The sequence below is a fragment of the Mesobacillus jeotgali genome, from assembly GCF_031759225.1.
GTDB classification, from domain to species: Bacteria; Bacillota; Bacilli; order Bacillales; family Cytobacillaceae; genus Mesobacillus; species Mesobacillus jeotgali_B.
Genome location: NZ_CP134494.1, coordinates 901,452 through 959,122, shown reverse-complemented (window position 1 = coordinate 959,122; position 57,671 = coordinate 901,452). Strand labels below are relative to the sequence as shown.

The window sequence follows — 57,671 nt, the reverse complement described above, 5'->3', positions numbered from 1 at the left end:
TCTTCGTGCCCATAATAGCCTTCAATGGCATTGGAAAGCGAGAATACATTGATGGCAAGGAACAGGAAAATCGAGAAGAATGCTGCTCTTTTTTTATCCATGCCTTACTTCCCTCCCTACTGCGAACACCTTTCCGTCCTTGATTTCAAGCAGGATCTTAGGAAGCTCGCGCTGCGGCGGTCCTGCCATCGGCTGGCCGCTGTCTACATTGAAATAGCCTTTGTGGCAAGGGCACAGCAGGACATTTTCTTTATGCTCGTAAAAAACCGGGCATTGGAGGTGTGTGCATTTATTGTTGTAGGCAACGAATTTGTCCTCCGGTGTCCTGACCAAAATGGCTGGCTCGTTCTTCGTTGGATAGTTGAAGTTCCTGGATTCGCCGATTGCCAGGTCATCGATATCGGTGATTTCCACTCGCTTCACTTCGCCATTTTCATCGCGCAGGAAGGTGAAGATCCCGAATGGAGTCGTCGCAAGTCCGATTGCGACAGTTGCGCCAAAGGATGCCTTCAGGAATGCCCTTCTATTCAAATGGACATCGTCTTTCCTGTTCAGGTTATCGATCAGCTTGATCATATCTTTATCATCTTCATGATGGGTCTTTTTCTTATCATCACTCATAGCCAAATCCTCCCGTTCCTAGAGCTGAAACTTTGCATGTATTTTTTCTGCAAGGTTTAAGTATTCCATGAATAGCGCAGTATTCTCCTCTGCGATAGCAGGCGTTTCGCTATTCTCATCGGCTTCCTGAATCGGGAGCTGTCCCAATAGATCAGTGCCAAGCTGTGCAGCCAGTTCCTCGCCGCCGCCTTTTCCGAAAATAAAGTACTTCTGATCACTGTCTTCAGGCTTGAAGTAGGACATATTCTCGACCACGCCGATGACCTCATGCTTGCTCTTGATTGCCATGGCTCCAGCGCGTTCTGCTACGAAAGAAGCTGCCTTATGAGGCGTCGTTACAACGATTTCCTTGCTCTGCGGAATCATCAGGTGCATATCAAGCGCGACATCCCCAGTGCCAGGAGGCATATCGAGAATGAAATAATCCATTTCTCCCCACAGCACATCCTCTGTAAAATGCTGAATCATTTTTCCAAGCATCGGGCCGCGCCAAACGATTGGTTCATTGTCCTTCACAAGGAAGCCCATGGACATTACCTTGATGCCATTCGCTTCAACCGGGATGATTTTTCCGTTGAACGTTTTTGGCTTTGAATCTATATTCAGGATCTTCGGTACGCTGAATCCGTATATATCAAGATCGATGATTGCGACAGACTTGCCAAGCTTTTGCAGCGCAAGCGCTAGGTTCACTGATAAAGAAGACTTGCCGACTCCGCCTTTTCCGCTTGTCACCGCCAGCACATTTCCTTTTAACATTTAAAAGCACCTCTTTTTTGGATGGGTTATTATTCCCTACCTTATCTAAAATTGATTGAAACCTTTACTGGAAAAAATCGCTGAAAATTTCCAGTTCGCCAATATATTTTTATTTTCGCCAATAAAGTTGTCGTTTTCGCCAATAAAATCATTTTTTCGCCAATAAATTTGTGAAAACCGCCAATAAAATCAGATTTTCGCCAATATCCTCAAAAATAGAGCCGGCCCTAATGAACTTAGCGCTCTTTTCCGGCCGGCTCCATTAAATTATGACTGTGAATCTGTGTATACTCCGAAAAACTCAGGTACATAATCCCATTTGTTGCCCTCTTGCGGCTTTTTACCTTCAACCAGGTTCATCTGGGTACGTTTTCTGCGCAATTGCTGCATTTCATCGAAATCGATGAAGCGGATCGCGTCACTTGGGCAAACAGATGCACACATTGGCGCAATATCATGACGAGTTCTGTCATAGCACATATCGCATTTGTACATTTTGTTCGTTTCGAAATCGAATTTCGGGATACCGAATGGGCAGCCGAATGTACAGTTGCGGCATCCGATACATTTTTCTTCCATTGCAGACAGCACGACGCCCTCATCCGTGATCTGGATGGCGTTTGCCGGGCAGACACGTGCACATGCAGGGTCTTTACATTGCATGCACAGCATCGGGAATGTCTGGCGAGATTCAGTGAAGTCAACATATTCTACATAGTTCCGTTCTTTTGCATCATGGTCTCCGCACTCACGGCAGGCTGCCTGGCAGGCACGGCATCCGATACAGCGTTCAAATTCGAGATACATTATTTTGTTCATTATAGCCGTCCTCCTATTTACTTAGTTTTTCTAGCTTAACAGCACAAACTTTAAATTCAGGCATCCGTGAGATTGGATCCAAAGCCGGGCTGGTCAATTGGTTGACGGCCAGCTTTTTGCCCCAGTGATAAGGGACGAACATCGTATCTTTGCGGATTGCTTTCGTTATTTTTACCGGAGCGATCATATCGCCTCGCGGAGTTGTAAGCTTCACTCGTTCACCGTTCTCGATCTGGTACTGGCTTGCCAGTTCAGGATGCATTTCAACGAATGGCTCAGGACATTGCTCCTTCAGGAAGTCAACGCGTCTTGTCTGGTTTCCTGAAAGGTAATGGAATACGACACGGCCTGTAGTCAGCCAAAGTGGATATTCTTTTGACTGTACTTCTGCAGGTCCTCTGTAATCACAAACCGCGAGATTCGCTTTGCCGTCTGGCGTTTCGAACTTCTCTTTGAACATCGAAGGAGTTCCCTGATGGTCAAGTGCAGGAGCCGGCCAGAAGACACCGTCCTGTTCATCGATCTTTTCGTAGGTGACACCATAGTAATCGGCTTTGCCGCCTTTTGATGCAAGGCGAAGTTCATCGAAGATTTCTCTTGGCTCGTTATATTGGAAGTGCTGGCCTTTACCGAGACGTTCAGCAATCAGGCTCATGATCTCCCAGTCTGGTTTTGATTCACCGATTGGCTCAACTACTTTACGGATGTGGATGATCCGTCCTTCTGTATTTGTAGTCGTTCCTTCATCTTCTGCCCATGTTGTAGCAGGAAGTACTACATCTGCCAACTCTGCAGTCTCAGAAAGGAAGAAATCATTTACGACTAAGAAATCAAGGTTTTCAAGCTGTTCTTGCACATAGTTGATATTTGGTGATGATACAACCGGGTTTGAGCAAATGACATGAAGTCCGCGAATCGTCTTCGCCTCCATCAGGTGGAACATTTCGTAAGCGGAGACACCTGGCTGCGGCATTTCTTCAGGCTTGATGCCCCAAACTCCTGAAATGTACTCAACTGCCTTAGGATCAGTAAGCTTGCGGTAACCAGGAAGCAAGTCAGCCTTCTGGCCGTGTTCACGGCCGCCCTGGCCGTTTCCCTGTCCAGTAAAAGTCGCAACACCAGAAGCGAACTTGCCGATTTGTCCTCTTAAAAGAGCCATTGATGTGTAAAGACTTACGTTATCTACACCTGCTGTCTGCTGCTCGGCACCACGTGCGAACATAACGACAGAGCGAGGTGATTTTCCGAAAATATGTGCCGCTTTAATGATTTTTTCAACAGCAACACCAGTAATACCAGATGTATACTCAGGCGTGAATTTCGCCGTCATTTCCTTCAATTCTTCAAAATTATTGCAGCGTTCCTGCACGTACTCATGATCGACATAATCATGTTTAATCAAGAGGTGCATGATGCCATTAGCCAATGCTGAATCTGTTCCTGGAAGCAGGTCAAGGTGTACATCGGCGACTCTTGCAGTTGCAGTTTCACGCGGATCGGCAACTATCAGCTTCGCGCCTTTGTCCTTGGCTTTCCAGAACCACTGGATACTAGTCGGGTGACATTCTGCCGTGTTAGAGCCAGCCATGAAGAAGCAGTCGCTATGCTCGAGCTCAGTCCATGGAAGCGAGGATCCACGGTCAATTCCAAGCGTTTTATTGAATCCGCCTGCTGCAGAACTCATGCAATAGCGGCCATTATAATCGATGTAACGAGTGCCGAGTCCGACACGTGCGTATTTACCTACCAGGTAGCATTTTTCGTTTGTCATCGATACGCCGCCATATACCGCCAACGCATCTTTTCCGTATGTTCCCTGAATTTCTTTATACTTTCTTTCGATTAAATCAAGTGCTTCATCCCAGGTTGCCTCTACGAACTTTCCGTTCTTTTTGATTAACGGAGTCTTGATGCGGTCTGGATGGTCGATTGTCTGGTACGCCGTAACCCCTTTAGGGCACATTTTCCCTCTGGTCAAAACCCAGTCATAACGTGGTTCCACACCCATGACCTTATTCGTTTTTTCATCAACACGTATGTGCATGCCGCACTGCATCCCGCAGTAGCAGCAATGCGTTGTGACTAATTTTTCGCCTTTGCGAATCTGGTTCTTTACGCCTTCTTTAACGAGAAACTGGCTCATCGATTTTTTCCTCCTTCAAATCCTGGTCGATTCCGTAAAACTCTTCCGAACGCTTCTTGCTGAAGCCTGATATATGAATTCCATTATTGGTGCTTACTGGTCCGTATGGGTTGCCTTTAGGTGCTTCAAGATTCATTTGTTTCAATGCTCTCATCCTGCGGCGGCACCCTGTGCAATAATCTGAAAGGTATGAGCCGTCCGCAAGCTGCAGGTCGAAATTCTGGCTTTTTAAAATTGCCTGGACATCCGCGATCTGGTCATCATTGCTGTATGGCTGTCCGCAGCTTTTACATGATTTCGTATCCACTTTGACCACCTCTTGATAACTCATTGGTACTGCTGTAGCCAGCGGCCTGATTGGCACGTGGAACAGTTTTCCGAATGGGAAGTACATCAGCATGACGATGACTGTAACCTGATGGATGAGTGACATATAATGATGCATCCAGCCATCAAGGAATGTGTACTGAATTGTCAGGATCAAACCTGTAACGGTAACTGCCAGCAGAATGATCAATGGCAGAATATCGAATTCGAATCGCTGTGTTACTTTTACATCGTAGTCAGTGATGCGTCGGTATAAAGCCATTCCTGCTCCGATCAGCACCATGATTGCACCGATGTTCAGTCCGTTATAGACAATCTCGGCGAAAAGCCCGTGAGCCGCCATCGTGATGGTTGGCATATCGAACACGATGATCTGGTATGTTTCCGGATCGATCAGGTCAAAACGCATCCATCCGAATGTCAGTCCGAATGTGATCGCGAAAGAAATGATGCAGCCCCATGAAATCATGAAGTGCTGGATTCCGCGGTAGATGCCGCGCTGGAAAATGAATTTTTGCAAAATGATATTATCAATCAATGTTTTGATTAATGCTTTTGAATTACGTTTCAATCTTTCTTTATTAAAAAGGTTATCAACGCTTCGCTTCGCAACCCTGTTAGTTGCTTTACGCCACATCCAGAAGCTCATCCTGATTGTCAGGCCGATCGCGAAGACCGCTGATGAAATCGCATATCCCAGAAGCGCCATATCGATATGGACAAACTTCGATGTTGAATACCACATTGAGAAAAACAAGATCATCACAACGACAAATGAATACATGCTTGTTTTTGAGTAAAAAGATTTCTCGAATTTGTACAACTTTGCTACCTCCCTGTAAATCGTTCCCGATTTCAAAACTAATCTTATCATGGAAAAACAGTCAAAAAAGGGTCAAATTGTAAACACTTTGTGAATAGTGGAAAATTGATTTGATAATGTTTAACAGCCCTAACCACCACTGTGTACCTTACTTACCTAAATCTTAAGGGAGGCAGATTAAAAGATATGTGAAGTCCGTCACATCAGATAAATCGGACACAAAATCGTAATAAATTCGTGACGGACTTAACTTTTTACAATGATATCTATAGGGAGGGAATAGTTATTGTTCGTGGAAGGAAAAAAGAATCCCTGGGTAAGTTAAGTTATTAGATGTCTGGAACGCTTATGCCCTATACTAAAACTATCAAGCCAGGAAAGGTTGGGAGATATGGAGAATTTCAAAGCTTTTATGGTGAATAAAAATGAAGAGGATTTTACAGCTGAGGTAAAGATACTTAGATTGGAAGAGTTGCCTGCCGGGGATGTGCTGATCAAGGTGGCTTATTCGAGTGTCAACTATAAGGACGGATTGGCAAGCATCCAGAATGGCAAGATTGTCAGGTCCTATCCTTTCATCCCTGGCATCGACCTTGCCGGCACCGTGGTCCGTTCGGATGACAGCCGCTATAAGGAAGGTGATGAAGTCATTGCCACAAGCTATGAGATAGGGGTTTCCCACTATGGGGGATTCAGCGAATTTGCCCGTATTCCCGGAGACTGGATTGTTCCATTGCCTGAAGGCCTTTCATTGAAGGAAGCAATGGTTTACGGAACCGCAGGATTCACGGCAGCCTTGTCCGTCCATCGACTTGAAGAAAACGGTCTTACTCCTGAAAAAGGAAAAGTGCTCGTGACCGGAGCAACCGGCGGTGTCGGCAGCGTGGCTGTTGCGATGCTCGCCAAGCGGGGTTATCAGGTTGTTGCAAGCACAGGAAAAGAAGCGGAACATGACTACCTGCGTGAAATTGGCGCAGCCGAGATCATCAGCCGCGAAGAGCTTGCCGGTGAAAAATTCAGGCCACTGGACAAACAGTTATGGGCAGCGGCTGTTGACCCGGTTGGCGGCAAGACATTATCGTCAATCCTCAGCAAGCTTGATTACAATGGTTCTGTCGCAGTCAGCGGCTTGACTGGGGGAACAGATGTCCCGACAACTGTGTTCCCGTTCATCCTCAGGGGAATCAATCTCCTTGGCATTGATTCGGTTTACTGCCCAATGGAAACAAGAAAGCTTCTCTGGCAGCGGATGGCTTCAGACTTGAAGCCTGAGGGATTGCTCGAAACCATTCAAAATGAAGTTGGATTAGAAGAACTGCCTGGCGTCCTTTCCAGCATCTTAAAGGGCAAGAACCGCGGGCGTACGATTGTGAAGATGTAATAAAAAGCCCAAATCCGGTTATTGACTGGGTTCGGGCTTTTTCTATCCATATTAATTTTGTGCTGCCAGCTGCTCTTCGTCCACTTTGGCCAGATGGCCACAGTCATTCAGGAACAGCACTGTTTTTTGTCCTTCCTTTACCTTGAGTAAATGGATTCCAGTGTCCCCTGTCGGGAAATAGATATCATTGGAAACCGGCAAATTCAAAAATGCCCGCAGCAGATTGGAGATCATACCGCCATGGGAGACGATCGCGATTCTCTTCCGTCCTGCGCTTTCTGTCAGAATCTTTGAAAATACGGTCTGGGCGCGGAAGCGGAATTCCAATTCAGACTCCCCGTCCTCAATTGGCACATGATGTTTCCTGCCTCCCTCTGGCTCCGGATAGCGAAGCTTGGCTTCTGCATAGGGCAAACCTGCCAGAACTCCATTATTGAATTCTTTTAATTTTTCATCCTCAATCACTGCGATCCCTGTTTCCTGGCTAAGGATTTCCGCCGTCTCCCTTGCACGCTTCAATGTGCTCGACCAGATCACTTCCGGCATATATTTTTCTTTTACCACTTTCGCCATTTCCCTGGCCTGCCTGCGGCCATGATCTGTCAGCAGCAAATCTGCCCTGCCTTCATGCACCCGAAGGATGTCCCCTTCCGACTCTCCATGCCTGATTAATAGAATTTCCATGTCCTCACCCTTTTTAGTCTTTTTATCTACAATTCTCCACAAACCGCAAAATCCCCTTTTTGACCGTAAAAAAAGACCCGCCATAATAAGCGAGTCTTTCCATTCATTATTTTACCGGGCCCAGGTTTGACCTTCTGATGACCTGGTTGATCACTTCAGAAAAAACAAGGCCAACTGCGATGGCACCTGATATCATCGACGCTTTCGCAGCGAGCGAAAGGGCCACACTGTAATCATTCTCCACAAAGTTCCTCATCGCATCATATGCCAGTCCGCCTGGTACTAGAGGAATGATTCCGGCGACACTAAAAATGATGATGGGCGTCCGATATGCCTTCGCGAACACCTGGCTGACAACCGCAATTAAGAAAGAGGCCATCAATGTCGCAAAAATCGTGCCGAACCCATTGGTATCAAGTACAAAATAGACCATCCATCCAGCCATCCCGGAAATCCCGCATTTGACGAGGGATTCCCTCGGTGCGTTAAAAATGATTCCAAACGCTGCCGAAGCAATGAAACTTGTGATAAGGTGTTCTATATAAATCATCGCCACTTCTCCTGACTACAACAAAGATAATATTGCCGCTATGCCTGAGCCAATCGCAAACGCCGTCAACAGTGCTTCCGCTCCTTTTGACAGTCCTGAAACCAAATGCCCTGCCATCAGGTCCCGGACTGCATTTGTGATCAGCAGGCCGGGTACAAGCGGCATCACGGAGCCGATTATGATTTTATCCAGTTCCTGTCCAAGTCCCAGTTTTACAAAGAAAAATGAAATCATCCCAATCATAAAAGAGGACAGGAATTCAGCGAAAAATTTAACCGGGACAATCCTGTGAAAATAAACGACCAGGAAGAAACCAATCCCTCCTGCAGCCATCGAAGGCAGGAAATCCAGCCAGCTCCCGAGGAACATGATGGTGAAGCAGCCGCTCGCAATCGCTGCCGCAAATATTTGAACCATGAACGAGTAGGTAAGATCGGCTTCCTCCAATTCTCCAAGGAGCCTGCAAGCCTCCTCAAGCCCTATCTCTCCGCTGCTGATTCTCCGCGAAACGCTGTTGACCATCGCGACCTTTCGTAAATCTGTGGTCCGCTCGGAGATCCGCACAAGCTTTGTCCGTTCCCTGCCCACTCCTTCAACTGAAAAAATAATGCCGGTGGGTGTCACATAGCTGTGCGTCTGGTCAATGCCGAAAGCCGAAGCCATCCGCGACATCGTGTCTTCCACCCGATACGTTTCCGCACCGCTTTGAAGCATGATTTTCCCAGCAAGCAAACAGGCCCGCATCACTTCAAATGTTTGATCCTGATTATCCATAAAAGTCCTCACTTACCAATCCGTACTGTCTAAATTTCTTTATCAGTTTAAATCATAAGAGTGCTGTTTCGCAACCCATAGAAAAAGCCAGCCCATACACCAGGCTGGCATCCTGCCTCAGGAAAGAGCTTCCTTTGGCTGTTGTACTTCTTTCGTACGTCTTCCTTTTGCGATGGTCAGGATCAAAGCTAACACAATGAACCCGCTAGAGATTCGGAATAATGTTCCCAAATCAATGAATTGTGCAAGCACTCCGAAGATCAGGCCGCTTAATCCAATCCCCAGGTCGATGGATGAAAAGAACATTCCATTTGCGACACCACGGCGGTTTGGCGGAGTCATCGATAATGTCCACGATTGCAGGGTCGGGATCAGGGAACCGAATCCGATACCGAACAATACGCCGGCAATTGCAATCATAACGTTGGAATGGGCAAAGCTCAGCACCCACATCCCCATGATTGTAATGGAGATGGTTAGTATGACAAGCCCGACTGGTCCTTTTTGGTCAAACCATTTTCCGGCGACGGGACGTGACAATGACGCAAGGATTGCATTGCAAAGGTAGAACAGGAAGATTTGGTCAATCCCGCGTTCATCCCCGAAAATCACGATGAACGTTACAATCGTTCCATAGCCAAGGTTGATGAGCAATGTGAGCATTGCCGGGAACCAGCCTGATTTTTCAATTAGTGACCCTAAATAAGTGAACTTAAGGTCTGCCTTTTTGGTAGTTAACACCTGATTTGGCGTGTTGTACTTAATCGTCCCCAGGAGCACCAATGCGATGACACCAAGAGCCCCGGAAATGTAAATAAGGTTATCGAAAGAAGTAACCTGGAACAGGAAAATTCCCAGACTTGGCGCAATGATCATCCCAATGGTGATGGAAAGACCGAAATACCCCATCCCTTCGCCAAGGCGTGAGTTCGGGACGAGATCGACAGCAGCTGTACCATTGACCGTCGTTGACCAGCCCCAGGCAAGGCCGTGAATCAGGCGGAATGCCAGGAAAATCACGACTACTTGTGAAAGTGGATATAAGAATGTAATCAATAGAAGCATTACAGCTCCAATCAGTACGAGCGGCCTGCGCGCTTTGTACTCAAGCATGAAGCCGATGAACGGCCTGCTCAATACAGCACCAATTGAGAATAATGCCGTGACCAGCCCGATTTCTGTTCCGCTGGCACCGATTGATTTTATATAAGGCGGCAGAGTCGGAATCAGCATCTGGAATGACATGAAAATGAATAGATTCCCTACCATCAATTTAATGAACGAAGAGGTCCATAATGGTTCTTTTGGTTGTGACAAAGTATATCTCCCCTTTTTCTTGAAAAAAGAAAAAAATCTTCTGCAAAGAAGATTTTCATGTGTATTTCGCATCTCTAAATAATAGCATAGGCCACTGGATAAATAAAAGGGAAATTTTGTTTTATTGGAGATATTTAGGGTTATGTTGCGGATTTGATTTTTTAAGTTCCTCGAAAATATCTGGATTTGCTGATTCCGGTTTTTCGTCCATTTTCATGAGCATTGCTGGAAGATAGTCACTCAATACCTTTTTAAACTCCCCTACGGTTAGCGGTTTTGCATCATCCATGAGCTCATATCCAAGCTGGCCATTGGGTTCGATCGTCGCAATTTTAACATCTTCCAGCTTCGTAATCCCTTTATTCCTTAATCTCATCTCCAACTGGTCAACTGTCAGCCTCAGCTTCTTCAATGTCTTAATGTTCAGCTGACCATTCTGGATGATGATTTTTGATTTACCTGTGATGAATTTTTCGAAGAAATTAAATTTCAGCTGCAAATACTCGAGAATGACAATGGCAGCGACAAAGATAGCACCACCGGTAATCGCCTTCCACATGCTTTTTTGCACAATCGGCTGGACTATGATGGTTCCAAGTGAAATCATAACCACCGTTTGCGCCAGCGTCATCTGTGAAATAGATTTCCTGCCCGCGATTCTCAACAGCAAGATGCCCGAAAGAATCAATAGAGCCGTTTGCCATATAAAAGTGAAATCCATAAGCTGCCTCCTAAAAATTTATACCTTTAATTTCTCCATTGTTGTATGTTTTATGAGGCAAAAAAAAAAACGGCACCAGAATCGGCACCGTTGTATAATCACTCTTTTATAATGCGACTGGTTTTTCGATGATGATTTCTGATCTGGTGACATTCACCGGGTTTGAGATTGTGTCATCCACCGGACAAGTTTTTGCAATGAAATCTGCCAGTGCCCTGATGTTTTCCTCTGGAGAAGGTGACTTAATATAGTAGGTATAGCGAATATCTGAATAGCCCCGGCGGACATCCGACTTGTTCATGAATCCATCAGTATCAAGATCCCCTTCCAATTCAACACGGAAATCCTCTAATTCCACACCGAATTTTTGGCTGTACACACGCGCCACGATCGATTGGCAGGCCCCTAACGCTCCAAGAAGCATTTCCACCGGATTCATTCCCTGGTCGGTTCCTCCTAAGTTCGCAGGCTCGTCAATCGTGATATGGAAACCCCTGGCCTGGACATCAACCTTTACACCCTCCTGCAATACAGCACTGGCTTTGAAAATTTCTTTTGGCATGATATTCCCTCCTTTATATTTACACCTCCATTTTCCTCTTTTTCAGGCAGGTTTCCTTCTACTAAAGTTTATAGACACAAAAGATTCAAGATGTTTTGTACAGATTGTGAAAAGATGAACATTATATGAATCTCTAAAATTTTCCCAACTAGAATAAGGTTTCTCTCTAACTTGCAGTGGTTAAATAAATGTGTACGAATTTTCAAATAACTTTAAGGGGGAACTTATGAAAAAGTTCAACATTTTTGCAGTAGCACTTCTGTTATTTAGTTTTATTTTAACGCCTACATTCTCCAGTCCGAAAGCATCCTTGATTTCCGTTGAATTGGATCCAAAGCTTGAAAGCCTGCTGGCTAATCCTTTAAGCAATGAAGAAGTGGAACTGATCATTACTTATAAAGACATGCCATTGCTTACAGATATAAAGCTTTTAGAGCTTTTAGGCTTCGAGGTGAACACTTTTAGCGCGCTCCCGATGGTAGCTGTTAAAGGAAAAGTCGGCCTGGTCAATGAACTTCTCCTATCGGCATCTAATATTCTCTCGATTTACACAAATGATGAGCTAGAATATTTCCTTCGTGACAGCAGGGCGCTCATTGGGGCAGAAGCTGTTTGGAACGATCTGGGTTACACCGGAGAGGGCGTGACTGTAGCGGTAATCGACAGCGGCATTGATGCTACCCACCCTGATTTGCAGTACGGAGAAAAGGTCATCCAGAATGTAAAGTTCGTTGTGGGAGATCTTTTTGGGAACGAGCCGCTTTACCTTGAGAACCAGTTGAACACAGACACGACCTCTGGCCACGGCACGCATGTTGCCGGGACGATTGCAGGTAGCGGTACCTCAAGTGATGGCCTATACAAAGGAGTTGCTCCTGACGCTAAGCTAGTCGGTCTTGGGGTTGGCGAGGCAATCAATATACTTTGGTCACTGGAAGCTTTTGATTATGCCATAAAGAATCAAGAAAAGTACGGAATTGACATCATCAGCAACAGCTGGGGTTCAACCGGGGAGTATTCCCCTGATCACCCAATCAATGTGGCTTCTAAAAAGGCCCATGATGCGGGCATGACGGTTGTGTTTGCAGCAGGAAATGAAGGTCCAGATGATAACACGCTAAACCCATACTCAGCGGCTCCATGGGTCATAAGTGTGGCGGCCGGTACCAAGGATAAACAACTTGCTGACTTCTCGTCCCGCGGTGTTGCGGAAGATGAGTACCTGCATCCTGATATCACAGCTCCAGGCGTCGACATCGTGGCAACTCGTTCCTCCACTGGTATTGTCATGAATCTTTTAGGTACAGTTACTGATGTTTCTTATATCGATGGAGTTCATTTGCCTTACTATACAACTTCAAGCGGCACAAGCATGGCTGCACCTCATATCTCTGGAGTCGTAGCATTGATGAAGGAAGCTAATCCTTCCCTCACCCCGGATTTGGCATTAGACCTGATGGTTCAAACCGCCAATCCGATGCCAGGCTACCAGCTCCACGAAGTCGGTGCAGGCTACGTTGATGCCTATGAGGCAGTCCAGGCAGCATCAGCCAGTAATTAACGCCAATTATAAGAATGAAAAAACCAGCAGAATCCTCCTCATTACGGGGAGGATTCTTTCTAGACTCCCTCTTGTATTTCCTGAGAATATACGTTAGCTTGATAGTAAAAGCTGAATATTCAGAAAGGAGATGCTTTGGATGCTTGATTGCAGAGATGAAGTTTTATTTTATACGAAGCAGCTAGTGAACATCGGGAGCATTGTCAACACAAATGGAGAAAACGAGATTGCCCAGGCGCTTTATACGATGATTTCATCGTTTCCTTATTTTATAGAGAATCCGTCATATGTAATCAAACCGCAAACCCAGAATGACATACTCGAACGATATAATGTCATGGCTTTTGTAAAAGGTACAAAAGGGAACAGCAACCGCACTGTCATTTTGATGGGCCATCTCGATACAGTGGGGATTGATGATTTTACACAGTTGGCTGATGTGGCGTTTGACCCGGATCAGCTGCTAGTTGAATTAAAAAAAGAAAAGCTGCCTCCACTTGTCAAAGAGCATGCGCAATCAGGTGAGTGGATGTTCGGACGCGGAGTTTTGGATATGAAGAGCGGCGTCGCTTCCAATCTTTATCTTTTGAAATACTTTTCCGAGCACCCAGAGGAACTTGATGGCAACCTTGTCTTTTTGGCAGAGTGCGATGAAGAGGATAGCTCGTATGGGATCCTCTCCGGAGTCAAGGACCTTAAATCCTGGAAAGACGAGCATGGTTTTGAATATGTCGCTGCGGTCAACAGTGACTTTGTTTCACCAAGATATGCGGGAGACAAGAACCGCTATATCTATAAAGGTACTGTCGGAAAGCTGCTTCCTTCTTTTTTTATCACTGGCGCCGAAACGCATGTCGGGTCCGCCTTCGAAGGATTGGATCCGAACTTGATCGCTGCAGAGTTGACCAGGCAAATCGACTATAACCCTGATCTGTGCAATGAGGCGTTCGGCGAGACGACGATGCCTCCAGTATCTCTGAAGCAGATGGACCTCAAACCAAACTATACCGTCCAAACAGCACTGGCTGCATATGTATATTATAATTTTTTCATCCACTCTTGGACCCCAAAGGATGTTTTAGGAAAATTGAAAGAGCAAGCTCATATTGCTTTTGAACAAGCATTGAAGCTGTACGAGGAACGTTACCAGCAATTTTGTAAAATCAGCGGCGAACCATGCAGGGAATTGCAATGGCAGCCGCGGGTGATGACATATGAAGAAATGGAATCCGAACTCATTAAGGCCCATGGCTCTGAATACACAGCCCATATGGTGGAATTCAAGGATCATCTCCTTCTCGATGCCAGCCTGGACCTGAGAATGTACGCTGCCAGAGTCGTCGAGGAAGCCTGGAAGTGGATGCCTGACCAAAGTCCGGCCATCATCGTCTTCTACTCCTCCCTCTACTCGCCAAGGATTGAAGTAGCTGGGAAAACCGAGGATGAGCGCAACCTGATCGAAGCTTTGGACGCTGCCGTAAAAACTGTCCAACCCGAATACGAGGAACCAATCGTAGTCCGCAATTTCTTTCCTTATATATCTGATATGAGCTTTGTTGCTTTAAGCGATGATGACGAAGCGCTGGACTCCGCGTCACGGAACAACCCTAGCTGGGGATCGAAATTTTTCGTGGATTACCAGGAAATCCGAGAGTTGAACGTGCCTGTCATAAACATCGGGCCGTACGGGCTTGACGCTCATAAACGATACGAACGAATGGAAATCGACTACTCTGTTAAAATAGTTCCGAATCTGACTTATGAAGTGATCCTTAATCTTTTAGCCAAATAATCGGAAGGTGCCTTGATTTAAGGCACCTTTTTGCTATTTCACCACTTGTTTTTCCGCTTTTTTCTTATTACTATATAGTTCAGTGGAAATATATTATAGTAATCATTAAAATAAAGATAATGAGACTGATCAAAGGAAAGGCTGATTTAATTGGAAGAAAACTCTAATTTTATAAAAACAATCATTAAGGAAGATTTGGAGAGCGGCAAACGCGATACAGTCGTGACCCGATTCCCTCCAGAACCAAATGGATACTTACATATCGGACATGCAAAATCCATCGTCATCAACTTCGGCCTTGCAGATGAATTCGGCGGCAAGACAAACCTCCGATTCGATGACACGAACCCGCTGAAGGAAGACCAGGAATACGTGGATGCCATCAAGGAAGATGTTGAATGGCTGGGCTATGAGTGGGAAGGCTTGTTCTTTGCCTCTGACTATTTCGACGAAATGTACGACCGTGCCGTCCTGTTGATCAAAAAAGGATTGGCATATGTCGATGACTTGTCAGCGGACGAAATCCGCGAATACCGCGGGACACTTTCCGAGCCAGGCAAGGAAAGTCCGTACCGCAACCGTTCTGTAGAAGAAAACCTTGAACTGTTCGAAAAGATGCGCAATGGTGAATTTGCAAATGGTGAAAAGGTGTTGCGCGCGAAAATCGATATGTCTTCACCAAATATCAATCTTCGTGACCCTGTCATTTACCGTATTTCCCATGCATCACACCATAATACAGGCGACAAATGGTGCATCTACCCAATGTACGCTTTTGCCCATCCACTCGAGGATGCGCTGGAAGGTGTAACCCATAGCTTGTGCACGACTGAATTCGAAGACCAGCGTCCGCTATACGACTGGGTTGTCCGTGAGTGCGAAATGGAAGCAACACCTCAGCAAATCGAATTTGGCCGACTGAACCTGACAAACACGGTAATGAGCAAGCGCAAACTGAAGCAGCTTGTTGAAGAAGGGTTTGTCGATGGCTGGGATGACCCGCGCCTGCCGACAATTTCCGGTTTGAGAAGACGCGGCTTCACACCAGAAGCGATCCGTGAATTCGTCAAAGCAGCCGGCGTATCCAAAGGATACTCAACAGTTGATGCACAAATGCTTGAGCACTTTGTCCGTGAAGACCTTAAGCTGAAGGCGCCGCGTACGATGGGCGTGCTTCGTCCATTGAAAGTCGTCATCACCAACTATCCGGAGGGTGAAGTGGAATGGCTTGATGCCGATATCAACCCGGAAAACCCGGAAATGGGCACACGCAAGATTCCATTCTCACGTGAGATTTATGTTGAACAGGACGATTTTATGGAAAATCCGCCAGCGAAGTACTTCCGACTCTTCCCTGGCAATGAAGTCCGCTTGAAGCATGCTTATTTCATTAAGTGCAATGACATCATTAAAGACGAAAATGGTGAAGTCGTCGAGCTTCACTGCACATACGACCCTGAAACAAAGAGCGGTTCCGGATTCACTGGCCGCAAGGTAAAAGGTACACTTCACTGGGTAGACGCAACACATGCGCTGCCTGCAGAATTCCGCCTGTATGAGCCGCTGATTCTTGATGATGAAGAAGAAAGCGAAAATGAGGCAGAGAACAAATCATTCCTGGATCAGGTCAATGAAAAATCATTGGAAATCGTGAACGGCTACATCGAGCCAAACATGAAGGATGCCAAGCCGCAGGACAAATTCCAGTTCTTCCGCCACGGCTACTTCAACGTCGATCCAAAGCACACAACAGAAGACAAGAAAGTCTTTAATCGGATCGTGTCGCTGAAGAGCTCGTTTAAGCTTTAATATTTGGATTATCGGCCTCCCCGGGTTTGTGAGATTCGGGGAGGTTTTTATTTTAGGATGGTGGTATCAGGGACTTATTGCGGGGACTTCTTCAGACAGCTTTTCGCCTTTTGATGCCGAACCTGTCTGAAGTTAGCTCATTTATTGACAACTTTCCTTCTTTTGGTGCTGAACCTGTCTGAAGTTCCCTCATCTTTTGACAACTTTCCTCCTTTTGATGCTGAACCTGTCTGAAGTTAGCTCATCTTTTGACAGCTTTCTCCTTTTTAATGTCAAACCTGTCTGAAGTTAACCTATCTTTTGACAGCTTTTCTCCTTTTGATGCTGAACCTGTCTGAAGTTAGTTCATCTTTTGACAGCTTTTCTCCTTTTGACGCCGAACCTGTCTGAAGTTAGCTCATCTTTTGACAGCTTCTCTCCTTTTAATGCTGAACCTGTCTGAAGTTAGGCCTTCTTTTGACAGCTTTTCTCCTTTTGATGCCAAACCTGTCCGAAGTTGACTCATCTTTTGACAGCTTTTCTCCTTTTGACGCCGAACCTGTCTGAAGTTAGCTCATCTTTTGACAGCTTCTCTCCTTTTGACGCCAAACCTGTCTGAAGTTGGCTCATCTTTTGACAGCTTTTCGCCTTTTGATGCTGAACCTGTCTGAAGTTAGCCTATCTTTTGACAGCTTTTCTCCTTTTGACGCCGAACCTGTCTGAAGTTAGCTCATCTTTTGACAGCTTTTCTCCATTTAATGCCAAACCTGTCTGAAGTTAGTCCATCTTTTGACAGCTTTTCTCCTTTTGACGCCAAACCTGTCCGAAGTTAGCTCATCTTTTGACAGCTTATACATGATCACCTCCAAACCTGTCTTAATTACGTAAATCTTGTGTCTAGTTGATTCTCCCATTTCTAATACCATCTGTGTGAACCTAATTCTCTTTTTAAAGGAAATCCGCATTAAATCTAGAACTCTATATAGCAACGATTTTTACAGAGGTGAGCATAATGGAAATTCGACGATTAAATGGCGGGGATGCTGAGGGTTATCGGTTCCTGCGCCATGAAGCCTTGCTTAAGAATCCTGAGGCATTCAGCTCCAGTTATGAGGATGAGATGAATTATGAGGCATCAGATTACAGGCAGAGGCTGGATAGTAAATCCACTTATACATTTGGCGCGTTTAATGATAATCAGCTGGTCGGGGTCGTGACACTTGTTCCGGAAGAAAAAGTAAAGCTGAAGCACCGGGCGAGTATTTTTGCCATGTATGTGACCTCGTCACAACGTGGTCGAGGTCTGGGAAGGGAACTTGTAAAAACAGCCATTCAACAAGCTGCAGAATTAAGCAGTGTTGAACAGATTCACCTCACAGTGACCTCAAGCAATGACCCGGCGAAAAAACTATATACTTCTCTAGGTTTCGAACAATATGGAGTCGAAAAAAATGCTTTGCGGATTGATGGGACTTATTATGATGAAGAATTAATGGTGTTATTTTTGCAAAAGGCCTGAATTGGCCTTTTTTTCATGTTTATTTTTTGCTGAAAAAGGAAGTAGGTAAAGGATGAGTCTTTTATTGAAAGGAGATTGCTCATGTTTTTAGATGCTTATGTTAACGAGAAGGTTCAAATTAAACTTAAAAACTTTCCCGAAAGCATGATTGGCGACATTACAGGGATTTTCCAGCCAGATGAATGGTATCTTGTAAAAATAGTACATGCTGAGAACATGGGGATTTGGGTTGAGAATCCTTGCTATAAGCGGACTCCAATCCAGAAAGAGGATGGAACGGCCATTCCCTCTGAAGACCAGGTAGAGGAAACCTGTATCACCCACATGTTCCTGCGCTGGGATTATATCGCATCCGTAATCACCTTCCCTGATGCGGACCCTCGAGCGGATAAAAAGGCCAAGTTGATTGGGTTCCAGCCTGATATTGATTAGTAGTAAGGAATATAAAAACGCTGCCGTTCAATAAACCGGCAGCGTTTTTTCATTCTTACTTAGAAATTAACACCTTGCCAACAGTTCCATCGCTGCTTTGTCCGAGTACACGGAACTTCAGGCCGTATGTTGGTACGTTGCGGCCGGCATCCGGCAATACTGGCGAAGTATAATTTGCACTGTCATCAAATACTGGTGTCCTTTGAGTAGCATTATCCTTCATGGTGATTCCTAACAAACTAGAATAATCCAGGAACATGTCTTCTGTCTTACCCTGATTGAATGCTGCATCGTGAATCTGGTAGCGTGTTGAGCCAAGTGCTCCATCACTCCATCTGTTGATGGTCTGGTCGGCATCAACTACTCCAAGGTATCCCTCTCCTGGATGGACTCCTGTCCAGTTATTGTCATAACCGTTGTCAACATACCATACTACCAAGCCTGAATCGTATGTCATCAAGCTTGCTCCGCGCCGGATGTTCTTCAAACCTTCATCCACGCCGTTGTGTGATCTCCACTCTAACAGGTAGTAATGTTTTGTAGCCGTTTTTCCTTCATGCTTTTCAAAACCGTGAAATGCAAAAGCTGATTCTCCTTCGGCACCGTCGTTCAGTAATTCAGCACCATCAGCAGTAACCTTTACATTGTCAACGAAGAATCCATTCAATGAAGTTCCCCAGTCTGTCATATAACGGAATTGAAGCTGAATGCTTTGTCCGGCATATTCACTTAAGTTAATGGATTCATGGATCCAGCCGTTACTTGATCCTGTATAGCCAGGAAGGTTTTCTTTAATGGCAGGATAACCGTCTGATACGAGGTCTGAGTTTGTATTCGCCGTCGATAATGACTTCCAGCTAGTACCCCCGTCTGTTGATACCTGCACCATAGCATAATCCCAATTCGATTCAATATCATACCATGCATCATATTCTAAAGTAGCATTTGACGCATTCGTCAAGTCAACTTGGGTAACCATTTTGTGATCGGCTTCATCACCTTTTCCGCCATAGTATTCCCAAGCTCCTGAAGCAGGAGTGTTAATTATGTTTACTTTATCAGGCAAATCCACTTTAACAGCATCGTTATTCGTCCCTTTAGAGTTTGCCTGGTCTAATAAAACCTCAACTCCTGTGCCCGTCAAATCATCTGCATGGATTGTAGAACCTGTCAGCCAATTGCTGCCAGGCATTGTTGCATGCAGGAACTCCCTCGCATATGGGCTGAATCCTGTCGGCTCAGTACCTGGAACATTACCTGCCCAGCTTCCGCTAGCCATGATTGACCAATAAGCGACTGCCTCACCTGCACCACTATAAATCGTGTCATATTCATCTGGAAGACCCAGGTCGTGTCCATATTCATGAGCGAATACGCCTGCTGCCCCATCCGCTGGTTCAATTGTATAATCGTATGCAGCAAGTTTGCCTCCCCAGTATGGAACTTTCGTTTTTGTTTGCGGCAATGTCGTTACGCCACCGAGATTCCAACGATGTGACCAAATCGCATCTCCACCCAATTGTCCGCCGCCTGCTTCTTCACCGACTGAAGAATGAACAACCATCAGGTGATCGATCAGTCCATCCGGCTCGCGGTAATTTCCGTCGCCATCAAGGTCATAGCGGTCTTCCTGGTCATACTGATTCAAATCTACTGATCTGTCTGCAGCTGCTGCATACAATGCCTCTTTTACAAGCCCGCGCGCATTACTGTCGTTGTCACTTGCGTTATTTCCTCCATAGTATGCTGCTGGCTGAGATGCTTTGTACCAGCCTGCTACCTGTCCGTCAATCGTATAGCTTCCGCCTGATTGCTGTTCATAGTATTGCTTAACGGAGACAAGCTTTTCACCATTAGGGCCAACATAGCCATTTTCACCGAAAATCATATCTGTGTAATGCTGTTTGATATATTCATCATAATACATATCTGTATCTTCTGATGAAATTTGAGTAGCTGGATGGTCCGGATATTCAATCAACAGAACAAGAACATTGTCCTTTCGCTGGCCTCCATTCCATTTTTCTTCCTCAACAGGGGTAACAACTGTGCCCTTCGTTTGTCCTGCCTTGTTTCCCTTACCATTAACCAATCCGGTTCCAGCGAGCTTTTCATTTAGCGTGCTGCTCAATTCCTTCTCATGTTTATGTAACTCCCCAGGCTCTTTGGAAGCCCCAGCTGCCTTATTTTTTAAATACTTTTGTAATGCTTTCTCCGCTTCTGCAGGAGTGGCATCCCTGGCAATCTTCCCGGATTTCTTCAGCATTTCTATCAATCTTTCATCATTCGCAATGCCTAAATCAATTGGTGCTCCTCCCTGTGACGCGAAGCTTGTCTTTTCAACCGCATCGACCTTGGCTGGCCCAGCAGACGCAAATGAGAGCGTGCTTGCAAGCATTGCAGTCATCGTCAGGCTGGATAGGACTTTAAGACCTAATTTCTTTTTCAACTTTTTACCCCTTCCTGTCATTTAGTCTATTACACTATAATTTTACTTAGCAGAAATAGATGTTTCAATATTCTAAAATATCTAAAAACTTAAATATCCATAGTTAAAAAGACTTATTTTATATTAATTTATTTCGGCTTACTAAACTATTTTATGATTAAGATTTTCTGTATAATAGTGTGTAAAAGAATTACTGGAGGTATCTTATGATAAAAGTAGGAGTGATTGGCCTTGGGGCGATTGGCCAGCGTTTAATTAAAGGTTTTCAAGAGCACCCGGAGATTGAGATTGCGGCTGTATGTGACGCGATGGAGGATAGAGCGAAGGAAACGGCAGCCGAGCTTGGCGGGATTCCAGCGTTCACGGAGCATCAGGAAATGCTTGAGAAAACGCAATTGGATCTTGTTTATGTCGCTGTTCCCCCTAAGTTCCATCATGCTGTTGCATCTGATGTACTTGCGAAAGGAATACATATTCTTTGTGAGAAGCCGCTGGCTAACTCGGTTGAGGAGGCAGAAAGTCTATTAAAACAGGCACAGGATGCAGGTGTCGTCCATGCGATGAATTTCCCGCTGAACTATAGCGCCGGGAGCAAGACGTTCGCAAAATTAATTCAGGAAAACTATGTTGGCAACCTGAGAAGGGTTCAATTGAAAATGCACTTCCCGCAATGGCCGCGTCCATGGCAGCAGAATGCATGGGTTGCGAGCAAGGAGCAGGGTGGCTATGTCCTGGAGGTTGGCGTCCATTTCATCCAGCAGCTGCAAAAGATTTTCGGCCCAGTAGAGGTGAAGGATGTCCAGATTCAATTCCCTGCTGACCCGCACGCGAGTGAAAATGCGATTCTTGCAATCTTAAATCTAGCAGATGGGACTCCGGTTCTGATTGATGGCATGAGCCAAATTGCCGGCAAGGAGGAAATTGCGTTCACTGCCTACGGTGAAGATGGCACACTGTCACTTTTAAATTGGGGCGAGCTAATCGGCGGCAAGCTTGGCGAGGAAATCCTGCCATTGGATGCTGATCACTCCCTGACAGATTCGTTGGTTGATAACCTTGTAAAAGCAATCAAAGGCGAAGAAGCGACAATCATTGATTTTGCCGCCGGCTATGAGTCACAGATTGTATTGGAACAACTCCGGAAAGGTTGAGAGCGCTGATTTGCGCTCTCTTTTTTCATCTCCCCTGAAGGCTTCTCATCCATTCTTCATCCCACTGAAACTCAGTCTTTTCACTATCGTTTTTCATAAAAATGCTCTCGGGATAAGGCAATGCTAATTCTGGCTTGCTTTCAGGTTTGAAGTATCGTAATGCGGCAGTCTCGCTGTCAATTGGATTGTGCTCTCCCCCGATGGGTCTGCACTCGAATACAAACACCACATACTCAACCTTGTGGCCGTTCGGGTATTCATAACGGAACTCTTCCCCGCCAAAAACACCGAGTAATTTCTCCGGTAAAACCTGAAGCCCTGTTTCTTCCCAGACTTCGCGGACTACGGCTTCAGCCGGTGCTTCTCCTAGTTCGATCGCTCCTGCCGGCAAGCTCCACTTTTCTCCATTCCCTTTGTTCTGGAATAAGATTTCTCCCGCTTCATTCCTGATGATTCCTGCCACACTCGGCATAAAAATAAGGTCACTTCCCACTTTGCTCCGAAGATCCTGATAGTAATTTGACATTCCCATAATACCTTCACCACCTGCTTATCCATTCGCCGCCCCGCCAGTTTTTCCCTTCTTTGGGCGAATGCCTATCACTCTCCGCGTTCACCTACATACTTTATAGAGAATTTATCGCCAGCTCTCAGGCAGATTTTTCTCAATAAGGAGTGTGCCCGCATGTATCAACATCACTTTAATTACAACCCGAATCAATTTGACCCTTATACTCATTATGATTTCAACTATTACGCACAGCAGCAGGATTCGCATGGTTACGAAAGACAGCCAGCTCTCGAACGTAGAGTGACTCAGCTTGAACGGCAGTTCCAGGTTCAAAAAACAGAGCTGGATCGGCAGAATAAAGAGATTGGCCGCCAAAACAGGGAGATTGCAAGGCTCAATAGGGAGATTGGCCGTTTAAACAATGAGGTTACGCGCTTGAATCAAAACGACGAACGGCATACGCGACGTTTAAACCGTTTGAACCAGAGGCTGCGCACTGTTGAAAACCGTTTGAATATCCCTTTCCAGGCAACGGATGGAGATTTTTAAAAAAATTCTCAAAGGACCGGATCCGCTTTCGGTCCTTTGCATAATTTTCCAAATAGAAGAGAAAATAAATTAAAAATAATCTTAATTTAATTCGAAAAAATTGTGCTACTATAGAAAAGTAACACTAATTTCAAATTGCGTGAGCTTGATGCTTACTTTAGGAGTCAAGAGATGAAGAAAAAGCAATATGTCCTGATCTTTTTCATACTGAGCATTGCCTGGATTTTCGGTACAAACTATTTGCTGAATTTATACGCTCCTTCTGAATTTGTTGCCATTATCGAACATACGAAAGAAATCCTTTATGTATTGCTGGCAGGTTGGTTTTTCTATTTTTTCATCTCGAAGATGGAGGAATTGAGTGCCTCCAGAAAAGAGGAAGAGCGCCTATCCACATTGATCAATTCAATGGTCGATTTCGTCAACTTCAAGGATGGAGAAGGCCGCTGGATTCAGGCAAATGATTTTGGTCTGAAATTGTTTGATATTGAAAACGTTGACTATAGAGGAAAGAAAGACTCGGAGCTTGCGGAGTACAGCAATTATTTCAGTGATGCATTGAGATATTGTGAGATCTCCGATGAAGAAGCATGGAAAGCAGGCGGGATCATCCGTGTCGAGGAAGTGCTGCCGCAGCCTGATGGAACGAACAAGACGTTCGATACGATAAAAGTCCCTCTTTTCAATGATGATGGAAGCCGACAAGGTCTTGTCATCATCGGCCGGGATATTACCGAACGAAAAAATGTTGAAACCCTTCTCGAAGAGAGCAGGCAACAATACCGGTCATTGTTCGAGTACAGTCTTGATATTGTTTCAATGCTTGACTTGAATGGGACGATTACCAACCTGAATCCACAGTTCGAAAAAATCACAGGGTTCAGCAAGGAAGAATTTATCGGGAAAAACCTGGCAGACTTACTTCCTGATTCCCAAAGACAGATGATCTTAGATAAGGTTGCCAGTGTGGTCGAAAATCATTGTCCACAAATGTTTGAGCTCGAATTACTGCATAAGAACGGTAAGCCATTGATTTTCCAAAGCACGTCCCTGCCGATCATCGTGAATGATAAAATCGCCGGGATCATTTGCAATTCACGGGACATAACGGAACTTCGCCAAACAGAGGAACGTTTGCGAAGAACGGACAAGCTTTCAGTAGTGGGTGAACTTTCCGCGAGCGTGGCACATGAAATCCGTAACCCGCTCACTTCCCTGAAGGGCCTTGTCCAGCTGCTGCAGATGGAAGATGAAAAGCACCAGTTGTACTATCAGATCATGATCGACGAACTGAACAGGATCAACCATATCGTGAGCGAATTGCTGTTGTTGGCCAAGCCCCAGCAAATCAAATATACGGAAGCCGACATACAGGTGATTCTACATGATGTTATCTCTCTTTTAAAATCAGAAGCAAGCCTGCATAATATCCAGATCGAATTCCAGGTCCAAAGTCATCCTGTCATGATTGAATGTGAGCCGAACCAGCTCAAGCAATTATTCATCAATATTGTAAAGAATGCGATTGAAGCATCTTCTGCAGGAGATGTCGTCGGCATCACACTTCAAAGCCATGATAACAAGGTAACCGTTATGGTCAAGGACGAGGGAGTGGGAATATCGAAAGAACTTCTCGAAAGAATTGGTGAACCTTTTTATTCATCCAAGGAAAAAGGTACTGGTCTCGGAATGACGGTCAGCTTCAAAATCGTCCAGTCCCATAATGGCACAATCAAGTTCAAAAGCGAGCCTGATATAGGGACAGAAGTGGTCGTCCAATTGCCGATCAAGCACGGAGACAAAGTGAACGGGCTGCAAGGCAAGAAAAACGGAAGCTCATTGGTGAGCCAATCAAAGAGCGGACAATAACCCAGGACTCTTATAAAGTATTAAAAACGCGAAAGGATAAGTCCTTTCGCGTTTTTTTAATCCTCATCTTTAATGTCGATATCCTCTGGCACAGGCTCATTCATTATTTCCTCAACGAGCTTTTTATACTTCTCTACCTGTTTCATATGCGTGTTGAATTGATCCTTGTAGATCAAATATTGTTCACCATCATGAATGGATCGTATTTTTTTTTTGGAAAATCATGTTTTCTACCTGTTTTTCCGATATCGATAAATATTCCGCTGCTTCTTTTACTGTCAAATACACCCTGATTCAGTCCTTTATCTTTTTTTCAGCTGCAATTCTGTCAACTAGCTTTTCCGCTGTCTTTCTGTAAAAATTACTTATATTAATGAGGGATGCAATCAGAAGGACCGTTTCAAGCTCCTCTGGTTCATCTACCTCAAGCCTCTCCACTTCTCGTTTCACTTCTTGCTCGGTCTTGAGGACATCCTCATTAAAAATCTCTATGTTTTTCCCATGTAGATTCAAGAAACTTTGATAAAATTGGCCAAGCTGAATTTCTCCTGACACAGTCTTCTCATTGATTCCTTCGAGTGTCTGCTTGATGTCCTGAATGGATAAACCGCCCTTCAGCTGATAAATCAGGCTGATCAGGATCAAGTGTTCCTTCGAATACTTCTTATTCTTGATTGGGAAAAACAGCTTCCCCTTAGCGTAATTATTGATCATTGTTTTCGTGAGGACCTTCTCATCCTCATTCCTCGTGGAACTGCCGAAGTTCTTTTCGAATAGCTGGATGACCTGATCCATATACAAGTCAATCTCCGGAATGTCTTCCAGTGCGATATTATTTTCAAGATTGAGTTCAGTTAGCAACTGTTCTAAATTATCCACTATAAACTCCTCATGTTTTTATTTTATTATAATGCAAAAAAACAAGGTCGTAAACATTGACTACATACCATTATGCATATATTATTATATATAGTTATCAAAACTACATTAAACGATATGGAGGTTTAAAAATGAACAGCTACATCCGCGAACCAATCAATGGCCTCACCCATCTTGCTGGTGCCTTACTATCCTTTGCGGGACTGCTTGCACTCGTTATCAAAGCTTCAATTACTACAGGTTCAGCACTCGCAATTACTTCCGTCACGATTTTTGGCATCAGCATGATCCTGCTTTATACGGCATCCGCTACCTACCATATGGTCATCAGCAAAGATAGCGTCATCGCCTTCCTTAGAAAAATTGACCATTCAATGATTTTCGTCCTGATAGCCGGAACCTATACTCCGTTTTGCCTGATCAGTCTCAACGGAGTGACAGGCTGGACACTGTTCGGCATCATCACATTCGCTGCAGTGTGCGGAATCCTTTTTAAGATGATTTGGTTCAAGAGCCCAAGATGGCTGTCGACCTCTATTTATATTGTCATGGGCTGGATGGTCATTTTCGTCGTGTCCCCACTCTCCTCTGTGCTGAGCACGGGAGGAATTTCCTTGCTGGTCATCGGGGGAATCATGTACACGATCGGCGGTGTCATTTATGCTTTGAAGCCCGATTTCCTTCGATCCAAGCACCTGGGATTCCATGAAATCTTCCACATTTTCATCATGCTCGGAAGCACCGCCCATTTCCTTAGCGTATACGTATATGTCCTATAAATATTGAAAAGGTGCCTGCAATCAGGCACCTTTCCTAGTAGAACATCCTTCTTCTCTGTTTTTGGGCAGGCTGGTATTTGCGCATCGGGCCATAGTCCAGCACTTCTTTTAAATAATAATCGCCGTTCGGATTTTGCTGCTTCAAGAGTTCCGTCAAATATGTAATATCATCCATCGCTCTGTGGGTCTGGAACTTCGAGATATTATGTGCCTGCAATAAGGTGAGCAGCTTGCTGTTCGGGAAACCATGGTTCTTCCATTGTACATTCTTCATCGTGCAATACCATTTCATCTCATTGACTTCCGGATACATCCTGAATAAAAAGCTTCTGTCAAAGGAAGCATTATGAGCAAAAATCGCATCAGTACGAGTGAAGAATTCCATGATTTTCTCATCGTAAAATGTTTTGCCGCGCACCATGTCATAATGGATTCCATGGATTCGGTAAGCCCTGTCATAGTTTCTTTGTGCCGTTGTCGACAGCGGCTCCCTCAAATATGAATCTTCATCTACTATATCAATAATTTCCCCTGTTTCTTCATGGAAAGAAAACAGCTTCAGCGCTAATTCTATGATTTCATCCGAATCCGGTCCCAGTCCTGTTGTCTCGACGTCCACTACCAATCCAAGCTTGTTCTCTTTGTTCAAAAATGTCACCCTTTTCAGCTGGTATATATGAATCTATCTTTAATCATATAGCAGGTCTTCTCCGTTTTCCAGCTAAAGGCAAGAGGATGAAATCATTTCCAAACTACATCCTGTTGGTCATCTCTAATCGAACAGCTGCATTCTTCATGAAAATCTTCAGAAGCACGAAGCCAATTGCCGCACCAGCAAGCGAGCTGGCCAAAAATGCCGGTACCATCCCAAACAATGCTGCTTCTTTACCAAGGAACAATGTAGCAATCGGATAGCTGGCAATCCCTCCAATGATTCCGGTGCCCACTACCTCCCCCGCAAAGGCAAACTCCATTTTCCTCGTCTTTTTATACAAATAAGCAGCCAGAAGAGCGCCGATCATACTGCCAGGAAAAGCGAAAACTGAGCCGGTCCCCATCATATTCCTCAGTAAAGAGATGCCAAATGCCTGGGCAACGGCGTAATAGGGTCCAAGCAGCACGGCTGACAAAACATTGATAAAATGCTGCACCGGGAACACCTTGACGATTCCGAGCGGGATGAATAACATATGGCTGGTCAATGTACCAATCGCCATCATCATGGCGGTGAGGGTAAGCTTTTGTGTCTGTCTCATTTTTCACCTCCGTTTAATGTATCTTTTAATCTTGCTGCAGCTTCCTTGATGTCTTCCGCTTGGCTGATCGCTGTAATCACAGAAACACCATCACCTCCAGCTTCTATTACTGCTGCTGCATTATCCGCATTGATACCGCCAATTCCGACAATCGGGACGCCAAAGTCTTTTAGCTGCTCCAGCAATGCTGTTCCCTGGACTGGCCTTGTATCCTTCTTTGTTGCCGTCGGAAAAATCGGCCCAACCCCAAAATAATCTGCACCTGCGAGCTTAGCTTTTTCAGCTTCCTCCAGATTGTGTACAGAAACTCCAAGTATCTTATCGCCAATTTTTTCGCGGACCTGTGCGGCCTCCTCATCCTCTTGGCCAATATGAATACCATCTGCATCAAGCTCCAGGGCAAGTTCAAGATCATCATTCACAATGAAGGGAATGCCGCTTTCCCTGCAAACATCTTGCAGCCTCTTGCCCAGTTCTAGCTTCTCGAGATCATCTAGACACCCTTCGCCTTTTTCTCGATACTGAAAAAGCGTTATTCCTCCGCGAATCGCGTCTTCAAGCACTTTGACTGGTTCCACCAAACAGTTCGTGCTGCCAGCAATAAAATAAAGCTTAAGCAAACTTCTCATTTGTTCAGGACTGATTCTCGCCATGAGCTGACCCCGCTTTCCTTTTTCATCTTGTAGGCCCAATGGTTGGTAGGTCCATGCCCATTTCCGATATCCAACGGGTTGGCTACGGCAGCCTGGATGAACTCCTTTGCAACAGAAACTCCTTCTTGGACCGAAGCCCCTTTCGCCAGCTGTGCCGTAATCGCAGCTGAAAAAGTACAACCTGTACCATGGGTGTGCTTAGTATTGATTCTTGGAGAGGAAAAAAAGGTAAAATCCCTGCCATCGAACAGGACATCAACAGATTGAGCTGCCTCCTCATCATGTCCGCCTTTTAACACTACATTTTTCGCTCCAAGCTCATGGATGCGTTTTGCAGCATCCTTTTTCTCATCCATAGTGCTGATTGACATTCCGGTCAGTACTTCTGCCTCGGGAATGTTCGGCGTGATGATAAGACAGAGCGGAAGCATATGTTTTTTGAGGGCTGAAACAGCCTGCTGCTGAAGCAGTGAGGCTCCGCCTTTCGCAATCATGACAGGATCGATCACGACCTTCTCCCAGCTCAACTCCTTTATTTTTTCCGCGACCACTTCGATGATTTCCGCGTTAAAAAGCATCCCGGTTTTCACGGCATCGGCCCCAATGTCCTCACCAACGGATTGGATTTGCCTTGCCACAGCCTCTGCGGTCATTGGAAAAACTCCTTGGACACCTAGAGTGTTTTGCGCTGTTACTGCTGTCAACGCGGACATCCCGTATACACCCAGCTCCTGGAATGTTTTCAGGTCTGCCTGGATACCCGCTCCGCCTCCGCTGTCCGATCCTGCGATTGTCAGTGCTTTTTTCATCATCAATTACCTCCTTTTATGAAAAGAACTTCTTTTAAAGATTTCCTCAGTATCCAAGTGGTACAGCTGGTTCAGGAACTCTGCTTGAAAACTTCCCGGTCCATGCATGGCGCTTTTGTCAGCGGCAACTTCTGCTGCTACTCCATAAATAATCAGTGCAGCATTTGCTGCTTTCAGAAAATCCTTCTCCACAGCTGTGAATGCCCCAATGACCGAAGTCAGCAGGCATCCTGTACCCGTTACCTTCGTAAGGATGGGGTGTCCATTGCTGACGACAAACGTTGATTTCCCATCTGTAATAACATCTTCCTTCCCTGTCAGCGCCACAATCGTGTTCAATTTTAGCGCTGCGGATTCAGCCAGCTCGATTACATCCCCATCTGAGTTTCCTGCGTCAACGCCGCGTATGCTCCAGGTTTCACCGGCCACATTCGCTATTTCCGCAGCATTTCCCCTGATAATACAAATCTCTAATTCCTCCATCAGCCTTCTTGCTGTTTCAGTTCGATAAGCAGTTGCCCCAGCGCCCACCGGATCAAGGATCACTGGCACGCCCTTTTCATTTGCCGCACTTCCGGCAATCAGCATCGACTCTACAACTTCAGGGCGCAATGTTCCGATGTTCAGTACAAGGCTCCCAGCCATGCCTGCCATTTCAGCGACTTCCTCGTGTGCATAAGCCATCACAGGAGATGCGCCCAAAGCCAGCAGTCCATTAGCGGTAAAATTGGTGACCACAACATTGGTGATATTATGTACGAGCGGATTCTCCCTCCTGACTCTTTCTAGCAAGCCAGCAATCTCCCTTTTTTCCATCCTGATCCCTCCTTAAAAATATAAAAAGCCAGATCCGTTAATGGACCTGGCTTAAAAGCAAAGTAAGAAAACTTCTCTTACACTACTTTCCTACGCTGGTATTACCCAGATCAGGTCCGAAGGGTTAAAAGACTTAGCGTCTTCCTCTCAGCCCGCAGCAGGGCACCCCTAGTAGTACATCGATATTCAATTGTCTTTATCCTAGCCTTAACTCTTATATATGTAAAGTGAAAAGTACATATTCTGCCATTTTTCCAGTCTATTTGTTTTCCCGAAGCTTAAGATATATTTGCAGAATTAGAATCGTGATTGCCCCTCGAAATAAGCAGGGGGACTCCGATATCAATCCTCTTTCTTTTTTCCTTCGGCAAGATCGTCGAAAGGAGTATAGTTATTGCTCGGCAATTTTCCGGATGTGATTATTTTGTAGATCGAATAAAAAACAACAAACAGCACAATAGCCGTGAACACATAACCCATATTCCCCATCCTCCTTTTCATCCATTATACATGTAATAAATGGAATTTTCATTCTTTTTCAAATGGTGTTTCGGACGAACTATGCTAATATGAAAATATACATAGTAATGGGAGATGAAAGAAATGAAAAACGAGATTATCGAAAGATTCACCTCATATGTAAAAGTGGATACTCAATCGAATGAAAACAGTGAAACCACTCCTTCAACAGAAGGCCAGCTCACTCTTGCCAATATGCTGGTCGAAGAATTGAAATCAATCGGCATGGAAGAAGTCAGTATTGACGACAATGGTTATGTAATGGCCACCCTTCCAGCCAATACGGATAAAAATGTGCCAACCATTGGCTTCCTGGCTCACGTTGATACAGCAACCGATTTTACCGGCAAAAATGTGAATCCACAGATTGTGGAAAACTTCGATGGCAACCAGATCATCCTGAACGAGGAACAGAATATCATTCTGTCTCCTGCGGATTTTCCGGAGCTGCCTCAATATAAAGGGCATACGCTGATCACCACAGATGGAACGACACTCCTCGGTGCGGATAATAAAGCAGGAATTGCTGAAATCATGACAGCAATGGATTACTTGATTCAGCATCCTGATATCAAGCATGGGAAGATTCGTGTTGCATTCACGCCAGATGAGGAAATTGGCAGAGGCCCGCATAAGTTCGATGTTGAAGCATTCAATGCGAAATTCGCTTATACTGTTGACGGCGGACCGCTTGGCGAACTGGAGTATGAAAGCTTTAATGCCGCAAGCGCCAAGGTTACTTTTAAAGGCAAGAACGTCCACCCGGGAACAGCAAAAGGGAAAATGGTGAACTCAGCCAAAATAGCAATGGAATTCAACAGCAAGCTTCCTGCCGAAGAAGCACCAGAGCATACGGAAGGGTATGAAGGCTTCTTCCACCTTAGCTCGATCAACGGTGATGTGGAGGAAACAACGCTTCACTATATTATCCGTGACTTTGAGTCTGACAGCTTCCAGGCACGCAAGGACTTGATGCAGAAGATCACCAATGAATTGAGACTGACTTACGGCGAGACACGAGTCGAACTTGAAATGAATGACCAGTATTATAATATGAAGGATAAAATCGAGCCGGTGAAGGAAATCGTCGACATCGCCTATGAAGCAATGGAAAACCTCGGCATAAAGCCGATCGTCAAACCGATCCGCGGCGGTACAGACGGTTCCCAGCTTAGCTATATGGGACTGCCGACACCGAATATTTTTACAGGCGGAGAGAATTTCCACGGAAGATTCGAATATATCTCTGTTGATAACATGATGAAATCAGTAGAAACAATTGTAGAAATAGCTAAACTTTTTGAAGCAAAGGCCTAACCATTATACAACCAGAAGCCAGATTCCCAAGCCGTACGGAATCTGGCTTCTTTTTTTAGAGCCTATTACTGAAGTTCTCGAAAGAAGCCTCGATGAGCGACCTAACCCAAAATCCGCCTCAGGTCCTATCGAGATTTAAATCGGAGGTGCATTGGGGTTCAGAGCGATTACCCTTATTCTGGATATAGAAGAACGAGACTTGAGAGGAGTTTTTAAAAATGAAAAAGATTTTAATTATTTTCCTGGTGATTACCGGGGCTTATATTGGTTGGAATTATATGTTCGATGGAAGTGGAGTGAACTTTGCACAGGCGGAAGACGCAGTGAAGGTGACCAATGATACGGATAAAATCAGTATTGATGTATCAAGCGTCGAGACAGTGATTGTGCCAGAGGAGCGCGATGATGTCCGCGCCGAGCTGGAGGGCGAAGGAACGGTTAAAGTTAAGAAGCACGGTGATGAAATTAAGGTTTCTGTGAAACGGAAAGGCTTCTTCTGGTTCAACTGGTTTGAGATGGATAAAACTACTATGACAGTTTATATCCCAGAAGATTATGAAAAGGATATGAACATCGAGCTCGGTTCCGGGGAGATTGTTTTTAAAGGTGAATCTGCTGATAACCCTATGAAGCTAAGAGATCTTTCACTCAATATCGGTTCGGGAAGGGCCGCATTGGAAAATTTTGTCGTTGAAGAACTGGTAAACCATAGCTCATCTGGTGAGGTTGAAATGAATTCCATTAATGCTGAAGCCGGTTCATTTGATGTCAGCTCCGGAAGCGTCCATGTCAAAAACTATTCTGGAAAGTTGGATGCAGATGTTTCCTCCGGTGAGCTGGAAATCCAGATGGACCAGTTGTTCGATGATGTCAGCCTCGACGTCAGCTCCGGCTATATCGGATTGGATCTGCCCGAAGATGCCGGCTTCACATTGAATGGAAAAGTAAGCAGCGGGAACATATCAAGCGATTTTCCGCTTCAGGACAAAGAACAGTCTGACAACCGCCTGGGCGGCAAGCACGGAAGCGGCAAATTTGAAATCGACGCTGATGTATCAAGCGGGAATATTAATATAAAGTAGGTTTTTATAGGGGTGGCGAACTGGAAAAAACAAGCTAGAATTTCCAGTTCGCTATAAAATTGAAAAAGTCGCTATAAAATTGAAAAAGTCGCTATATAAAATTGAAACTCGCTATAATAATCAATAAGTCGCTATAAAAATCAAATACTCGCTATATAAAAAAATTTTCGTTACTAACTCACTCCCTTCCACCCTATTTCAGAAGCGAAACTGGATTTTCAAAGCCTGGCAGCAGCACGCCAGGCTTATTTTTATATAAAACTCAGACAGTGTGTCTTTGTTTTTCACTAGCATTCATTTAAAATAAGTGCAAACACTTCCTGAGGAGCATCATTATGTTTGAATTACTCATTACGATGCTTGAACGGCTTGGCATCATCGTGACGATTGCATTTATTTTAACGAGGTTCCGCTTCTTCAGGGGATTGATTTACCATGATTCACTGAACAGGCGACAGCAATATTTCGCCATTCTATTCTTTGGTTTTTTCGGGATCATCGGTACGTACTCAGGGATGAGTTTTTCAACGGACAATCTCCAGTTTAATCCCTGGGCTGCTGATCTGGCATCGGATGAAGCCATTGCCAATTCCCGTGTCATCGGGATTGTGATTGCCGGAATGCTTGGCGGCTACAAAGTGGGGATTGGGGCCGGCCTTATCGCTGGTCTGCATCGTTTCACGCTCGGAGGGTTCACCGCTCTTGCCTGCGGGCTTGCTGCCATCGTTGCCGGAATCATCGCCGGCCGTTTTCAAAAGAAGAAAAATAATGTCAACCTACGGACCGCCTTCCTCGTCGGGGCGATTGCCGAAACAGTGCAAATGCTGATTATCCTTTTGATTGCCAAGCCTTATGAGCAAGCGCAAACACTGGTTGAGATCATTGGTGTTCCGATGATCATCGCAAACGGGTTCGGTTCTGCACTATTTTTGATGGTGATCAAGAATGTCGTTTCCGAGGAGGAAAAGACTGGAGCGATGCTTGCGCAAAAAACACTGCGAATCGCCGACCAGACACTCGCATATCTGCGCAAGGGAATCAATCAGGATTCAGCGCGGGCTGTATGCCAGATTTTACACACCGAGGTTCAAACTAGCGCGGTTGCAATTACCAATCAACATGAAATCCTCGCCCATATCGGTCTTGCTGATGACCATCATCGTTCAACAAGCCCTATCCAGACCCAGATTACGAGGGATGTGCTGAAAAGCGGCAAGCTCGTTGTCGCCAATGATGAAACGATCCACTGCCGCGAGCAAAGCTGCCCTCTTGGCGCTGCGGTGATTGCTCCACTGAAACTGCGCGACGAGACGATCGGCACGCTGAAGTTTTATTTTAAATCGGAAAAAGAAATTACCAATGTCGTCATTGAGCTGATAGCCGGGCTCAGTAATCTGCTCAGCAACCAGCTTGAAATCGCTGAAGCCGATAAAGCCTATCAGCTTGCCAAGGAAGCTGAGATTAAGGCCCTTCAGGCCCAAATCAGTCCTCATTTCCTTTTCAATACAATGAATGTCATCACCTCATTGATCAGGATTGATCCTGCAAAAGCGAGGATGCTACTGGTTTCTCTGTCTCATTTCCTGAGGCAGAACTTGAACGCCACTACCTTGTCAATGACGACTCTTGAACAGGAATTGGCTCATGTGAAAGCCTATCTATCCATTGAGGAGACGCGGTTTGTAGAAAAGCTTCGGGTTACCTATGATATTGATGAGGGCGCTTTGCCTGTAAAAATCCCGCCGCTGACGCTGCAGCCAATTGTAGAAAATGCCGTAAAACATGGAATCAAGAATATGGATCATGACTGCCAGATTCATATATCCATTCGCAAGGGCGCTAAAAGCACGATTGTAGCTGTTCACGATAACGGGCAGGGAATGAATCAGGAACGGATCAATCAGCTAGGCAAACAAATCATAGATTCTGAGACCGGAAGCGGAATTGCGCTTTTTAATGTAAATAGAAGACTTACGATGAACTTTGGGGAATCAGCCTCACTGCGGATTGATAGTGAGCCAGGAAAAGGCACGAAGGTTTCCTTTACGATTCCACAAGCGGAGGAATGATGGATGGACAAGATGATACGTACTCTAATCGTAGATGATGAATTATACAGCCGGGATGAACTGAAGCACTTATTGCAATCCTTCCCCTCCATCCAGGTTGTTGGGGAAGCAGAGTCAGGTGAGGCTGCAGTCATGAAGGCTTTGCAGTTTCATCCTGATGTCATATTCCTGGATGTCGAAATGCCGAAAATGAATGGTATGGAAGCAGCGAAAGCGTTGATGGAACTAAAAAAAACACCGCTGATTGTGTTTGCAACGGCCTATCCGCAATTTGCTGCCGAGGCTTTCAGATACAATGCTGTGGATTACTTGCTAAAACCCTATGACGAAAATCAACTGAAGGAGACGGTTCAAAGAATTGAGAAGAATTTCATGATGCCTGCCGAGCAAGACTCGGGCAAGCAGACTGGAAAGCTCGCCGTCGAAGGTGATGGCGAGATCTTTTATCTCGATCCAAAGGATATCCTTTACATATCAAGAGAAGAAAAGAATTCAAAAATCATCACGAGAACAAGGGAATTCGAAACAAAGATTCCTTTAAAAGACCTTGAAGCCCGGCTGACGGCATACTCTTTTTTCCGGATTCATAAAAGCTATATTGTCAACCTCGATTATGTCACCCGCCTCACTCCATGGTTCAACGGCGCCTATCAACTGGAAATACAAGGCCGGGATGAAATGCTGTCAGTAAGCCGGAATTACGTAAAAGCGCTGAGGACCCAACTGGAATTATAAGTTTTCATTAAAGCATCTTAAGGGTGCTTTTTTGCATTTCAATCGACATATTTTGCACTTCACACTCATTTTCTTGCATCTTGTTCACAAAACAGCCATAATTTCACCTTCTCTATTATACTTAATGAAAACGCATACAATTTTCTTTGAGGAGGTTTCATATGTATACCTTTCTAGCTGGTATCGCACTTTTAATTATTGGTTATTTTACGTATGGCAAGTTTGTAGAAAAGGTTTTCGGGGTGAACGAAGGCCGTCACACTCCGGCTTATACACATAAAGATGACGTTGACTATGTGCCAATGTCCACAGCGAAAAACTCTTTGATTCAGCTTCTTAACATCGCTGGTGTTGGTCCTATTTTCGGGCCGATCATGGGAGCGCTTTATGGACCGGTAGCTTTCCTTTGGATCGTTCTTGGCGCCATCTTCGCTGGTGCTGTCCACGATTACCTAACAGGTATGATTTCAATCCGTAACCGAGGCGCACACCTTCCTGAACTTGCAGGAAAATTCCTCGGTAAAGTCATGAAGCATGTGGTCAATGCATTTGCGATTCTTCTTTTACTATTGGTTGGAACCGTTTTCGTAACTGCTCCAGCTGGTTTGCTTCACACCTTGATGGACGGAAAAGTAACAATGGGCATCATCATCGCCGCAATCTTTGTTTACTATATTTTAGCGACACTGCTTCCTGTTGATAAAATCATCGGCCGCTTCTACCCAATCTTCGGCGCATTGCTGTTAATCAGTGCCGTTGGAGTGGGCGCAATGCTTGTCATCACTGGAGCACCGATTCCTGAATTATCATTGACAAATTTCCACCCTGATAATGCCGCGATTTTCCCGCTCTTGTTCTTAACAATTTCTTGCGGAGCGCTATCAGGTTTCCATGCTACACAAACACCGATCATTTCACGTACAACGCAAAATGAAAAGCAAGGCCGCAAGATTTTCTACGGCATGATGATTGCTGAAGGTGTCATCGCCATGATCTGGGCAGCTGCAGCAATGAGTTTGTTCGATGGCTACAACGGCTTGAATGACATGCTTGCAAACGGCGGACCTGCTGCCATCGTAAGTGAGGCTTCAACAGCGATGCTTGGAGCAATCGGTGGAACTCTTGCAGTTCTTGGTGTAATTGTACTTCCAATCACATCTGGTGACACTGCATTCCGAAGCGCACGTATGATCATCGCTGACTACTTCAATTTTTCACAAAAGAAAATCACTAGCCGCCTTTGGATTGCAGTTCCATTGTTCGTGATCTCTTTCGCACTGACAAAAGTGGATTTCACCATTCTTTGGAGATACTTCTCATGGGCTAACCAATCAACTGCAGTTATCGCACTTTGGGTTGGTGCCATGTACCTGTTCATCGCCAAGAAGAACTACTGGATCGCGATCATTCCTGGTATGTTCATGACAGCAGCAACGACTTCCTATATCCTTAATGCCCAAATCGGATTCGGCCAGTCGCTGACAATTTCCAATATTGGAGCGTTAATTGTAACAGCTGTCATCACGGTTATTTTCTTTAACGCTGCTAAAAAAGCTCGTGCTAAAAACATCCCGCTTGATGAAGATATCTCTAACTACAACAAGGTAGCATAACGATGAGCGGGTGCTGCAGTCCGGAATATCGCAAAACGGTCAATGAGAAAGAAGCTCAGGTTAATGACAAAGGGAAAGAGCAGCTTCCCCTTTTCGCAAAAATAATCATTGTTCTCATTACTGCAGGAGGGCTGCTCGCAGCCTTTCTTGTATACTAATAAGACAAGGACTGTGCACGCTTGAACCCAGGCGTGCACTTTTACATACCAAGGAGGTTATGGATATGAAAATACTGATTGTCGGTGCAGGTGCAATTGGCGGCTACTTTGGCGGACGCCTCTTGGAAAAAGGAGAAAATGTCACATTTTTGGTGCGTGAAAAGCGCCAGCAGCAGCTTCGTTCCTTTGGATTGGTAGTGGAAAGCATCCATGGAAATATGCACTTTACAGAACCTAAGACTGTTTTGACAGGAGAAAATGTGGAGCCATATGACGTAATTCTTGTTTCAACGAAGTCCTACCATCTGGAGGGTGCCATCAAGGACATCACACCCTATGTCGGAGACAAGACGATGGTCCTTCCATTATTGAACGGCATTGCGCATGTAGATGCACTTGAAGAGGCATTCGGGACTGAAAATGTAATTGGCGGTTTATGCTTTATCGAAACTACTCTGGCTCAAGATGGAAAAATCATTCAAACAAGCCCAATCCATGACCTTGTTTTTGGTGAGCGAACTGGCGAAAAAACGCAACGGATTTTACAGCTTGAACAAGCGTTCAGCGGAACGAAGGCAAGCTTCCGCCTTTCCGAAAAAATCCAGCAGGAAATGTGGCATAAGTATTTATTCATCACTTCACTGAGCGGCATTACCTCCCTCTTCAGATCGCCAATCGGGCCCATTCGCGATCAAGAACATGGCTGGAATACAATTGAGAAACTCGTGAATGAAGCTGCGGCGATTATGGAGAAAATTGGCGCACCGCTCGCTGAAGGAGCTATTGATGCCACCCTTGGAAAAATGAATGAAATCGGACATGGAATGAAATCCTCCCTGCAGCGGGATATGGAAAAATCACTCCTGACTGAAGCTGATCACCTTTTTGGCTATTTACTGGAGAATGCCAAGAAATCAGGTTTGGAGGCCTCAATTTTATCTGCCATTTATGCAAATGTAAAAGTTTATGAAGGCCTGCTTTTACCTGAAAAAGTCTAAATTGATTCCCTTACGCACAATGCAAAAAATGCCTGAGCCTCACGTAAATCAACGGCTCAGGCATTTTTTAATAGATTTTCGCGTCCTCGAGTCCTCTCATCACTCGTAAAGCCCCTGTTGCCAATGCTTCCATTTCCGTTTCACCAGGGAGGATAAACACTTTTCCCAAAAAACTGATTCTCTTCTTAATTAAGCCTACGATCCTATCTGAATGGGCGATTCCACCGGTAATGATGATTCCGTCCATCTGCCCTTCCAGAACGGTGGCCATCGCGCCAATCTCTTTTCCGATTTGATGTACCATTGCCTTTAATATCAGGCCAGCCTCCGAGTCACCCTCAGCGGCCCGGCTCTCAACGTCTATGAGATTCTTAGTGCCGAGATAGGAATACACCCCACCCTGCTTGGTCATTTTTAGAAGCAATTCTTTTTCAGTATATTTCCCTGAAAAACAAAGCTGTACCAGCTGTTTTGCTGGCAGCCCGCCCGCTCTTTCAGGAGAGAACGGCCCCTCATTTTCTGCATTATTGACGTCTATGATTTGTCCATTTCGCACCGCTGCTACCGATATCCCGCCACCAAGATGGGCAACAACGAAGCTGGCACCTTCCAAATCCTTTCCAAGATGTGCTGCAATTTTACGAGAAACACCTTTGATATTCAGTGCGTGGACATGGCTTTTCCTTTCTATATCAGCCAGGCCGGAAACCCTTGCTTCCGGGACCAGTTCATCCACACACACTGGGTCAACGATAAAGGCCGGTATGTGATGAGAGCCCGCTATTTCTGCTGATATCATTGAACCCAGGTTTGAGGCATGATTTCCATACTTGCCTGTTTCCGCATCATTCAGCATAGAATCATCAACAAGATATGTCCCACTATCCATCGCCTTCAGCATTCCTCCCCGGCCAACGACAGCAGCAAGCCCTGAAGGATTTAAATCCTGATCCCGTAAAGCTTCCATGATGGACTCAAGCCTGTATGGCAACTGGTCTTCCAATTCCGAAAGCTTCATGATTTCTTCATCATGATGGGTAATCGTCTTTTCAAAAAGCAGATTTTCATTTTCATAAACTGCTAGCTTGGTAGAAGTGGATCCTGGATTTACCGCTAGGATTTTCATAATAGCTCTCCTATCTATCAGACGCTGACCGTTGTATTGGATGCGGCAACGACAGCGAGTGCAATCGAGGCCAATTTTGCCTCTGCAGTATCTGACCGTGAGTTCAATACGAGCGGCACTTTCGCACCCAGCACGATTCCCGCCATCGTCCCTTTCGCAAAATACGTGATCGCCTTGCCAAGGAAGTTTCCTGCCTCAATCGTTGGGACAATGAGCAGGTCTGCCGCGCCCTCAAGCTCGCTCTCCAATCCTTTATGGAGAAGCGACTCCCTGCTGATGGCAAGGTCGAGCGGAAGCGGTCCTTCTATCAGCAGTTCCTGGCTATATTCATTTTTTATCACCATGGCCAGATGATCGGCTTCCACGGTCACAGGCATCTTTTCGCTGACTCTTTCATTAGCTGCTAAAATCGCAATCCGCGGCGAGTCGACCCCAATCCTTTCTAGAAACTCGATTCCATTCAAGATGATCTTCTTTTTCTGCTGAAAATCCGGCGCTATATTGATGCCGCCATCACTCATACTGATCAGCCGATCTGCCCCCGGGATATCGAAAACAGAAAGATGGCTGATGACTGTGCCAGTTTTTAAATTAAGCTCCTTATGCAGCACCCCTTTTAAAAATGGCGTGCTATTCACGAAGCCTTTCATGATAATCTGCACATGTCCCTCGCTAGCCAGTTTAGCAGCAACAAACGCATTCTCCTTTTCTGTATAGGCAGGATGAACAGGATAGTCCTCTACAGAAAAGTCTATTTCCCTCGAAAGTTCAAAGATCTTCTGCGGGTCGCCGACTAGATAAGGTTCGATGATGCCGATTTCTACAGCTGTTTTAACCGCTTGAAGCACATCCAGGTCGTGCGCTGCTGCAACGCTCATTTTTACAGGCGGCCTTGTTCGTGCAATATCAATGACATCTGTAAAGCTTTTATAGCGCATGCTTATCACCTCCTGTTGTTCTGAATACGGCTGATCTTTTCAATCTTCTCTTCTATCCAGACATCGTAAGCCCTTACATATTTTTATTATAAAGACTTCACCTGCTGCTTACGGTGATATATCTTACACTTTTATGGCAATTCGAACTGGAAAAAATCATTGAAAATTTCCAGTTCGCCAATAAAATTTGATTTTCGCCAATAAACGAGGGATTATCGCCAATAAATTTATTTTTTCGCCAATAAACTTGTGAACTTCGCCAATAAAATCGATTTTTCGCCAATAAGATGATCCAGCAGGGGAATTATCATTAAAAATAAACGAAAAAAGAACCAAAACAGCAGCTTTGGTTCTTTTCATCACAATTATTTTATTGAATACCTGGAAACCAGCCTGGTGTATTGATGATTGCCTGCCATAATGGATCAGGAACGACAAGCCGGGCCTGTGCTCCTGGGTCGATCTTTGTTTCAATTTCATCTTCACGGCCCGTTCCAACTTTTTCTACCCAATCTGGATCAATGATCAGTTCGCGGCCTAAGGCAAGCAATGGGACTCCTGTACCAAATGCTTTGATTACATCTTCTGCACTATATAGTGAACCAACGCCGATGACTGGGACTTTGCTGCCGACCCGCTCGTGGATGATTTCCATTCTGGAACGATCATCGTCGACACCCCGTCTTGGCTTCGACCAGAAATCATTTAAAGAAACATGCAAATAGTCCAGATCCTTGTCTGCCAGGGCATCTATCAACTCCAGAGTATCTGCCATCGTAATACCCGGCTCCTCAGGCTCTTCCGGCGAAAATCTGTATCCGACAATAAACGGTTCCTTTGCATGCTTTGCGGTCACTCTTTTTACCTCATCAACAATCGCCAATGGAAATGCCATTCTTTTTTCCAGGGAGCCTCCCCATTGATCATCACGTCTGTTTGAATGAGGTGAAAAGAATTGCTGAATCAAATAGCCGTTGGCTCCGTGGATCTCGACACCATCAAAGCCTGCTTCAATTGCCCGGCGTGTTGTCTCGCCGAACGCGGCAATAATGTGTTCAATTTCCTCCCCAGTCAATGCTCGTGGTGCTTTCGCATTGTTACGCTCTGACTGAACATCGCTCGCACTGACGATATCACCGTTTGGCACAAGCTCAGGAGGACACTCACGGCCGCCGTGGAAAATTTGCAGCACTGCTTTAGCACCTTCAGCTTTAATCGCAGCTGCCAGCTTCTTAAGGCTTGGGATCATTTCATCGGTATCGGCACCGAATTCTCCATGAAACCCTTTCCCATTTCGGGTTACATATGTACACGCAGTTATTACCATGCTGACGCCTTGCGATCGGCGGGCGTAGTATTCTGCCTCTGCTTCTGTCACAGTTCCATCCTCGTTCGATGAAAAATTGGTCATCGGAGCCATGACAAGTCTATTTTTCAGCTTAATCCCATTCCGAAAAGTAAAAGTTTCAAATAATGGTCTGTATTTTTCATTCATGAATGTACTCCTCCTTCTTTAGTTTACGAAAGTGTAATAGCCTAAACGGTCTTCTGTTAAACATCCAGATTATTATTTACAATCTGTTCGAAAAAATGTCCGTTAACGACGACAAAATAAAGATACTCTGCTATTGCAGAATGTCTACATGTCTCATATTTTTATGAAGCAACTCTTCCATTTCCTTGACTGGAAGCGGCCTGCTGAAATGATAGCCTTGTCCGACCTTGCAGCCATTTTTGAGTAAAAATGAAACCTGCTCCTGTTCCTCGACGCCTTCAGCAATAACATCGAATTGCAGATTATGCCCCATGTCAATGATGGTCTTGACCATCGCTCCCTGGTTGGAATGGTGGATGATATCGTCAACGAAGGATTTATCGATTTTTATTTTATCTATTGGAAAATGTTTTAGTAAGCTTAAGGATGAATATCCGGTGCCAAAATCATCAATCGCAAGCGTAATGCCCAGCTCCTTCAGCTGACCAAGGATCAACGCTGTCTTCTCACTGTTCTGCATGACGCTTTCTGTAATTTCAAAATCAAGAAACTTTGGAGACAGCTGCGTATCGCTCAGCACCTGTTTTACACTATCAATGAAACGATCTTCCTGGAGCTGTCGCACTGAAATATTGACTGACATCGGTATCGGGCTATAGCCTTTCTCCTGCCACGCTTTGTTTTGGAATGCCGCATTTTCCAGCACCCATTTCCCAAGCGGGACGATCAATCCCGTTTCCTCAGCAAGGGAAATGAATTCAGCTGGTGAAATAATCCCTTTCTCCGGATGGATCCAACGCACAAGTGCTTCCACACCAATGATTTCCCCAGTTTCCAGATGAATCTGTGGCTGATAATGAAGTGCTAGCTGATTTTGCTCCAGCGCTTTCCTCAGGCCGTTCTCCAGCTCCATTTTACGTGAGGAAAGACCGTGGAGCTGGTTCGTGTAAAACTGGTAATTGTTCTTCCCGCTATCCTTTGCGAGATACATTGCCGTATCCGCATGCTTGATCAGTGTTTCCTCATCCTGGCCATCTTCTGGTGCCATGCTGATGCCAATACTTGGGGTCACAAAGAATTCCTGGCCTTCGATTGTAATTCCCCTACCAAATTCTTCAAGAATCCTATCAGCGATTTTACTGACTTGATCTTTCCCAAGATCTTTAAGGACGATGATGAATTCATCACCGCCTTGGCGTGAAACAAGGCCTTGCTCTTTGACTGCATTTTTCAGTCTGCTCGCGACGACCTTTAACAATAAGTCGCCAAAACGGTGGCCCTTTGTATCATTGATAATCTTGAAACGGTCAAGGTCAAGGAACAGTATAGCGACCCTTTCATTCCCTTTTGATAGCGAATCTTTCAGGTGCTTCCTGACCATGTTCCGATTCGGCAGACCGGTAAGCACATCGTAGTAAGCCATATATTTGATGGTTTTTTCCGCCTTTTTCCGCTGCGTCAAGTCCCGGCCGACAATCTGTTCAGCCATCCTTCCTTCATATAAAATCGGCATCGCCGACATCTCTACCTCGATTGCTTGTCCATCCAACTGGGTTGCCTTGAATTCGAACCACAATTTTTCTTCAAATTCTTCGCCTATTGTCAACTCTCGGTTTTTTATATGAGAAAGAACTTCAGGCGGGATCAGCCTTGAAATCGGCTGCCCGACCAGTTCTTCGGGGCTTTTCGCTTTAAAAAGCTTGCAGCCGGCTTCATTGATATAATCCAGCTTCCCTCTGCTGTACACCGCGATCAAATCAGGGGACATTTCCACAAGGCTGCGATATCGTCCCTCACTTTCCTTTCGGTTGGTTATATCGAAAAGGACACTCGTAAAATCCACGAAGTTTCCGTTCTCATCAATGACAGGAATGCCTCTGTCCTGGATCCAGCGCACCTCTCCATCAGGCCGTATGATCCGATAGATACTGGTGACTGCTTCCCCTCTCGACAATCCCTCTTCCCTTTGCGCTAAAATGTGGATATCCTCAGGGTGAATGACCTTTTTCCATAGTGTATTATCGTGATAAAATTCCTCAGATGAATGTCCGTATAATTTTTCAATTCCACTTGTGATCAGAAGTGTGTCCGTCTTCAGGTCATGGGACCAAATTGCAACATCCAGGGTATCAAATATGTTTTTCAGCCGTTTTTTGTGGCCATCCAGATCCTCTGCTCCAGTTCTTAATCCTTTAATCACAAGGAAGACCACTGAGATGTAAACAATGGACACGGCCAGATCAATCAAGAACCCTTCCATTTCACTAATGGAAAAATAAAACGAAGTTGACCAATCAACCAGCTCCGCTAACAGAAGAAATATAATTATCGAAAAGCCGGTCAATCGTTGTATCTTTCCTTCATTGCCCATTTAAAATAGATCCTCCTGTACCACACCGCAATATCTGTTGGAAATTTTAAAAAGTTCTACTACTAAAATAACAAACAACCGCAGTAGGGCACAACGAGATTATTACAAATGACACGGAAAAATGATGAATTTTGTCATTTCCTGTCTAAAAAAACCATATGACTCTATAGTGCGATTCCCAGCACTGTAGATAGTTGCTGTTTTTTCTCATTCAGATAGATTTGGTCAAGTTCCTTCAACTCACTTGAATCGAACTTTTGCATGCTGTAAATATACAGCTCCCATACGTGCTTCTTCAAGGATTCATCCGCCGTTTTTCCAATCAGCAGATAAGCGTCAATCAAAGCAGTAAGAATGGAAAAGTCCTGGCTCCCATAATGGACAATTTGATAAAAGGATAAATATAAAATATCCATCGTGCGTTTCTGCTTCCCGATTATTCTTGGCTGCAGACCTTGATCATAATAAGCTATATACCGTCCGTTGGAACGGACTCGACAAAGATGCGACAATGCCATACCTAAATAGGAAATACAGACTCTGGCGGTATTCGGGTCATTAACAGCAGGTGAGATGGCCCTCAAGGCTACCTCCACGATCTTCTGGAGCGCAAATTCAGGATCCTGGATTGATGACCGTTCTTTCCCCAGCCTCAAGTATTGATTCAAGATAGCTTCAATATCCTCATCCACCTTGCCACTATGGTGGACCCTGAAGGCAATGCTGTCTTCTGTCAGAAAATCACCGTTCAGGAAATTGGCTTCAACCCCAAGTTCGTTTTCAGTTGCATATCCCAATAGTCCCTGATAGTCCGTCAACTGGACATAACCGAACCCTCTGCATTTTACATCCCGAACAAATTCATAGGTGAAACCTGCATCCTTCCTGTCATCAATCACGTTTGTGTATTCACTATCCAGTGTCTCCTCCTGCCTTTTGATAACTTTTAATGCGCCTTCCGTAATCTCCCTGATCAGCGTACTGACCTGGACGGATGTGGCGACATTATGGATAAAATAGGCGAAGAATGCGAGACAAATGAACGCAATGACAACTCCAACTGTAGCCGAGATCACCTCGCTCTCATACCAAGTCTCACTCATGAACAGGAGCGACAGAATGGAGTAGACAAAGCCTCCCATGAAGATACCAAGCACCCGCAGCGTAACAGGATCTTCAACGAAATTACTCAGTGTCCTTGGGGAAAATTGAGATGAATATGTAGTCAGCACAACCATGATGGTTGAAAAAGTAATCGTCGTCATCGTAAGCAAAGCACCAGAAATTGAACCCAAAATCGTCTGGGCCAAATCTACATTCGTCAGCAAAAACGAAGGAACTATTCCCTGTGCCAGTTCATTGTGATCAATATAAATCACGGCCAATGCCAGCAGGAAAGCCACCACACTATAAATAACCGGCTTCAGCCACATACTTTCCCTAATTCGCAAAACAACTTTTCTCACCAAAGCTTCCCATCCCCTCAGTTACCAACTCTTTCCTTACTTATTTAGACCATTTCGGGGATCTTTAATCCTTTATTGAGCGAATCCACCAAAACTCTTCATCAACAGGAAAACAAAAAACCTTGCTGCAGGAGGCAAGGTTCCCATTTCAATTCGCATATCCCACAAGCTCCATAAAACCCCTTCCGTGCAGCGGCCTGCTCTTTCCATCAGACAGCTTTTCCCTGCCGATTACTTTACATGTTCCTTCCCAAATAGCCTGTATGGGGCCAATGATCAGCATTTCCTGGTTAGGGAATTCTGCTTCGACATGAAGTTCTATGCCGAAATCGGGAATGCGAATCTCCCATTCTACTGGATACCTGGCATTTGTCTTCAGGCTTTTCCAGTACTTTATTTTTTGAAAAGATATGTTCCTTGTAAAACGAATACTTCCGTCCTTTTCAATGACATTCGCCATCGGCTTACCGGATGACATTTGATTGAGCAGCAGCTCACGACCATCGCTAAGCTGGATCCCAAACCAGTCCCAGCCTGCTCCTTTTACTAAGGAATAATCACGCCCCCATTGATGGTCAAACCAGCCGGTGCCGCTTACATTTTCTGTTACCGAAGATAGATTGATTCTTCCATTCACAGAATTCCTGGTAGTAGAGTAATAGTACAAATCATCAGGCTTTCCATCACCGCCTATCATTGCCACAGGCTTCATTGGTGTGAATTCAAGCCCCACTTCTGAATTCCCTTCTTTCAAAAGCACCTCGAAGCCAATAGCCTCTTCCCCTTTGAAGCTAAGCTTGTGGCTTCCATAAGTCAATTCAGGGGGATGCTGATTGATTCTCGCAGTCTCCAACATTTTATGAGGTGCAGGTATATCGCCCTTAAGCAATTGTTTATATAATCTCCAGATCCTTTTATCAGCAGGATGGAGCACTAGGTAAAAAGGCAGATACATGGCTAGCATCGCAAGCCTCACCTTTGAATCGAAACTTGAAAAATTGAAGCGCTTTTTCCTGTTCAGGTCGATCAAAGTATGGATGATATAATGCCCTTTGCCAATCTCAAGCTCGCCTACGCGGAAAAAAGATGCCATCACCGCATACCTGCCGCCTCTGTCCCCCTTCAAAAAAGAGAAAAAATACCACCATTCAATATTTGAGTCTCCGTGTGGCCCAGCATCCTTTGGCAGTGAAATTCTGTCTAACCTTTCGTCATTCATCCCAGCACACACCTTCTGTTTTTTAGTAAGGTATGCACGGGACAGTAAAAAAGCATCAAAGAAGTCATTCCCTTCTTTGATGCTTTTCTTTACCCTTCTATTATCTCTTTCAATTTTCTTAGGTCCTTCCTATTTGCTTTTTTCATCATCGAAGCCATAAAAGGTGAAACCAGTTTTGAAAAACCTGATGGCTCCCCCTGGTTCCTCAGTGTCATCCTTGTTGTGTTTGAATCAATTATAGTCCATATATATGTCGTCTTCATAGGAAATGGGCCTTCTGAGGTTTGCATCGCCAATTTTTTGCCCGGTACATACTCTATGACCTCATAGACATATGACAGTTCCCGGCCAAGGAACTTTGCCTTGAAAGCGATTTTCGAACCCAGATTCAGCGGTTTCTCTGTAAGCCATTCAGCACGATCAATATTCACATACCATTCGGGGGCGTTATCAGGATTCGCTGCATATTCTGATACCGTTTCAACCGGGGATTTAATTACTATTTCTGTCAGGACGTCTACCAATATAGTTCCTCCATATCCAAGCATTTTTTTACATTATAATATAAATCGCACCGAAGTCACTGTATGTATTTATTATGGCTGACATTAGGAAAGCTTGAAAATGTATCTGCAGTGGAATATCCTTAAATATATACTTCATATTTAAGGATGGGATTACCCTGCGTATCAATAAATTCATCAGCGAAACAGGAAAAACTTCGAGGCGCGGAGCTGACCGTCTCATCGAGGAAGGCCGCGTGACAATCAATGGAAAAGTAGCGAAAATCGGCAGCCAGGTTGAGCCAGGCGATGTCGTTAAGCTTAATGGCGAAGAGATCAGGGTGGCGCAAAATTATGTATATATTGCTTTGAATAAACCGGTCGGTATCACAAGTACGACGGAAAGGCATGTGAAGGGCAATATCATCGACCTCGTCAATCACCCGCTGAGGATTTTCAATATTGGACGACTTGATAAGGATTCCGAAGGCTTAATTCTTCTTACGAATGACGGGGACATCGTCAATGAAATCCTCCGGGCTGAAAACAAGCATGAAAAGGAATATATCGTTTCTGTGGACAAACCGATCACCCCAGAATTCGTCAAGGCGATGTCAGAAGGAGTGAGGATCCTTGGGACAAAAACACTTCCAGCTAAGGTTGTCCAACTATCAAAATACGAGTTCAATATCATCCTTACACAAGGATTGAACAGGCAGATCCGCCGCATGTGCGAAACCCTCGGATATCAAGTTGTCAGACTTCAGCGTATCCGAATCATGAATATCCATCTCGGGAACCTGCCAATTGGTCAATGGCGTGATTTGAATAAGAAAGAAAAAAGGCAGCTTTTCAGCGACCTGGATTACGAGCCTAAAGAATGGTAAAAGGATGAGCGACTCCGCTCATCCTTTTTTATGTTGATCGCTATTTCTTATGTCGAAGCTGTCCTATGTGGCCTTTCCCTGCAGAAGCGATAAATCCTACCGTAAACAGACTAAGTCCATCCCGGCAGCACTATGGCATGCAATGCATTTTCAGCCCCTCTTCTGTTACAAAAATTTAATGAATAAGTACTTTTTTCCTCCTTTTAAAATTAGAATTAGGAAACAAAAGGAATCTCTGAAGAGGTGAAGATTTATTAAGCATCCTTCTGGCCGGGGCAAAGGATACGATTCTTTTTTTACACAAATATATTTAGTATACAAACTATATTTACACAAACCAGTTTAATATGATATTATTTTTAAAGGCACTAAGGAGGACTTGATTATGGATTACTCTATGGATAAAGCAATCGGCTCTGCTTCGGTTCGGTTGAGCAAGAGACTGACGCGGATCATTAACTTATACTTAAAGCCTTATCAAATTACAACGGAACAATGGAGTGTGCTGCGCACTTTGAGCGAGTCCGATGAGATTTCCCAAAAGGAATTATCGCTTCGATCCGATAAGGATCAGGCAACTTTGACAAAAATTTTGGATTTGCTCGTCAAACAAGAAAATGTTGAAAGAATCGCAAATCCTCTGGACCGGAGATCTTTCCTGGTGAAGATCACACCAAAGGGCGCCAGAATCGCTGCGGAAGTGACTCCTTATCTGGAGGAGATTTTTACGAAGATTACACATGGAATTGATGAGGAACGCCTTGAGATATTCAGGAATGTTTCACTCATCCTCGAATCCAATATCGAGAAACTTTTGGAGGAAAACAAATAGAAAGAAGGCAATAAAGTGAATACATCCAAGTTATGGACAGCACAGTTTACGGCCATTGTGATAATGGCTTTTTTATTTTTCCTATGCCTGCAGCTTTTAACTGCCGGCTTCCCCGCTTTCATCACGGACATTAAAAACAATCCTGCCCAGGGAGGCCTGATGACAACTGTCTTTATGGTTTCCGCCATTGCAATCCGGCCTTTTGTTCCTTCCTTGATGCAGAAGATGGACAATAAGAAATTAAGCCTTATTTCTCTTGGCTTTATTGCCGTTTCTGTAGCCCTGAGCTTTGGTCAGGATTCACTGGTTCTGCTGCTCCTGCTCCGTATTTTCCACGGCATTGGTTTTGGGATCATCACGACGATATTCTCGACCATGGCAACGAATATCATCCCTGCCCACCGATTGGGCGAGGGAATTGGCTATTACGGAATGGCCACCAGTGTAGGGACAAGTCTTGGACCGATGCTGGCGCTGGCTTTGCTGCAGGTGTTTTCGTTTAACCTGCTTATCGTTCTTTCGGTTGGACTGACTCTCCTTACCTTGCTTTTGAACCTTTTTATTAAAGATCCGCGTAAACCAGCTAAAAAGATGGCGACAATCCAGAAAGGCCATTTTAGGGAGCATGCCTTTGACCGCCATGCTTTTACACCAGCAATTCTTACAGCGTTTTTCTCCATTACGCTTGGCGGAGTGGTAAGCTTTCTGCGGGAGTTAGGCAAAGAGGCGGGCTTAGGGGCAACAATCTCACTGTTCTTTCTTGTTCTGACAATTGTGATGGTCGTCATCAGGCCGTTCTCCGGAAGGATATATGATCGATTTGGACACAAATTCATCATCTACCCTGCTGTAATTTCGGGGATCATTGGGCTGACACTTTTGGCCGTCACCCAAAATACCATGACACTTCTAATCGCTGCGGTATTTTACGGGCTGGCATACGGGACAGTAGCACCGACTCTTCAGGCACTTGCGGTAAGCGCGGTGCCAAAGGAGAAACAAGGAACAGCAAATGCGATGTACTTCTCCTCCATGGATCTGGGAATGGCTTTAGGTTCATCTGGACTGGGGCTGCTCGCAGCCTACACAAGTTACCATTTCATTTACGGATTCTCGGTCGTGTTCCTGGTTGGACTGCTGCTTGCCTACACTCTCATTTTCGTTCTGAAAAAGAAGCCTGAAGATCGATTTGTTAAAACATCAGAAGAAATTGGATATTAAAAAACACGGTGGAAACATTTCCGCCGTGTTTTTTGCCGTTCATAAGGGAACATGAACCTTGGATATTCCTGATTTTTTGGATATATTCCTGAATCCAGGCTATTTATTCCTTAATTTTTGGATTTATTCCTGAATTTCAGCTTGGTATTCCTTAATTTTTATATTTATTCCAAATCAGCAAACCTTTAATATTTATCTTTATTTTCCCGCCTGACCTCGTGCCTGCTGATATACAGCCACATGCCGATATATGTCAGGAATAGCAGCACCAGAAACACCGGTGCTGACAATACATTCTGTATCAACAAGTTAAGTCACCTCTTTTACTTTAGGCTATCCAGCGGAAACGGAAAAAATAAATAAAAAATGATCGCAAGCGGGACTGAAATGATCCATGCGATCACCGGCTTTCGGTAGTGTATCCATAGGACCACAAACAAAATTAAATTCAGCCAAATGTTATGCCAGCTGTTCCAGCCATTATCATATACGTACATCCCTCGGTGAGCGAATAGAGCTTCGATAATTGTGTAAAAGGTAACCCATATACCAACATAGATCACCTGGTTTCTTCTTGTTGCCGGAAACCGCTGAAGATAGATCATCAACCCTACCGGACAAATGAAAAACGTAAACGCGATATTGATGATCGAGTGGTTCAGCCAATCAGCTGTGATTCCGCGGAATGCCCATAGAGTGTGATTATAATAAAGAGTGTTGTATAGAAGGTTGACCATCATAAAAAACAAGATGGTTGAGTACTGTTTCTTCCATTGTGACCAATCAACAAATTTATAAGCGAAAAAAATCCAGACTGCGATTACCAGTAATAGATACATATACCTCTCTCCCCATAAACCCTGATTTTATCAGTTATTACCGGGAGAAGCTTTTTTATACAGTCTCTTTATATAACTTGATACTATATTTGACCTAAACAAAAATCCCTGCACCAATTGGGCAGGGATTTTTAATGAGTCATGTATTTGAATAGTTTTTTCTGTTTCAGGTACTGTTCTTGTGCTTCGCCTACCGTGATTTCTTTAAAGGTGATCTTTGTTCCAGGCATCGCCTGTGCAAGCAGCGGAATATCAACAGAGACCACGGTAGCAATCCGGGCATACCCACCGGTTGTCTGCCGGTCTGACATGAGGATGATCGGCTGCCCGTTGGCCGGCACCTGTATCCCTCCAAGCGGGATGGCATCGGATATGATGTCAGAACCGCCGATTGTCTCCAGCCTGGGGCCTTCAAGCCGATATCCCATTCTGTTAGATTGTGAAGTTACCTTATATTCACTTGATAAAAAACGATCCTTTTCAGCCTCTGCAAATTTATCCTGGTGGGGCCCGATGATCACACGAATTTCAATCTCCTTCGCGTACTCAGGAATCAGGCTTTTATGTAGAAAGCGATTTTTCCTGACAAAGGGGTTCCCGTATATTAAATCTCCCGCCTCCAGCGCACGGCCTTTGAAGCCGCCCAGCTTTCCATTTATAAAGGTCGACTTGCTGCCTAATACGAGCGGAACATCGATTCCACCGGCAAAACTTATGTATGCTCTTGCACCGCTATTAGCTGTTCCAAACGAAAGGATATCTCCTTTTTTTAAAACAAAGCTTTTCCACATCGGCGCTTTGCTGCCATTCACCATCGGCTCAAGGTCACCCCCGCAGATGGCGATTGAAGCCTCAGCCAAGGCTTCAAGCCTCGGTCCGATGACAGCTGATTCCAGCACCGCTTCTCCAAACGAGTTTCCGACCAACAGATTGGCCATCTGCATGGAGTAAGGATCCATCGCTCCAGAAGGACTGATGCCATACTGCTGATAGCCTGTTCTCCCAATATCCTGTACAGTTGTCTGCAGGCCAGGCTTGAGGACTTTGAAAAGAGGCTCTGTCATCGGGTATCCCAGCCTTTGCCGACTTTAATTCCTTCTGCTGATAAAGCAGTTTTCAATTTCACAGCAAAATCCAATGCCTGTGGTTCATCGCCATGGATGCAGATTGTATCTGCCTTGATGTCAATTACAGTTCCGTCAATAGCCTCAACTTTTGCCTCCTTCACCATCCGGATCACCCTTTTGATGGCAACATCTGCATCATGGATCATTGCATTGGCCTGGGAGCGGGGTGTCAGACTGCCATCAGCCTGATAGGTACGGTCTGCGAACACCTCTCGAGCCACAATGAGCCCCTTTTCTTTTCCAGCCTTAACCAGCCAACTGTTTGCCAGGCCGAACAGCACCAGGGACGAATCGACATCAGCGACTGCCTGCGCAATTGCCTCAGCTACAGTTTTATCCTTCACAGCCATATTGTACAGTGCACCATGCGGCTTCACATGAGCTACCTTTGTACCGCAAACCTTCGCTGCTGCTGTCAGTGCGCCAATTTGATAGACTGTCAAATTGTATATTTCCCCGGCATCAAGCTTCATTTCTCTCCTGCCAAAGCCGTGCAGGTCTGGGAAGCCGGGATGGGCGCCGATTTTCACTCCATATGCTGCGGCCATTTTCACGGTTTCCATCATGACATTATGGTCGCCAGCATGGTATCCACAGGCAACGTTGGCGGAAGTGATATGTTGCAATACTTCCTTGTCATTCCCAATTTTATATAATCCATAGCTTTCTCCCAAATCACTGTTCAGATCAACTGATAACACTTCTCCATCACCCCTTGTTGTAAGTCTTCACCTGATAATCTCTCCCCATTTGCTTTATCGCAGTAAATTGCTCCTGATTGATTGGCACAAATTTTATATAATGCCCGGAACTGAACAAAAATGGGTTTTCTTTTTCATGATCAAAGAAGGAAACAGGTGTGGTGCCGATAATTCTCCAGCCAGATGGAACGTCATCAGGATAGATACCAGTCTGGTTCCCGCCAATCCCGACAGCACCAGGGATCACGCTCTTCCTGGGAATCTCAAGTCTTGGAACAGCCAGATTTTCCGGCAAGCCTCCAAGATACGGGAACCCCGGCATGAATCCCATCATATGGATGAGGTATTCCCTATTTGAATGCAGATGAATGACTTCCTGTTCGTCGAGGCCATGGTATTCAGCGACATACGCCAAATCCTGTCCCCACTCGCCTCCATAACAGACAGGGATTTCATAGACTAACGGCCTGTCTGGTTCAGATTGCCAAGTGGACTTGCCGACACTTTCCAGCTCAGCTTTGAGAGAATCATAGGTGATGACTTCTGGTTGATAATAAATAGTCAGGGACGTATAGGCTGGCACCCATTCTACAATGCCTCTAACCTTTTCATTTTCCAATTTGTTAACGAAGAGTTGTATTTGCCTATTCGTTTTTTCATTAATTTCATTACCAAATGACAACACTACCGCCAAGTCACCCAGAGGAGAGATTACAAACTCCATGCCAACCCTCCTTTTCTAAAAATGTTAAAGTACTTTCTCTTACTCCCGCACTCCAACCATGGCACAGGTTTTAACAATTGCCTTCAATGCTTGAGTCATTGTTTCCTGGGGCAATGAAGGCAATGATGGATTAAGTGCTGACATTTTAGTCGATGCAGGAAAATGGATAAATCCAGCCTTGATGTGCAGATTATTTTTCCGGATATGATTTAAAACAGCATATAAGGTGTTATTGCATATAAATGTACCGGCACTGTTCGACACCGCAGCAGGAATGTTCATTTCCTTTAGGTTCTTCTCAATAAGACGGTTGGGCAAGGTTGCGAACAAGCCGTCCGGTCCCTCTTCGTCGATCATTTCATCTGTTGGGATCTTGCCTTTATTATCTGGATAAGGATCACCGGAACCTGTATCCTTCACATTGATCCCGATTCGCTCTGGAGTAATCGCCGCCCTGCCTGCTGCCAGTCCACAGGAAATCACTACATCAGGCTGGATATCGCCGATCTTATTGATTAACACTTCCGCACACTCATCGTAATTAACCGGCAATAGGATCGTGGAGATTACCACATTTTCAATTTCAAACTTTTCAGCTTCCAGCAACAATTCCTTAGTTGGATTAATCTTCATTTTGCCAAACGGCTCAAAGCCGGAGATAAGAACTTTCATGTAGCAGACCTCGTTTCTCAGTTTTTATATGTAATATGATGTATTAAAAATTCTACTATAGTTAACTCTGGATATATACCTTTTAAACTCGTAAAATTGGGTTTAATCCAAATATTCCAATAAATATAGGTGATCAAATGGAAATAGAATACGGCAAAGCAAACGGACCTGAATTACAGGAGATTTTTAGCATGGCGGGTGTTAATAGATCAGAGGCTACGAGGATTCAGGCAGATGATAACAAAGAAAAGATGATAGCATCCTATAAGGATTCCCTCGAACATGGAGCTTACTTCCTTGTTGCCAGAAGTCAGGAGTCTTTGGCTGGCTGGGTACTGATCGACCGAAGCCTGGACTGGTTCACGCATAAGGAGATCGGCTGGATCAATGATGTGTATGTAAAACAAGAGTACAGGCAGAATGGTATCGCAAAATCTTTGATTGAACAAAGCCTGGTGGAATTCAAGCACCTTGGCTATGATGATGTCCGACTGAATGTCTTTTCCTTTAACGAAAAAGCCATTCACTTGTACGAAAAACTTGGATTCAAAGACGTCAGCAAATTGATGCGGATTGAACTATAGGCACAATTTACCCATCCAATGTAAATGAAACTAAGAAAATATAACTGAATAAATTCATAATTCCATTACTCTTTTTAAACAGAAATGACATAGGCGCTAAACATTTCTCCGCTAAACTAGCATTGTTACATAAATTATGCGGAGGAGATGGAGAAATGAAGAGAACATTAATCGGAACAGGATTTGCACTAACCCTAATGCTGAGTCCATTCCAGCAGGCACTAGCTGCCGAACCTACAACAGGTGAATTAAGGCAGTTCGACACTGTCGCCCACCGCGGGGCTGCAGGTTATGCACCAGAAAACACAATCGCCGCATTTGATAAGGGACTGGAAATGAAGGCTGATTACATTGAAATTGATGTTCAGCGCAGCAAGGATGGCGAATTGGTTGTCATTCATGATACTACTGTAGATCGGACAACAGATGGCACTGGCAAAGTTGGCGAGCTGACAATTGAAGAACTACGCAGCCTTGATGCCGGGAGCTTCAAAGGCGAGCAATTTGCCGGTGAAAAGATTCCTACCTTCGATGAAATACTCGACCGCTATCACGGGAAAATTGGCATATTGATAGAATTGAAGGCACCTGAGCTTTATCCTGGAATCGAAGAAGCAGTTGCGCATGAATTGAAGGAAAGAAACCTGGACAAGCCGCAAAATGACAAGATTATCATCCAATCTTTTAACTTTGAATCCATGAAAAAGATGGATGCATTGCTTCCAAAAGTACCGATTGGCGTCTTAACCTCTTCAAGTCTCCATACAACGGAAGCCGCCCTTCTGGAATTCGCAAAATACGCTGATTTGTTCAATCCAAGTTATGGACTCGTTTCAAAGGAACTTGTCGATAAAGTCCACAGTCTTGGAATGGAGATCCAATCCTGGACAGTACGAAGCCCGGAAGCAGCTCAATTCCTGATTGATATGAAGGTGGATGGCATTATTACGGATTACCCGGATTATGTCGATCCTCGCAATTAATATAAAAAACCTGTCTTGATTTAATTAGTGGTCATGACCCCGTCAAGTAGACAAGACAAAAAAGCTACGCAGCTAACGCGTGTCGATACTCAATCGGCGCGCGTTTCTTTAATTTCTTTTGAGTCCGTTTGTAATTGTAATGATAGATGAATTCTTCGATTGCTTGCCGTATTTCCTCTTCTGATTTACACTGTGCTATATACAACTTTTCGGATTTGAGATGTGAGAAGAATGATTCTACGCATGCGTTATCAAGGCAGTTTCCTTTGCGAGAGTGGCTGCCCTTGACGCCGAATGTCTCTAACCTATTGTTGTATGTCTTGGACGTATACTGGAAGCCTTGATCCGAATGGAGAACGGCTCCAGCTACGTCCTTTTTATTTGTCCATTCATCAACAGTTTTTAATACGAGTTCTAAATCATTTCGTTTGGATATTTGCCATGCCACGATTTCATTGTTGAATAGATCTTGAATGACCGACAGGTAATAAAACTCTTTGCCGTCAGAAACATATGTGATATCTGTTGCCATTTTCTGATTTGGACCCACCGCTTTGAAATTTCTCTTTAGGCGATTTGGACATATAACTGAAGGTGTATGGCCATGGCGTTTCCTTTTCTTCCGGATCACCGACTGTATGCCCATCTCCTTCATCAACCTGTACACTTTTTTATGGTTGATCAAAAAGTCACTTTCCTTTAACCAATCTGTTATTCGAGGACGCCCGAACTCTGGATGAATAAAATGAATGGCCATTATATGTTCTCGTACATCCTGTTCTTGTTTGAACCTTTCCTCGCGTTGTGGCAGAGTTGCTTTCCACTTATAGTAAGAGGCACGCTTGATTCTGGCGATTTCCATTAACCAGGTGACAGGGTATTTCCCCCTTAACCCTTCAATGATTTCATATTTTGCCTGACGGGTGATGTCTTCTCCTCCTTTACCAGATTTGGATACTGCTTTTTTAAGTATTCTACCTGTGCCTTCAAATAATCTCTTTCTTCTTCCACCGTTTTAAAGTTAGTACGTGGCCTTCCTTTTAAAGGGTTTGATACTCCACGCCGCTCATCAAATGACTGTCCGTTCATCCACTTCTTTACCCATACTTTAAGCTGTGTACAATTGCGGATCCCTAACTCTTCGGCCACTACCTTATAACTTTTAGATCCATTAACGTATGTTAATACTGCTTTCTGT

Annotated in this window: 57 protein-coding genes, 1 pseudogene and 1 riboswitch (2 of these 59 cut by a window edge); of the genes and pseudogenes, 22 read left to right on the top strand and 36 right to left on the bottom strand. The window is 44.7% G+C overall.

The window, feature by feature from the left end; translation table 11 throughout:
• The 6 genes from RH061_RS04785 to RH061_RS04760 form a co-directional block, all read right to left on the bottom strand.
• Positions 1–101, bottom strand: partial view of a hypothetical protein gene (locus tag RH061_RS04785; protein ID WP_311074331.1) — the 5' portion only. It extends 97 nt beyond the left edge of the window; 101 of the gene's 198 nt are visible here — the first part of the coding sequence; its start codon is at positions 99–101; its stop codon lies off the left edge, out of view.
• Positions 94–621, bottom strand: coding sequence for a QcrA and Rieske domain-containing protein (locus RH061_RS04780; RefSeq protein WP_311074330.1), 528 nt, complete (start codon positions 619–621; stop codon positions 94–96). Before RH061_RS04780 ends, RH061_RS04785 begins: the two co-directional genes overlap by 8 nt.
• Positions 622–639: 18 nt before the next feature.
• Positions 640–1,380: an Mrp/NBP35 family ATP-binding protein gene (locus tag RH061_RS04775; RefSeq protein WP_311074328.1), complete on the bottom strand. Its 741-nt coding sequence runs from the start codon at positions 1,378–1,380 to the stop codon at positions 640–642.
• Positions 1,381–1,647: 267 nt separating this feature from the next.
• Entirely contained in the window at positions 1,648–2,199 is a 552-nt protein-coding gene (locus tag RH061_RS04770; protein WP_023625614.1) for a 4Fe-4S dicluster domain-containing protein, read from the bottom strand.
• 13 nt (positions 2,200–2,212) lie between these two features.
• Positions 2,213–4,342 (bottom strand): formate dehydrogenase subunit alpha, encoded by a 2,130-nt coding sequence (gene fdhF / locus RH061_RS04765; RefSeq protein ID WP_311074327.1) that lies wholly within the window; start codon positions 4,340–4,342, stop codon positions 2,213–2,215.
• Positions 4,323–5,492 (bottom strand): MFS transporter, encoded by a 1,170-nt coding sequence (locus RH061_RS04760; RefSeq protein ID WP_311074325.1) that lies wholly within the window; start codon positions 5,490–5,492, stop codon positions 4,323–4,325. The genes fdhF and RH061_RS04760 overlap by 20 nt, the downstream gene beginning before the upstream one ends.
• 391 nt (positions 5,493–5,883) lie before the next feature.
• Between RH061_RS04760 and RH061_RS04755 the strand changes: the two genes are divergently transcribed.
• Positions 5,884–6,873, top strand: a complete 990-nt coding sequence (locus tag RH061_RS04755) for an NADPH:quinone oxidoreductase family protein (RefSeq protein ID WP_311074324.1) — start codon at positions 5,884–5,886, stop codon at positions 6,871–6,873.
• Between the two features lie 51 nt (positions 6,874–6,924).
• Here the strand turns inward: RH061_RS04755 and RH061_RS04750 are convergent, their stop codons facing one another.
• The 6 genes from RH061_RS04750 to RH061_RS04725 form a co-directional block, all read right to left on the bottom strand.
• Positions 6,925–7,557, bottom strand: coding sequence for a histidine phosphatase family protein (locus tag RH061_RS04750; protein ID WP_311076274.1), 633 nt, complete (start codon positions 7,555–7,557; stop codon positions 6,925–6,927).
• Positions 7,558–7,663: 106 nt separating this feature from the next.
• Positions 7,664–8,107 carry a threonine/serine exporter family protein gene (locus tag RH061_RS04745; protein ID WP_311074322.1) on the bottom strand — a complete coding sequence of 148 codons (444 nt, stop codon included), beginning with the start codon at positions 8,105–8,107 and terminating at the stop codon, positions 7,664–7,666.
• A 15-nt stretch (positions 8,108–8,122) separates the two neighbouring features.
• Positions 8,123–8,881 (bottom strand): threonine/serine exporter family protein, encoded by a 759-nt coding sequence (locus RH061_RS04740; RefSeq protein WP_311074320.1) that lies wholly within the window; start codon positions 8,879–8,881, stop codon positions 8,123–8,125.
• 117 nt (positions 8,882–8,998) lie between these two features.
• Positions 8,999–10,150: an MFS transporter gene (locus tag RH061_RS04735; protein ID WP_311076272.1), complete on the bottom strand. Its 1,152-nt coding sequence runs from the start codon at positions 10,148–10,150 to the stop codon at positions 8,999–9,001.
• 169 nt (positions 10,151–10,319) lie between these two features.
• Positions 10,320–10,919 carry a DUF421 domain-containing protein gene (locus RH061_RS04730; RefSeq protein ID WP_311074318.1) on the bottom strand — a complete coding sequence of 200 codons (600 nt, stop codon included), beginning with the start codon at positions 10,917–10,919 and terminating at the stop codon, positions 10,320–10,322.
• A gap of 106 nt (positions 10,920–11,025) precedes the next feature.
• Positions 11,026–11,481 (bottom strand): OsmC family protein, encoded by a 456-nt coding sequence (locus RH061_RS04725; protein WP_311074317.1) that lies wholly within the window; start codon positions 11,479–11,481, stop codon positions 11,026–11,028.
• A gap of 226 nt (positions 11,482–11,707) precedes the next feature.
• Here RH061_RS04725 and RH061_RS04720 point away from each other — a divergent pair, with 226 nt between their 5' ends.
• From RH061_RS04720 to RH061_RS04700, 5 genes are all read left to right on the top strand, one after another.
• Entirely contained in the window at positions 11,708–13,042 is a 1,335-nt protein-coding gene (locus RH061_RS04720) for a S8 family peptidase (RefSeq protein ID WP_311074315.1), read from the top strand.
• Positions 13,043–13,181: 139 nt separating this feature from the next.
• Positions 13,182–14,834, top strand: a complete 1,653-nt coding sequence (locus RH061_RS04715; protein WP_311074313.1) for a M20/M25/M40 family metallo-hydrolase — start codon at positions 13,182–13,184, stop codon at positions 14,832–14,834.
• A gap of 150 nt (positions 14,835–14,984) precedes the next feature.
• Complete coding sequence (locus RH061_RS04710) at positions 14,985–16,643, top strand: glutamine--tRNA ligase/YqeY domain fusion protein (protein ID WP_311074312.1); 1,659 nt, start codon at positions 14,985–14,987, stop codon at positions 16,641–16,643.
• 991 nt (positions 16,644–17,634) lie between these two features.
• On the top strand, positions 17,635–18,141 hold the full coding sequence (locus RH061_RS04705) for a GNAT family N-acetyltransferase (RefSeq protein WP_311074311.1): 507 nt from the start codon (positions 17,635–17,637) through the stop codon (positions 18,139–18,141).
• An 81-nt stretch (positions 18,142–18,222) separates the two neighbouring features.
• Positions 18,223–18,573 (top strand): hypothetical protein, encoded by a 351-nt coding sequence (locus RH061_RS04700; RefSeq protein ID WP_311074310.1) that lies wholly within the window; start codon positions 18,223–18,225, stop codon positions 18,571–18,573.
• A gap of 55 nt (positions 18,574–18,628) precedes the next feature.
• On the opposite strand, the gene RH061_RS04695 is transcribed toward RH061_RS04700, so the two are convergent.
• A complete protein-coding gene (locus RH061_RS04695) occupies positions 18,629–20,980 on the bottom strand; it encodes an immune inhibitor A domain-containing protein (RefSeq protein ID WP_396654884.1) in 2,352 nt (783 codons plus the stop codon).
• 248 nt (positions 20,981–21,228) lie between these two features.
• On the opposite strand from RH061_RS04695, the gene RH061_RS04690 reads away from it, so the two are divergent.
• Positions 21,229–22,173, top strand: a complete 945-nt coding sequence (locus RH061_RS04690) for a Gfo/Idh/MocA family protein (protein ID WP_311074309.1) — start codon at positions 21,229–21,231, stop codon at positions 22,171–22,173.
• Between the two features lie 25 nt (positions 22,174–22,198).
• On the opposite strand, the gene RH061_RS04685 is transcribed toward RH061_RS04690, so the two are convergent.
• Positions 22,199–22,705 (bottom strand): NUDIX hydrolase, encoded by a 507-nt coding sequence (locus RH061_RS04685; protein WP_311074307.1) that lies wholly within the window; start codon positions 22,703–22,705, stop codon positions 22,199–22,201.
• Between the two features lie 153 nt (positions 22,706–22,858).
• On the opposite strand from RH061_RS04685, the gene RH061_RS04680 reads away from it, so the two are divergent.
• A complete protein-coding gene (locus RH061_RS04680; protein ID WP_311074304.1) occupies positions 22,859–23,233 on the top strand; it encodes a hypothetical protein in 375 nt (124 codons plus the stop codon).
• A 171-nt stretch (positions 23,234–23,404) separates the two neighbouring features.
• Complete coding sequence (locus tag RH061_RS04675; protein ID WP_311074303.1) at positions 23,405–25,102, top strand: PAS domain S-box protein; 1,698 nt, start codon at positions 23,405–23,407, stop codon at positions 25,100–25,102.
• Between the two features lie 56 nt (positions 25,103–25,158).
• On the opposite strand, the pseudogene RH061_RS04670 reads toward RH061_RS04675, so the two are convergent.
• Together RH061_RS04670 and RH061_RS04665 are read right to left on the bottom strand one after the other, a co-directional pair.
• Positions 25,159–25,390, bottom strand: a pseudogene (locus RH061_RS04670) (excisionase family DNA-binding protein).
• A gap of 6 nt (positions 25,391–25,396) precedes the next feature.
• On the bottom strand, positions 25,397–25,981 hold the full coding sequence (locus tag RH061_RS04665) for a DUF1836 domain-containing protein (protein ID WP_311074301.1): 585 nt from the start codon (positions 25,979–25,981) through the stop codon (positions 25,397–25,399).
• 131 nt (positions 25,982–26,112) lie between these two features.
• On the opposite strand from RH061_RS04665, the gene trhA reads away from it, so the two are divergent.
• A complete protein-coding gene (gene trhA / locus RH061_RS04660) occupies positions 26,113–26,760 on the top strand; it encodes a PAQR family membrane homeostasis protein TrhA (RefSeq protein WP_311074300.1) in 648 nt (215 codons plus the stop codon).
• A gap of 34 nt (positions 26,761–26,794) precedes the next feature.
• Here the strand turns inward: trhA and RH061_RS04655 are convergent, their stop codons facing one another.
• The 6 genes from RH061_RS04655 to RH061_RS04630 all read right to left on the bottom strand — a co-directional run bounded on the left by RH061_RS04655 (position 26,795) and on the right by RH061_RS04630 (position 30,774).
• Positions 26,795–27,409 carry an exonuclease domain-containing protein gene (locus RH061_RS04655; RefSeq protein ID WP_311074298.1) on the bottom strand — a complete coding sequence of 205 codons (615 nt, stop codon included), beginning with the start codon at positions 27,407–27,409 and terminating at the stop codon, positions 26,795–26,797.
• A 103-nt stretch (positions 27,410–27,512) separates the two neighbouring features.
• Positions 27,513–28,016 carry an energy coupling factor transporter S component ThiW gene (gene thiW, locus RH061_RS04650; protein ID WP_311074297.1) on the bottom strand — a complete coding sequence of 168 codons (504 nt, stop codon included), beginning with the start codon at positions 28,014–28,016 and terminating at the stop codon, positions 27,513–27,515.
• On the bottom strand, positions 28,013–28,669 hold the full coding sequence (gene thiE, locus RH061_RS04645) for a thiamine phosphate synthase (RefSeq protein ID WP_311074296.1): 657 nt from the start codon (positions 28,667–28,669) through the stop codon (positions 28,013–28,015). Before thiE ends, thiW begins: the two co-directional genes overlap by 4 nt.
• Positions 28,642–29,481 carry a bifunctional hydroxymethylpyrimidine kinase/phosphomethylpyrimidine kinase gene (thiD, locus tag RH061_RS04640; protein ID WP_311074294.1) on the bottom strand — a complete coding sequence of 280 codons (840 nt, stop codon included), beginning with the start codon at positions 29,479–29,481 and terminating at the stop codon, positions 28,642–28,644. Before thiD ends, thiE begins: the two co-directional genes overlap by 28 nt.
• A 3-nt stretch (positions 29,482–29,484) precedes the next feature.
• Positions 29,485–30,294, bottom strand: a complete 810-nt coding sequence (gene thiM / locus RH061_RS04635) for a hydroxyethylthiazole kinase (RefSeq protein WP_311074293.1) — start codon at positions 30,292–30,294, stop codon at positions 29,485–29,487.
• A gap of 70 nt (positions 30,295–30,364) precedes the next feature.
• Positions 30,365–30,474: riboswitch (TPP riboswitch) on the bottom strand.
• Between the two features lie 162 nt (positions 30,475–30,636).
• Positions 30,637–30,774, bottom strand: coding sequence for a DUF3951 domain-containing protein (locus RH061_RS04630; RefSeq protein ID WP_311074292.1), 138 nt, complete (start codon positions 30,772–30,774; stop codon positions 30,637–30,639).
• A 123-nt stretch (positions 30,775–30,897) separates the two neighbouring features.
• On the opposite strand from RH061_RS04630, the gene pepT reads away from it, so the two are divergent.
• The 7 genes from pepT to RH061_RS04595 all read left to right on the top strand — a co-directional run bounded on the left by pepT (position 30,898) and on the right by RH061_RS04595 (position 38,785).
• Entirely contained in the window at positions 30,898–32,130 is a 1,233-nt protein-coding gene (gene pepT / locus RH061_RS04625; protein ID WP_311074291.1) for a peptidase T, read from the top strand.
• Between the two features lie 218 nt (positions 32,131–32,348).
• Positions 32,349–33,212, top strand: coding sequence for a LiaG family protein (liaG, locus tag RH061_RS04620; RefSeq protein WP_311074290.1), 864 nt, complete (start codon positions 32,349–32,351; stop codon positions 33,210–33,212).
• Between the two features lie 335 nt (positions 33,213–33,547).
• Complete coding sequence (locus RH061_RS04615) at positions 33,548–35,281, top strand: sensor histidine kinase (protein WP_311074289.1); 1,734 nt, start codon at positions 33,548–33,550, stop codon at positions 35,279–35,281.
• A 3-nt stretch (positions 35,282–35,284) separates the two neighbouring features.
• Positions 35,285–36,016, top strand: a complete 732-nt coding sequence (locus RH061_RS04610; RefSeq protein WP_311074287.1) for a LytR/AlgR family response regulator transcription factor — start codon at positions 35,285–35,287, stop codon at positions 36,014–36,016.
• A gap of 161 nt (positions 36,017–36,177) precedes the next feature.
• A complete protein-coding gene (locus RH061_RS04605) occupies positions 36,178–37,629 on the top strand; it encodes a carbon starvation CstA family protein (RefSeq protein ID WP_311074286.1) in 1,452 nt (483 codons plus the stop codon).
• A 2-nt stretch (positions 37,630–37,631) separates the two neighbouring features.
• Positions 37,632–37,787, top strand: coding sequence for a hypothetical protein (locus RH061_RS04600; RefSeq protein ID WP_311074284.1), 156 nt, complete (start codon positions 37,632–37,634; stop codon positions 37,785–37,787).
• Positions 37,788–37,852: 65 nt separating this feature from the next.
• On the top strand, positions 37,853–38,785 hold the full coding sequence (locus RH061_RS04595; RefSeq protein ID WP_311074282.1) for a ketopantoate reductase family protein: 933 nt from the start codon (positions 37,853–37,855) through the stop codon (positions 38,783–38,785).
• A gap of 67 nt (positions 38,786–38,852) precedes the next feature.
• Here RH061_RS04595 and buk read toward each other — a convergent pair whose 3' ends face one another.
• The 7 genes from buk to RH061_RS04560 form a co-directional block, all read right to left on the bottom strand.
• Positions 38,853–39,911 (bottom strand): butyrate kinase, encoded by a 1,059-nt coding sequence (gene buk, locus RH061_RS04590; RefSeq protein WP_311074281.1) that lies wholly within the window; start codon positions 39,909–39,911, stop codon positions 38,853–38,855.
• Between the two features lie 17 nt (positions 39,912–39,928).
• A complete protein-coding gene (locus RH061_RS04585; protein ID WP_311074279.1) occupies positions 39,929–40,849 on the bottom strand; it encodes a phosphate acyltransferase in 921 nt (306 codons plus the stop codon).
• Positions 40,850–41,219: 370 nt separating this feature from the next.
• On the bottom strand, positions 41,220–42,344 hold the full coding sequence (locus RH061_RS04580; RefSeq protein ID WP_311074278.1) for an NADH-dependent flavin oxidoreductase: 1,125 nt from the start codon (positions 42,342–42,344) through the stop codon (positions 41,220–41,222).
• Between the two features lie 130 nt (positions 42,345–42,474).
• On the bottom strand, positions 42,475–44,715 hold the full coding sequence (locus RH061_RS04575) for a sensor domain-containing protein (protein ID WP_311074277.1): 2,241 nt from the start codon (positions 44,713–44,715) through the stop codon (positions 42,475–42,477).
• A gap of 164 nt (positions 44,716–44,879) precedes the next feature.
• A complete protein-coding gene (locus RH061_RS04570; protein ID WP_311076269.1) occupies positions 44,880–46,181 on the bottom strand; it encodes a DUF2254 domain-containing protein in 1,302 nt (433 codons plus the stop codon).
• Positions 46,182–46,329: 148 nt separating this feature from the next.
• Positions 46,330–47,400 carry a lipocalin-like domain-containing protein gene (locus RH061_RS04565; RefSeq protein ID WP_311074274.1) on the bottom strand — a complete coding sequence of 357 codons (1,071 nt, stop codon included), beginning with the start codon at positions 47,398–47,400 and terminating at the stop codon, positions 46,330–46,332.
• An 89-nt stretch (positions 47,401–47,489) separates the two neighbouring features.
• On the bottom strand, positions 47,490–47,924 hold the full coding sequence (locus RH061_RS04560) for an SRPBCC family protein (RefSeq protein ID WP_311074273.1): 435 nt from the start codon (positions 47,922–47,924) through the stop codon (positions 47,490–47,492).
• Between the two features lie 158 nt (positions 47,925–48,082).
• Between RH061_RS04560 and rluF the strand changes: the two genes are divergently transcribed.
• The 3 genes from rluF (at position 48,083) to RH061_RS04545 (ending at position 50,843) form a co-directional block, all read left to right on the top strand.
• Positions 48,083–48,790, top strand: coding sequence for a 23S rRNA pseudouridine(2604) synthase RluF (gene rluF / locus RH061_RS04555; protein ID WP_311076268.1), 708 nt, complete (start codon positions 48,083–48,085; stop codon positions 48,788–48,790).
• A gap of 385 nt (positions 48,791–49,175) precedes the next feature.
• On the top strand, positions 49,176–49,622 hold the full coding sequence (locus tag RH061_RS04550; RefSeq protein ID WP_311074272.1) for a MarR family winged helix-turn-helix transcriptional regulator: 447 nt from the start codon (positions 49,176–49,178) through the stop codon (positions 49,620–49,622).
• Between the two features lie 15 nt (positions 49,623–49,637).
• Complete coding sequence (locus tag RH061_RS04545) at positions 49,638–50,843, top strand: MFS transporter (protein WP_311074271.1); 1,206 nt, start codon at positions 49,638–49,640, stop codon at positions 50,841–50,843.
• 185 nt (positions 50,844–51,028) lie between these two features.
• Here the strand turns inward: RH061_RS04545 and RH061_RS04540 are convergent, their stop codons facing one another.
• The 6 genes from RH061_RS04540 to RH061_RS04515 all read right to left on the bottom strand — a co-directional run bounded on the left by RH061_RS04540 (position 51,029) and on the right by RH061_RS04515 (position 54,906).
• The gene (locus tag RH061_RS04540; RefSeq protein ID WP_311074269.1) at positions 51,029–51,151 is read right to left on the bottom strand and encodes a hypothetical protein; all 123 of its coding nucleotides are present in this window, start codon (positions 51,149–51,151) and stop codon (positions 51,029–51,031) included.
• 15 nt (positions 51,152–51,166) lie between these two features.
• Positions 51,167–51,682, bottom strand: coding sequence for a CBO0543 family protein (locus RH061_RS04535; RefSeq protein WP_311074267.1), 516 nt, complete (start codon positions 51,680–51,682; stop codon positions 51,167–51,169).
• A 131-nt stretch (positions 51,683–51,813) separates the two neighbouring features.
• Positions 51,814–52,746, bottom strand: coding sequence for a 5-oxoprolinase subunit C family protein (locus RH061_RS04530; RefSeq protein ID WP_311074265.1), 933 nt, complete (start codon positions 52,744–52,746; stop codon positions 51,814–51,816).
• Positions 52,743–53,510: a LamB/YcsF family protein gene (locus RH061_RS04525; RefSeq protein ID WP_311074263.1), complete on the bottom strand. Its 768-nt coding sequence runs from the start codon at positions 53,508–53,510 to the stop codon at positions 52,743–52,745. Before RH061_RS04525 ends, RH061_RS04530 begins: the two co-directional genes overlap by 4 nt.
• A gap of 7 nt (positions 53,511–53,517) precedes the next feature.
• The gene (gene pxpB, locus RH061_RS04520) at positions 53,518–54,234 is read right to left on the bottom strand and encodes a 5-oxoprolinase subunit PxpB (protein WP_311074261.1); all 717 of its coding nucleotides are present in this window, start codon (positions 54,232–54,234) and stop codon (positions 53,518–53,520) included.
• A 39-nt stretch (positions 54,235–54,273) separates the two neighbouring features.
• Positions 54,274–54,906: a pyroglutamyl-peptidase I gene (locus tag RH061_RS04515; protein ID WP_311074259.1), complete on the bottom strand. Its 633-nt coding sequence runs from the start codon at positions 54,904–54,906 to the stop codon at positions 54,274–54,276.
• A gap of 191 nt (positions 54,907–55,097) precedes the next feature.
• Between RH061_RS04515 and RH061_RS04510 the strand changes: the two genes are divergently transcribed.
• Positions 55,098–55,490 (top strand): GNAT family N-acetyltransferase, encoded by a 393-nt coding sequence (locus tag RH061_RS04510; RefSeq protein WP_396654861.1) that lies wholly within the window; start codon positions 55,098–55,100, stop codon positions 55,488–55,490.
• Between the two features lie 155 nt (positions 55,491–55,645).
• The gene (locus RH061_RS04505; RefSeq protein ID WP_311074256.1) at positions 55,646–56,473 is read left to right on the top strand and encodes a glycerophosphodiester phosphodiesterase; all 828 of its coding nucleotides are present in this window, start codon (positions 55,646–55,648) and stop codon (positions 56,471–56,473) included.
• A gap of 64 nt (positions 56,474–56,537) precedes the next feature.
• Here RH061_RS04505 and RH061_RS04500 read toward each other — a convergent pair.
• Positions 56,538–57,671 (bottom strand): IS3 family transposase gene (locus RH061_RS04500; RefSeq protein WP_311070725.1). Its coding sequence is split into 2 segments (ribosomal slippage): positions 56,538–57,430 and positions 57,430–57,671, totalling 1,182 coding nucleotides; it runs 47 nt beyond the window's last position; the frame shifts between segments, so codons are not numbered across the junction.

Coding starts and splice junctions, on each gene's coding strand:
- RH061_RS04780 (WP_311074330.1), bottom strand. CDS start 621: ATGAGTGATGATAAGAAAAAGACCCATCATGAAGATGATAAAGATATG.
- RH061_RS04775 (WP_311074328.1), bottom strand. CDS start 1,380: ATGTTAAAAGGAAATGTGCTGGCGGTGACAAGCGGAAAAGGCGGAGTC.
- RH061_RS04770 (WP_023625614.1), bottom strand. CDS start 2,199: ATGAACAAAATAATGTATCTCGAATTTGAACGCTGTATCGGATGCCGT.
- fdhF (WP_311074327.1), bottom strand. CDS start 4,342: ATGAGCCAGTTTCTCGTTAAAGAAGGCGTAAAGAACCAGATTCGCAAA.
- RH061_RS04755 (WP_311074324.1), top strand. CDS start 5,884: ATGGAGAATTTCAAAGCTTTTATGGTGAATAAAAATGAAGAGGATTTT.
- RH061_RS04750 (WP_311076274.1), bottom strand. CDS start 7,557: ATGGAAATTCTATTAATCAGGCATGGAGAGTCGGAAGGGGACATCCTT.
- RH061_RS04745 (WP_311074322.1), bottom strand. CDS start 8,107: ATGATTTATATAGAACACCTTATCACAAGTTTCATTGCTTCGGCAGCG.
- RH061_RS04740 (WP_311074320.1), bottom strand. CDS start 8,881: ATGGATAATCAGGATCAAACATTTGAAGTGATGCGGGCCTGTTTGCTT.
- RH061_RS04735 (WP_311076272.1), bottom strand. CDS start 10,150: ATGGTAGGGAATCTATTCATTTTCATGTCATTCCAGATGCTGATTCCG.
- RH061_RS04730 (WP_311074318.1), bottom strand. CDS start 10,919: ATGGATTTCACTTTTATATGGCAAACGGCTCTATTGATTCTTTCGGGC.
- RH061_RS04725 (WP_311074317.1), bottom strand. CDS start 11,481: ATGCCAAAAGAAATTTTCAAAGCCAGTGCTGTATTGCAGGAGGGTGTA.
- RH061_RS04720 (WP_311074315.1), top strand. CDS start 11,708: ATGAAAAAGTTCAACATTTTTGCAGTAGCACTTCTGTTATTTAGTTTT.
- RH061_RS04715 (WP_311074313.1), top strand. CDS start 13,182: ATGCTTGATTGCAGAGATGAAGTTTTATTTTATACGAAGCAGCTAGTG.
- RH061_RS04705 (WP_311074311.1), top strand. CDS start 17,635: ATGGAAATTCGACGATTAAATGGCGGGGATGCTGAGGGTTATCGGTTC.
- RH061_RS04700 (WP_311074310.1), top strand. CDS start 18,223: ATGTTTTTAGATGCTTATGTTAACGAGAAGGTTCAAATTAAACTTAAA.
- RH061_RS04695 (WP_396654884.1), bottom strand. CDS start 20,980: ATGACTGCAATGCTTGCAAGCACGCTCTCATTTGCGTCTGCTGGGCCA.
- RH061_RS04690 (WP_311074309.1), top strand. CDS start 21,229: ATGATAAAAGTAGGAGTGATTGGCCTTGGGGCGATTGGCCAGCGTTTA.
- RH061_RS04685 (WP_311074307.1), bottom strand. CDS start 22,705: ATGGGAATGTCAAATTACTATCAGGATCTTCGGAGCAAAGTGGGAAGT.
- RH061_RS04680 (WP_311074304.1), top strand. CDS start 22,859: ATGTATCAACATCACTTTAATTACAACCCGAATCAATTTGACCCTTAT.
- RH061_RS04675 (WP_311074303.1), top strand. CDS start 23,405: ATGAAGAAAAAGCAATATGTCCTGATCTTTTTCATACTGAGCATTGCC.
- trhA (WP_311074300.1), top strand. CDS start 26,113: ATGAACAGCTACATCCGCGAACCAATCAATGGCCTCACCCATCTTGCT.
- thiW (WP_311074297.1), bottom strand. CDS start 28,016: ATGAGACAGACACAAAAGCTTACCCTCACCGCCATGATGATGGCGATT.
- thiE (WP_311074296.1), bottom strand. CDS start 28,669: ATGGCGAGAATCAGTCCTGAACAAATGAGAAGTTTGCTTAAGCTTTAT.
- thiD (WP_311074294.1), bottom strand. CDS start 29,481: ATGATGAAAAAAGCACTGACAATCGCAGGATCGGACAGCGGAGGCGGA.
- thiM (WP_311074293.1), bottom strand. CDS start 30,294: ATGGAAAAAAGGGAGATTGCTGGCTTGCTAGAAAGAGTCAGGAGGGAG.
- RH061_RS04630 (WP_311074292.1), bottom strand. CDS start 30,774: ATGGGTTATGTGTTCACGGCTATTGTGCTGTTTGTTGTTTTTTATTCG.
- pepT (WP_311074291.1), top strand. CDS start 30,898: ATGAAAAACGAGATTATCGAAAGATTCACCTCATATGTAAAAGTGGAT.
- liaG (WP_311074290.1), top strand. CDS start 32,349: ATGAAAAAGATTTTAATTATTTTCCTGGTGATTACCGGGGCTTATATT.
- RH061_RS04615 (WP_311074289.1), top strand. CDS start 33,548: ATGTTTGAATTACTCATTACGATGCTTGAACGGCTTGGCATCATCGTG.
- RH061_RS04610 (WP_311074287.1), top strand. CDS start 35,285: ATGGACAAGATGATACGTACTCTAATCGTAGATGATGAATTATACAGC.
- RH061_RS04605 (WP_311074286.1), top strand. CDS start 36,178: ATGTATACCTTTCTAGCTGGTATCGCACTTTTAATTATTGGTTATTTT.
- RH061_RS04600 (WP_311074284.1), top strand. CDS start 37,632: ATGAGCGGGTGCTGCAGTCCGGAATATCGCAAAACGGTCAATGAGAAA.
- RH061_RS04595 (WP_311074282.1), top strand. CDS start 37,853: ATGAAAATACTGATTGTCGGTGCAGGTGCAATTGGCGGCTACTTTGGC.
- buk (WP_311074281.1), bottom strand. CDS start 39,911: ATGAAAATCCTAGCGGTAAATCCAGGATCCACTTCTACCAAGCTAGCA.
- RH061_RS04585 (WP_311074279.1), bottom strand. CDS start 40,849: ATGCGCTATAAAAGCTTTACAGATGTCATTGATATTGCACGAACAAGG.
- RH061_RS04580 (WP_311074278.1), bottom strand. CDS start 42,344: ATGAATGAAAAATACAGACCATTATTTGAAACTTTTACTTTTCGGAAT.
- RH061_RS04575 (WP_311074277.1), bottom strand. CDS start 44,715: ATGGGCAATGAAGGAAAGATACAACGATTGACCGGCTTTTCGATAATT.
- RH061_RS04565 (WP_311074274.1), bottom strand. CDS start 47,400: ATGAATGACGAAAGGTTAGACAGAATTTCACTGCCAAAGGATGCTGGG.
- RH061_RS04550 (WP_311074272.1), top strand. CDS start 49,176: ATGGATTACTCTATGGATAAAGCAATCGGCTCTGCTTCGGTTCGGTTG.
- RH061_RS04535 (WP_311074267.1), bottom strand. CDS start 51,682: ATGTATCTATTACTGGTAATCGCAGTCTGGATTTTTTTCGCTTATAAA.
- RH061_RS04530 (WP_311074265.1), bottom strand. CDS start 52,746: ATGACAGAGCCTCTTTTCAAAGTCCTCAAGCCTGGCCTGCAGACAACT.
- pxpB (WP_311074261.1), bottom strand. CDS start 54,234: ATGGAGTTTGTAATCTCTCCTCTGGGTGACTTGGCGGTAGTGTTGTCA.
- RH061_RS04515 (WP_311074259.1), bottom strand. CDS start 54,906: ATGAAAGTTCTTATCTCCGGCTTTGAGCCGTTTGGCAAAATGAAGATT.
- RH061_RS04510 (WP_396654861.1), top strand. CDS start 55,098: ATGGCGGGTGTTAATAGATCAGAGGCTACGAGGATTCAGGCAGATGAT.
- RH061_RS04505 (WP_311074256.1), top strand. CDS start 55,646: ATGAAGAGAACATTAATCGGAACAGGATTTGCACTAACCCTAATGCTG.